Source organism: Streptomyces sp. ID05-26A (assembly GCF_033794685.1).
Classification (GTDB): Bacteria; Actinomycetota; Actinomycetes; order Mycobacteriales; family Pseudonocardiaceae; genus Lentzea.
Window position 1 is genome coordinate 680,241 of record NZ_JARAYZ010000003.1, and the last position, 56,036, is coordinate 736,276.

At 70.9% G+C, this 56,036-nt stretch carries 54 protein-coding genes and 1 pseudogene (2 of these 55 cut by a window edge); 28 read left to right on the top strand and 27 right to left on the bottom strand.

Annotation, left to right across the window (positions count from 1 at the left end):
- Together PV646_RS30370 and PV646_RS30375 are read right to left on the bottom strand one after the other, a co-directional pair.
- Positions 1-984, bottom strand: the start of a protein-coding gene (locus tag PV646_RS30370) for a winged helix-turn-helix domain-containing protein (protein WP_500345709.1). 1,497 nt of this gene lie to the left of the window's left edge; the window shows 984 of its 2,481 coding nt (coding positions 1-984); the start codon lies at positions 982-984; its stop codon lies off the left edge, out of view.
- 166 nt (positions 985-1,150) lie between these two features.
- Positions 1,151-1,375 carry a hypothetical protein gene (locus PV646_RS30375; RefSeq protein WP_500345710.1) on the bottom strand — a complete coding sequence of 75 codons (225 nt, stop codon included), beginning with the start codon at positions 1,373-1,375 and terminating at the stop codon, positions 1,151-1,153.
- Positions 1,376-1,521: 146 nt separating this feature from the next.
- Between PV646_RS30375 and PV646_RS30380 the strand changes: the two genes are divergently transcribed.
- The 3 genes from PV646_RS30380 to PV646_RS30390 all read left to right on the top strand — a co-directional run bounded on the left by PV646_RS30380 (position 1,522) and on the right by PV646_RS30390 (position 4,710).
- Complete coding sequence (locus tag PV646_RS30380; protein ID WP_500345711.1) at positions 1,522-2,523, top strand: hypothetical protein; 1,002 nt, start codon at positions 1,522-1,524, stop codon at positions 2,521-2,523.
- On the top strand, positions 2,520-3,227 hold the full coding sequence (locus PV646_RS30385; protein WP_500345712.1) for a hypothetical protein: 708 nt from the start codon (positions 2,520-2,522) through the stop codon (positions 3,225-3,227). The genes PV646_RS30380 and PV646_RS30385 overlap by 4 nt, the downstream gene beginning before the upstream one ends.
- A gap of 193 nt (positions 3,228-3,420) precedes the next feature.
- Positions 3,421-4,710, top strand: a complete 1,290-nt coding sequence (locus PV646_RS30390; protein WP_500345713.1) for an MFS transporter — start codon at positions 3,421-3,423, stop codon at positions 4,708-4,710.
- Here PV646_RS30390 and PV646_RS30395 read toward each other — a convergent pair.
- Genes PV646_RS30395 through PV646_RS30405 form a run of 3 tightly spaced genes read right to left on the bottom strand, consistent with a single transcriptional unit; the run spans position 4,676 to position 7,506 of the window.
- Positions 4,676-5,161, bottom strand: coding sequence for a potassium channel family protein (locus PV646_RS30395; protein WP_500345714.1), 486 nt, complete (start codon positions 5,159-5,161; stop codon positions 4,676-4,678). The two genes, PV646_RS30390 and PV646_RS30395, sit on opposite strands and share 35 nt — an antisense overlap.
- Positions 5,158-5,643: a DUF1269 domain-containing protein gene (locus PV646_RS30400; protein ID WP_500345715.1), complete on the bottom strand. Its 486-nt coding sequence runs from the start codon at positions 5,641-5,643 to the stop codon at positions 5,158-5,160. The genes PV646_RS30395 and PV646_RS30400 overlap by 4 nt, the downstream gene beginning before the upstream one ends.
- A 36-nt stretch (positions 5,644-5,679) precedes the next feature.
- Complete coding sequence (locus PV646_RS30405; RefSeq protein WP_500345716.1) at positions 5,680-7,506, bottom strand: glycoside hydrolase family 15 protein; 1,827 nt, start codon at positions 7,504-7,506, stop codon at positions 5,680-5,682.
- A 149-nt stretch (positions 7,507-7,655) separates the two neighbouring features.
- Here PV646_RS30405 and PV646_RS30410 point away from each other — a divergent pair, with 149 nt between their 5' ends.
- Together PV646_RS30410 and PV646_RS30415 are read left to right on the top strand one after the other, a co-directional pair.
- Positions 7,656-8,075 (top strand): DUF7144 family membrane protein, encoded by a 420-nt coding sequence (locus tag PV646_RS30410; RefSeq protein ID WP_500345717.1) that lies wholly within the window; start codon positions 7,656-7,658, stop codon positions 8,073-8,075.
- Entirely contained in the window at positions 8,075-9,085 is a 1,011-nt protein-coding gene (locus PV646_RS30415; protein WP_500345718.1) for an AI-2E family transporter, read from the top strand. Before PV646_RS30410 ends, PV646_RS30415 begins: the two co-directional genes overlap by 1 nt.
- Here the strand turns inward: PV646_RS30415 and PV646_RS30420 are convergent.
- A complete protein-coding gene (locus tag PV646_RS30420) occupies positions 9,027-10,397 on the bottom strand; it encodes an alpha-amylase (protein WP_500345719.1) in 1,371 nt (456 codons plus the stop codon). The genes PV646_RS30415 and PV646_RS30420 overlap by 59 nt on opposite strands.
- Positions 10,394-12,940: an MGH1-like glycoside hydrolase domain-containing protein gene (locus tag PV646_RS30425; RefSeq protein ID WP_500345720.1), complete on the bottom strand. Its 2,547-nt coding sequence runs from the start codon at positions 12,938-12,940 to the stop codon at positions 10,394-10,396. Before PV646_RS30425 ends, PV646_RS30420 begins: the two co-directional genes overlap by 4 nt.
- Before the next feature lie 158 nt (positions 12,941-13,098).
- Here PV646_RS30425 and PV646_RS30430 point away from each other — a divergent pair, with 158 nt between their 5' ends.
- Positions 13,099-13,419: a patatin-like phospholipase family protein gene (locus PV646_RS30430; RefSeq protein WP_500345721.1), complete on the top strand. Its 321-nt coding sequence runs from the start codon at positions 13,099-13,101 to the stop codon at positions 13,417-13,419.
- Here the strand turns inward: PV646_RS30430 and PV646_RS30435 are convergent.
- Complete coding sequence (locus tag PV646_RS30435; protein ID WP_500345722.1) at positions 13,316-14,239, bottom strand: peptidoglycan-binding protein; 924 nt, start codon at positions 14,237-14,239, stop codon at positions 13,316-13,318. The genes PV646_RS30430 and PV646_RS30435 overlap by 104 nt on opposite strands.
- A gap of 10 nt (positions 14,240-14,249) precedes the next feature.
- Complete coding sequence (locus tag PV646_RS30440; protein WP_500345723.1) at positions 14,250-14,774, bottom strand: helix-turn-helix transcriptional regulator; 525 nt, start codon at positions 14,772-14,774, stop codon at positions 14,250-14,252.
- 96 nt (positions 14,775-14,870) lie between these two features.
- Here PV646_RS30440 and PV646_RS30445 point away from each other — a divergent pair, with 96 nt between their 5' ends.
- Complete coding sequence (locus tag PV646_RS30445; RefSeq protein WP_500345724.1) at positions 14,871-18,983, top strand: nSTAND1 domain-containing NTPase; 4,113 nt, start codon at positions 14,871-14,873, stop codon at positions 18,981-18,983.
- On the opposite strand, the gene PV646_RS30450 is transcribed toward PV646_RS30445, so the two are convergent.
- Together PV646_RS30450 and PV646_RS30455 are read right to left on the bottom strand one after the other, a co-directional pair.
- Positions 18,938-19,603: a response regulator gene (locus PV646_RS30450; protein ID WP_500345725.1), complete on the bottom strand. Its 666-nt coding sequence runs from the start codon at positions 19,601-19,603 to the stop codon at positions 18,938-18,940. The two genes, PV646_RS30445 and PV646_RS30450, sit on opposite strands and share 46 nt — an antisense overlap.
- A complete protein-coding gene (locus PV646_RS30455; RefSeq protein WP_500345726.1) occupies positions 19,600-20,682 on the bottom strand; it encodes a sensor histidine kinase in 1,083 nt (360 codons plus the stop codon). Before PV646_RS30455 ends, PV646_RS30450 begins: the two co-directional genes overlap by 4 nt.
- Before the next feature lie 133 nt (positions 20,683-20,815).
- Here PV646_RS30455 and PV646_RS30460 point away from each other — a divergent pair, with 133 nt between their 5' ends.
- The gene (locus PV646_RS30460; RefSeq protein WP_500345873.1) at positions 20,816-21,115 is read left to right on the top strand and encodes a DUF6223 family protein; all 300 of its coding nucleotides are present in this window, start codon (positions 20,816-20,818) and stop codon (positions 21,113-21,115) included.
- Here PV646_RS30460 and PV646_RS30465 read toward each other — a convergent pair.
- From PV646_RS30465 to PV646_RS30480, 4 genes are all read right to left on the bottom strand, one after another.
- Positions 21,072-22,217 carry an ROK family protein gene (locus tag PV646_RS30465; protein WP_500345727.1) on the bottom strand — a complete coding sequence of 382 codons (1,146 nt, stop codon included), beginning with the start codon at positions 22,215-22,217 and terminating at the stop codon, positions 21,072-21,074. The two genes, PV646_RS30460 and PV646_RS30465, sit on opposite strands and share 44 nt — an antisense overlap.
- Complete coding sequence (gene xylB / locus PV646_RS30470) at positions 22,214-23,596, bottom strand: xylulokinase (protein WP_500345728.1); 1,383 nt, start codon at positions 23,594-23,596, stop codon at positions 22,214-22,216. Before xylB ends, PV646_RS30465 begins: the two co-directional genes overlap by 4 nt.
- A gap of 1 nt (position 23,597) precedes the next feature.
- Positions 23,598-24,749, bottom strand: a complete 1,152-nt coding sequence (gene xylA, locus PV646_RS30475; RefSeq protein ID WP_500345874.1) for a xylose isomerase — start codon at positions 24,747-24,749, stop codon at positions 23,598-23,600.
- Between the two features lie 68 nt (positions 24,750-24,817).
- A complete protein-coding gene (locus PV646_RS30480) occupies positions 24,818-25,411 on the bottom strand; it encodes an SGNH/GDSL hydrolase family protein (RefSeq protein ID WP_500345729.1) in 594 nt (197 codons plus the stop codon).
- A gap of 281 nt (positions 25,412-25,692) precedes the next feature.
- Between PV646_RS30480 and fusA the strand changes: the two genes are divergently transcribed.
- Together fusA and PV646_RS30490 are read left to right on the top strand one after the other, a co-directional pair.
- Entirely contained in the window at positions 25,693-27,678 is a 1,986-nt protein-coding gene (fusA, locus tag PV646_RS30485) for an elongation factor G (protein ID WP_500345730.1), read from the top strand.
- 49 nt (positions 27,679-27,727) lie between these two features.
- The gene (locus tag PV646_RS30490; RefSeq protein ID WP_500345731.1) at positions 27,728-28,489 is read left to right on the top strand and encodes an endonuclease/exonuclease/phosphatase family protein; all 762 of its coding nucleotides are present in this window, start codon (positions 27,728-27,730) and stop codon (positions 28,487-28,489) included.
- Here the strand turns inward: PV646_RS30490 and PV646_RS30495 are convergent.
- Positions 28,479-29,936, bottom strand: a complete 1,458-nt coding sequence (locus PV646_RS30495; RefSeq protein ID WP_500345732.1) for a hypothetical protein — start codon at positions 29,934-29,936, stop codon at positions 28,479-28,481. The two genes, PV646_RS30490 and PV646_RS30495, sit on opposite strands and share 11 nt — an antisense overlap.
- A gap of 118 nt (positions 29,937-30,054) precedes the next feature.
- On the opposite strand from PV646_RS30495, the gene PV646_RS30500 reads away from it, so the two are divergent.
- The 4 genes from PV646_RS30500 to PV646_RS30515 all read left to right on the top strand — a co-directional run bounded on the left by PV646_RS30500 (position 30,055) and on the right by PV646_RS30515 (position 34,625).
- The gene (locus tag PV646_RS30500; protein ID WP_500345733.1) at positions 30,055-30,663 is read left to right on the top strand and encodes a hypothetical protein; all 609 of its coding nucleotides are present in this window, start codon (positions 30,055-30,057) and stop codon (positions 30,661-30,663) included.
- Between the two features lie 22 nt (positions 30,664-30,685).
- Positions 30,686-32,923 (top strand): GH92 family glycosyl hydrolase, encoded by a 2,238-nt coding sequence (locus PV646_RS30505; protein ID WP_500345734.1) that lies wholly within the window; start codon positions 30,686-30,688, stop codon positions 32,921-32,923.
- 100 nt (positions 32,924-33,023) lie between these two features.
- On the top strand, positions 33,024-34,031 hold the full coding sequence (locus tag PV646_RS30510; protein ID WP_500345735.1) for an NAD-dependent epimerase/dehydratase family protein: 1,008 nt from the start codon (positions 33,024-33,026) through the stop codon (positions 34,029-34,031).
- A 6-nt stretch (positions 34,032-34,037) separates the two neighbouring features.
- Positions 34,038-34,625, top strand: coding sequence for a phosphatase PAP2 family protein (locus tag PV646_RS30515; protein ID WP_500345736.1), 588 nt, complete (start codon positions 34,038-34,040; stop codon positions 34,623-34,625).
- Here the strand turns inward: PV646_RS30515 and PV646_RS30520 are convergent.
- The gene (locus PV646_RS30520; RefSeq protein ID WP_500345737.1) at positions 34,535-35,131 is read right to left on the bottom strand and encodes a flavodoxin family protein; all 597 of its coding nucleotides are present in this window, start codon (positions 35,129-35,131) and stop codon (positions 34,535-34,537) included. The genes PV646_RS30515 and PV646_RS30520 overlap by 91 nt on opposite strands.
- A pseudogene (locus PV646_RS30525) lies at positions 35,131-35,924 on the bottom strand (SDR family oxidoreductase). Before PV646_RS30525 ends, PV646_RS30520 begins: the two are co-directional and overlap by 1 nt.
- Positions 35,925-36,084: 160 nt before the next feature.
- Between PV646_RS30525 and PV646_RS30530 the strand changes: the two are divergent.
- Entirely contained in the window at positions 36,085-37,224 is a 1,140-nt protein-coding gene (locus PV646_RS30530; protein ID WP_500345875.1) for an RNA-guided endonuclease InsQ/TnpB family protein, read from the top strand.
- 102 nt (positions 37,225-37,326) lie between these two features.
- Here the strand turns inward: PV646_RS30530 and PV646_RS30535 are convergent, their stop codons facing one another.
- The gene (locus PV646_RS30535) at positions 37,327-38,511 is read right to left on the bottom strand and encodes a cytochrome P450 (RefSeq protein WP_500345738.1); all 1,185 of its coding nucleotides are present in this window, start codon (positions 38,509-38,511) and stop codon (positions 37,327-37,329) included.
- 81 nt (positions 38,512-38,592) lie between these two features.
- On the opposite strand from PV646_RS30535, the gene PV646_RS30540 reads away from it, so the two are divergent.
- From PV646_RS30540 to PV646_RS30550, 3 genes are read left to right on the top strand one after another with little or no spacing between them, the layout of a single operon-like run.
- A complete protein-coding gene (locus tag PV646_RS30540; protein ID WP_500345739.1) occupies positions 38,593-38,919 on the top strand; it encodes a plasmid stabilization protein in 327 nt (108 codons plus the stop codon).
- A gap of 1 nt (position 38,920) precedes the next feature.
- A complete protein-coding gene (locus PV646_RS30545; protein WP_500345740.1) occupies positions 38,921-39,583 on the top strand; it encodes a hypothetical protein in 663 nt (220 codons plus the stop codon).
- Between the two features lie 12 nt (positions 39,584-39,595).
- Positions 39,596-40,150, top strand: a complete 555-nt coding sequence (locus PV646_RS30550; protein ID WP_500345741.1) for a hemerythrin domain-containing protein — start codon at positions 39,596-39,598, stop codon at positions 40,148-40,150.
- Here the strand turns inward: PV646_RS30550 and PV646_RS30555 are convergent.
- Positions 40,147-40,869: a TauD/TfdA family dioxygenase gene (locus PV646_RS30555; protein WP_500345742.1), complete on the bottom strand. Its 723-nt coding sequence runs from the start codon at positions 40,867-40,869 to the stop codon at positions 40,147-40,149. The genes PV646_RS30550 and PV646_RS30555 overlap by 4 nt on opposite strands.
- Positions 40,866-42,059 carry an MFS transporter gene (locus PV646_RS30560; RefSeq protein WP_500345876.1) on the bottom strand — a complete coding sequence of 398 codons (1,194 nt, stop codon included), beginning with the start codon at positions 42,057-42,059 and terminating at the stop codon, positions 40,866-40,868. The genes PV646_RS30555 and PV646_RS30560 overlap by 4 nt, the downstream gene beginning before the upstream one ends.
- A 100-nt stretch (positions 42,060-42,159) precedes the next feature.
- Here PV646_RS30560 and PV646_RS30565 point away from each other — a divergent pair, with 100 nt between their 5' ends.
- From PV646_RS30565 to PV646_RS30585, 5 genes are read left to right on the top strand one after another with little or no spacing between them, the layout of a single operon-like run.
- On the top strand, positions 42,160-43,137 hold the full coding sequence (locus PV646_RS30565) for an ABC transporter substrate-binding protein (RefSeq protein WP_500345743.1): 978 nt from the start codon (positions 42,160-42,162) through the stop codon (positions 43,135-43,137).
- On the top strand, positions 43,130-44,188 hold the full coding sequence (locus tag PV646_RS30570; protein WP_500345744.1) for a FecCD family ABC transporter permease: 1,059 nt from the start codon (positions 43,130-43,132) through the stop codon (positions 44,186-44,188). The genes PV646_RS30565 and PV646_RS30570 overlap by 8 nt, the downstream gene beginning before the upstream one ends.
- A complete protein-coding gene (locus PV646_RS30575; RefSeq protein WP_500345745.1) occupies positions 44,185-44,982 on the top strand; it encodes an ABC transporter ATP-binding protein in 798 nt (265 codons plus the stop codon). Before PV646_RS30570 ends, PV646_RS30575 begins: the two co-directional genes overlap by 4 nt.
- Entirely contained in the window at positions 44,966-45,766 is an 801-nt protein-coding gene (locus PV646_RS30580; protein WP_500345746.1) for a Rossmann-like domain-containing protein, read from the top strand. Before PV646_RS30575 ends, PV646_RS30580 begins: the two co-directional genes overlap by 17 nt.
- Positions 45,763-46,806 carry a pyridoxal-phosphate dependent enzyme gene (locus PV646_RS30585; RefSeq protein WP_500345747.1) on the top strand — a complete coding sequence of 348 codons (1,044 nt, stop codon included), beginning with the start codon at positions 45,763-45,765 and terminating at the stop codon, positions 46,804-46,806. Before PV646_RS30580 ends, PV646_RS30585 begins: the two co-directional genes overlap by 4 nt.
- Here the strand turns inward: PV646_RS30585 and PV646_RS30590 are convergent.
- On the bottom strand, positions 46,778-46,957 hold the full coding sequence (locus PV646_RS30590; protein ID WP_500345748.1) for a DUF3040 domain-containing protein: 180 nt from the start codon (positions 46,955-46,957) through the stop codon (positions 46,778-46,780). The genes PV646_RS30585 and PV646_RS30590 overlap by 29 nt on opposite strands.
- 67 nt (positions 46,958-47,024) lie before the next feature.
- A complete protein-coding gene (locus PV646_RS30595) occupies positions 47,025-47,192 on the bottom strand; it encodes a hypothetical protein (RefSeq protein ID WP_258951194.1) in 168 nt (55 codons plus the stop codon).
- Positions 47,193-47,334: 142 nt separating this feature from the next.
- On the opposite strand from PV646_RS30595, the gene PV646_RS30600 reads away from it, so the two are divergent.
- Positions 47,335-49,920 (top strand): ABC transporter substrate-binding protein, encoded by a 2,586-nt coding sequence (locus PV646_RS30600; RefSeq protein WP_500345749.1) that lies wholly within the window; start codon positions 47,335-47,337, stop codon positions 49,918-49,920.
- Position 49,921: 1 nt separating this feature from the next.
- Here the strand turns inward: PV646_RS30600 and tsaA are convergent, their stop codons facing one another.
- Positions 49,922-50,317, bottom strand: coding sequence for a tRNA (N6-threonylcarbamoyladenosine(37)-N6)-methyltransferase TrmO (gene tsaA / locus PV646_RS30605; protein WP_500345750.1), 396 nt, complete (start codon positions 50,315-50,317; stop codon positions 49,922-49,924).
- Positions 50,317-51,720 carry a protein adenylyltransferase SelO gene (locus tag PV646_RS30610; RefSeq protein WP_500345751.1) on the bottom strand — a complete coding sequence of 468 codons (1,404 nt, stop codon included), beginning with the start codon at positions 51,718-51,720 and terminating at the stop codon, positions 50,317-50,319. Before PV646_RS30610 ends, tsaA begins: the two co-directional genes overlap by 1 nt.
- A 135-nt stretch (positions 51,721-51,855) precedes the next feature.
- Here PV646_RS30610 and PV646_RS30615 point away from each other — a divergent pair, with 135 nt between their 5' ends.
- The 3 genes from PV646_RS30615 to PV646_RS30625 all read left to right on the top strand — a co-directional run bounded on the left by PV646_RS30615 (position 51,856) and on the right by PV646_RS30625 (position 54,213).
- Positions 51,856-52,767, top strand: a complete 912-nt coding sequence (locus PV646_RS30615) for a COG4315 family predicted lipoprotein (RefSeq protein ID WP_500345752.1) — start codon at positions 51,856-51,858, stop codon at positions 52,765-52,767.
- Positions 52,768-52,842: 75 nt separating this feature from the next.
- A complete protein-coding gene (locus PV646_RS30620; protein ID WP_500345753.1) occupies positions 52,843-53,289 on the top strand; it encodes a hypothetical protein in 447 nt (148 codons plus the stop codon).
- Positions 53,290-53,298: 9 nt separating this feature from the next.
- Positions 53,299-54,213 (top strand): DUF6891 domain-containing protein, encoded by a 915-nt coding sequence (locus PV646_RS30625; RefSeq protein WP_500345754.1) that lies wholly within the window; start codon positions 53,299-53,301, stop codon positions 54,211-54,213.
- Here PV646_RS30625 and PV646_RS30630 read toward each other — a convergent pair.
- Both PV646_RS30630 and PV646_RS30635 read right to left on the bottom strand, forming a co-directional pair.
- Entirely contained in the window at positions 54,176-54,565 is a 390-nt protein-coding gene (locus PV646_RS30630) for an HNH endonuclease (protein WP_500345755.1), read from the bottom strand. The two genes, PV646_RS30625 and PV646_RS30630, sit on opposite strands and share 38 nt — an antisense overlap.
- Positions 54,549-55,478 carry a LysR family transcriptional regulator gene (locus tag PV646_RS30635; protein ID WP_500345756.1) on the bottom strand — a complete coding sequence of 310 codons (930 nt, stop codon included), beginning with the start codon at positions 55,476-55,478 and terminating at the stop codon, positions 54,549-54,551. Before PV646_RS30635 ends, PV646_RS30630 begins: the two co-directional genes overlap by 17 nt.
- Positions 55,479-55,587: 109 nt before the next feature.
- Between PV646_RS30635 and PV646_RS30640 the strand changes: the two genes are divergently transcribed.
- On the top strand, positions 55,588-56,036 hold the start of the coding sequence (locus PV646_RS30640; protein ID WP_500345757.1) for a TDT family transporter. The gene runs 535 nt beyond the window's last position; the window shows 449 of its 984 coding nt (coding positions 1-449); its start codon is at positions 55,588-55,590; its stop codon lies off the right edge, out of view.

The window sequence follows — 56,036 nt, forward strand, 5'->3', positions numbered from 1 at the left end:
CGCGCGCAACGCGTGCCGCAGCGCCACCGCGGGATCGTTGTTGCGGTGGTGCCACTGTGCCGCCGTCTGGTGCAACGCCGTCTCGTCCGCCGGTCTGGACCGCCGCAGTTCGGCTGTCAGGTGCGCCCGCAGCACGGGGTGGCAGCGGTACCACTCGGGCGCCGCGTCGAGCCTGCTGACGAACGAGTTCGTGCGTTCCAGCGCGTCGAGCACGACGCCGGGGCTGTCGTGCCGGGTGAGCTCACCGGCCAGTTCTGCGCTGACGGTGTCGCACAGGCTGGTCGCCACCAGCAGGTCCAGCACCCGTTGCGGATGACGCGCGAGCACCTCCTCGCCGAGGTAGCGGCTCACGACCTGGTCCAGTCCCGCGAACATGAGCAGGTCGTCCGGTCTCGCCGAGGTCGTCGCCAGCCGCATCACCGCGAACCGCAGCCCGCCGATCCACCCTTCGGTCCGTCTCAGCAGCAGTGCGACGTCGTCGGGTGACAGGTCGAGTCCGTGCAGGGCGAGCAACGCCTCGGTTTCGGCCCGGGTGAAGGGGAACTCCTGCGGCTGGACCTCGCGCAACCGCCCTTCGAGGTGCAGGCGGGCGAGGTGCAGCGGCGGGAGGAACCGGCCCAGCAGCACGAGCCGCAACCGGTCCGGTGGCTGGCGGGTGAGGAGGCCGATGCTCAAGAGCGCGTCCGGATCGCGGATCTCGTGCACGTTGTCGAGCACCAGGCACACCGGGGCGGGGGCCTGGTCGATCGCGGCGACGACCGCCGAGGAGAAACCCGGTTCCTCCAACGGGATCGCACCGGTGAGGGCGAGAGCGTCTCGGATGGCGGCCCGCAGCCGCGCTGGCGTGTCGTCGTGCTCGTCGAGCGTCAGCCACACCACCCGGTCCTCGCGACGGCGCGCCCACTCGGCGAGCAGGGTGGTCTTGCCGCAGCCGGCCGGTCCGGTGACCACCGTGACCGGCGCCGACGCCACCTGTTCGTCCACTGTGGATAGAAGCCGTGCGCGCGGAACGACCGGTGTCGCCGCGGTGGGTACGCGCAGCTTCGCCTGGCTGGTCTCGGGACTGGAAGGATCACACTCCGAACTGTCGGACATTGTGCTTTGTCTCCCAATGGTTTCAGGCAGATCATGATCACGTGATCGAACCGCATCACGATGTGGGCGCACATCCGGACTCCCCGCCGGGAAGGGAGATCAGCACCAGGCCCCGGCCCAGCACACCCGCGAGCCGCCCCGCGAGCGACAGCGTCGCGAGCGTGTCGGTGGTGCTGGGTGGTGTGCAGTCGTCGTCGCCGGCGGTGACGACGACGGCGAGGAACACGGCCATGGCGAACACGATGCGACGGGAACGGGAACGGTCAGGTCGACGGCTCAAGATCGGTCACCTCCGCCACCGACGCTGCTCGCCCGCACCCGTGCGCGGCCTCCTCCTCGCAGGGCGGTAGCGGTGCGGGGCGGAGGAGGGGGTTCACCTTCGCCGGGTGAAGCAGCGGACAGCGCCGCGCGAAGAACCTTTGCCCCATGAGCCATCGACTCGCTTTGCGCGACCTCCTCGACGTCGTCCGGCCCTCCCGGCCCGTCGCGTCGGTATATCTGGGATCGAGCCCCCTGCGGGCGTGGCGGGCGCGCTGGCACCGCCTGGCCGACCAGTTGCACAGCGACGGCGCGGACGCCGAGGTCGTCGAGGTGATCGGCGAGGTGTTGCGGCGCGCCAGGTCCACCTACCCGTCCGCCGACACGCTCGTGGCGTTCGCGGGCAAGGAACTTCCGCCTCGTGTTTTCCACACGCCCGGTCTGCGCCACCTGGACCTCGCCTGGTTCAGCTCCCCGGCCCACGTCCTGCCGCTGCTCGCCTGGCTGCAGGAACGCCCGCCGCGCGTCGCCGTGACCGCCGGGCACTGCTGCGCGGAACTGGTGTCCGGCGACGAACGCGTGTCGATGAACTACCCGGCGGAGGAGTGGCTCGCGGGTGTGCGGGCCGCCGCCGCGGCGTGCGCGGAGATGCTGGTGCGCCAGGAGTCCAGGCTGCTCGTGGTCGCGGGGGAGGACGAGGTGGTGGGCGCGTTGTGGGAGGCGCTGCCCGCCGCCGTCCGTCGCGACGTCGTCGTCCGCTGGACCGGGCGCGACCTCACGCCGAGCCGCGTCGCCGCCGAGATCCGCGCGGCCTCGCGCTCGTGGACCGAGGGCGTGCTGGCGGACTTCAACGAGCGTGGCCGCGCCCGCGGTCTCGCCGTGGAGGGCAACGACAACACCCTCGACGCGATCGCCGCGGGCCGCCTCGACGACCTCCTGATCGCGTGCCCGGAGGACGTCAAGGCCACCGCCTGGTACGGCGCCGCCCCCACCGACGTCTCGCGCGGGTGGTCACCGGCCCGGCGCTGCGGCCTGCTCGCGGACGTGGCCATCCGCGCCGCACTGCTCAGCGGTGCGGCGGTGCACGTGGTGCACGCCGCCAGCCCGTCCGCTCCCTACGAGGGCATCGGCGGCATGTGCCGCGTGCCGCTGGGCCTGGTGCGCTCATGACCGCCGCCGAACTCGTACCGCTGCGCACCGACTTCGACGTCGCCTGGCTGGGCTACCGCCGCGACCAGGTCCAGCACTTCGTCGGGGAGACCGAACGCGACCTCGACCTGATCTGCGCCGACCGCGACGCCGCCGAGGCCAGGGCCACGTCGCTGGCCCGCACCCTGGAGGCGCTGCGCGAGGAGAACCGCGCGCTGCACGACCGCGTCAACCGGCTGTGCCGGCAACCGCTCTCACCCGAGTCGGTGGGAGAACGCCTCCGCCACGCCGTCGACACCGCGCTCGCCGAGGCCACCGCCATCACCGAACGGGCGAGCGCCATCGAGGGGCACGTCCTCGCCTGCGCCCAGCAGACCCACGCCGAGCACCGCGACCTGCTGGCGACCACGCGCGAACGGATGACCCGGCTGGTCCACGAGGGCGAGACGCGCCGCCGCGCGTTGGACGAAGCGGCCGCCCGGCACCGCGCGCAGGTGGCGGAGGACTTCGAGATGGCGCTCGCGTTGCGGCGCAAGGAGAGCCTGCACGAGGCACGGCTGGTCGAGGAAGGCGCGCGGCAGCGGGCCGCGAAGGTGGTGAGGGACGCGGAACGGCAGGTCGAGGTGCTGCTGGAGCACCGGGACCGGGTGGCGGACGTGCTGCGGGTGGTGCACGCGCTGCTGGGTCAGGCGGCCGGGCACCTGCGGGCGCGGGAGGGCGTGTGACGGGGGCTACCGGGTCTTGCGGGCGGGCACCTGTGGGCGCGGGAGGGCGTGTGACGGGGGCTACCGGGTCTTGCGGGCGGGCACCTGTGGACGCGGGAGGGCGTGTGACAGGGGCTGCTGGGCCGGGCGGCCGGGCACCTGCGGGCGCGGGAGGGCGTGTGACGGGGGCCGCCGCGCGGGGAAGCAGGCCGGCGTGAAGATCCTCCCCCTGGCGCTGGCCCAGTTCATCGCGAGCTACGCGGCCACCAACATGAACGTCGCCATCAGCACCATCGCCGACGACCTCGGCACCACGATCACCGGCGTCCAGACCACGATCACCCTCTTCACCCTCGTGATGGCCGCGCTGATGGTGCCGGGCAGCAAGCTCACCGACCTCTGGGGACGCCGCCGGTGCTTCGTGCTGGGCCTCTCGATCTACGGCACGGGGGCGCTGCTCGCCGCGCTCGCCCCCGGCCCCGGCCTGCTGCTCGTCGGCTACGCGCTGCTCGAGGGCATCGGCTCGGCGTTGATGATCCCGCCGATCTACATCCTCGTCACCGCGCTCGCCACCGACGCGACCCAGCGGGCCAAGGGGTTCGGCGCGGTGTCGGGCGCGGGCGGGCTGGGGGCGGCGGCGGGACCGTTGCTGGGCGGTCTGGTCACGAGCACGTTCAGCTGGCGGGCGTCGTTCCTGCTGCAGGTGCTGGTGGTGGCGGTGATCATCGTCCTCGCCCGGAACCTTCCCAGTACACCGGCGGAGGGCGGGAGGTTCGACCTGCTCGGCGCCGTGCTGTCGGGCGTGGGCCTGGTCCTGGTGGTGCTGGGGGTGTTGCGCACCAACGTCAACGGCTGGCAGGCCTCCACGTGGGTGCTCATCGGATCCGGTGCCGCGGTCCTCGCGCTGTTCGCCTGGTACATCCACAAAGCCGAGAACCCGCTGTGCGAGCCGAAGCTGTTCAAGGACCGCACGTCCAACCTCGGGCTCGGCACCCAGCTGGTGCAGTGGCTCGTGCTGCAGGGCACGTTCTTCGTGCTTTCCGTTCACCTGCAGCAGGAACAGCACCTCGGCGCGATCGAGACCGGTCTCGCGCTGCTGCCCGCCACCGTCGGCATGCTCGTCACGTCCGCGCTGGCGGGCAGGTTCGCGAGGAAGCACTCGCAGCGCACGCTGATCCGCGTGGGCTTCCTGCTGACGATCGCCGGGACGCTCCAGCAACCGGTCGGGCTGATCCTCCTCGGCGCCGGAATCGGGATCATGCTGACGGCCTCGGTGAACGTCGTGCAGTCGCGCTGGCCGGACGCCGACCAGGCCGACGTGTCCGGGGTGTCGCGCGCGGTGTCGAACCTCGGGTCGTCGTTCGGCACCGCGCTCGTCGGCTCCGTTCTGACCGGAGCCGGGCACCCGTACCGCGCGGCGCTCACGCTCCTGGTCCTGTTCTCCGTGGTGGGACTGGTCTTCGCGCTGTTCATCCGGAGCGACGGCGAACCGCGGCGAGGATGACCTTCAGCGCCACGCCCACCACCAGCAGGTTGCCGATCATCTGCACCGTCACCAGGACTCTCGCGACGGCGGACACCGGTGCTATGTCACCGAATCCGACCGTCGCGAAGACAGTCACGACGAAGTAGAGCGCGTCGGTGCGGCTCAGCGGCACGGTGAAACTGCCGGGCTGGTGGTGGGCGAGCAGGAAGCACGCCTGGGCGAACACCAGCAGGAACAACGCGACCACGAGCGCGAGTGCCTGCACGCCCTGCCGGCCGGGGTGCGCGGACCGCGCGATCATCCGCACCTGCCACCAGAAGACCAACCCCACCAGCACCAACGAAGAGACCAGCCGGAGGACGGTGTACGCGTCCTCCGGCTGGCCCATCGGCAGGCGGTAGTAGACCAGCAGCAATACCCCGACAGTCGTTGCCGGCCGCACCACCGCCCAGGTCACCTCGCGGTTCAAGAGGTGAACGTCTCCTTGAGCAGCTTCTCCTGTTCCGCCGAGAGGTTGGTCGTGATCAGCGTGGCTCCGGTCTGCTTGAACTGGTCGGCGACCCGGTCGACGACGGCGTGCTCGGACATCACGAACAACGCGGACGTGCCCGGCTTGACGCTCTCCCGCACGTCAGCGATGAAGTCGTCGTCGATGCCCGCCTTGGACAGCGCTCCGGCCAGTGCGCCGACGCCGGCGCCGATCGCCGCGCCCAGCACCGGGATGAAGAAGATCAGCCCGAACAGCAGGCCCCAGAACGCCCCACCGAGCGCACCCGCTCCGGTGAGCTTGCCGAGCTCCTTGGTCTTGGGGCGTTTGGCATCGGCCTCCCAGTAGACGTACGCGGTGTCGCGGATGGTGATCAGTTGCTGGTCCTGCAACTTGCGCAGGAGGTCGAGCGCCTCACGCGCTCCGTCGGAGGAGTCGAACTTCCACACCGTCAAAGTGGCCATGGCCGAAACTGTGCGAGACGTGGTGGCCATCGGTCCTCACCCGCGAGGGGTGAGCTGCGCGTCGAGGGTGACGGCCGCGTCGATGAGGGCCAGGTGGGTGAACGCCTGCGGGAAGTTGCCGAGCTGCTCGCCGGTGAGAGCGATCTCCTCGGCGAACAGGCCGAGGTGGTTGCCGTAGGTCAGCATCTTCTCGAACACCAGCCGCGCTTCGGCTTCCCGGCCGGACAGCGCCAGCGCCGTCACGTAGTTGAAGGTGCACAACGAGAACGTGCCCTCCTCACCGCGCAGCCCGTCCGGTGCCGCCTCGGTGTCGTAGCGCAGCACGAGGCTGTCGTGCACGAGCGGTTCCATGGCGGCCAGGGCGTCCAGCCACACCGGGTCGCGCGGTGAGACGAACCCGACCTGCGGCAGCCGCAGCAACGACGCGTCCAGCGCGGAGGATCCGTACCGCTGCACGAACGCGCCGGTCTTGCGGTCCCAGCCGCGTTCCCAGACCTGGCCGTAGATCCGGTCGCGCACCGAACGCCAGCGCTCCACGGGGCCCGGTCGCCCCTCCCCGGTGGCGACGCGGATCGCGCGGTCGAACGCCACCCAGCTCATCACCCGCCCGTAGGTGAAGTCGGCACGTCCCGAGCGCGTCTCCCAGATGCCCTCCTCCGGCTGGTCCCAGTTCTGCGCCAGCCATTCCAACTGCTCGACCACGGCGTGCCAGCCGCGATGCGAGATCCGCACACCGGCCAGGTGCGCCGCGTGCACGCTGTCGAGGAACTCCCCGTGGATGTCGAGTTGCAACTGGCCCGCGGCGCCGTTGCCCGCCCGCACCGGTGCCGATCCCCGATATCCCTCCAAGTGCTCCAGCACCTGCTCGGTGAGGTCGGCGGACCCGTCCACCGCGTACATCACCTTCAGCGGCAGGCCTTCCTCGCACCGGTCCGTCAGCCACCGCCCGAACGCCGTGGCCTCGGCCGTGAAACCCAGGCGCAGCAGGGACGACACGGCGAACGAGGCGTCCCGGATCCACGTGTACCGGTAGTCCCAGTTGCGTTCGCCGCCGAGCTGTTCGGGCAGCCCGGCGGTCGGCGCGGCGAGCAACGCCCCGGAAGGCGCGTAGGTCAGCAGCTTCAGCGTGATCGCGGACCGGTCGACGGCCTCGCGCCAGCGGCCCCGGTACGTCGACTGGGCCAGCCAGCCGTGCCAGAACCGCACGGTCGCCTCGAAGAGTTCCTTCGCCCGTGCCGGAGGAACAGCCCTGGCCGGCCCCGTGGCACCGGTCTCCAGCACGACGCCCCGCGTCTGCCCCTCGGACAGCGACAGGGTGGCGTGCAGGTCCTGCGTGGCGGTGACCTGCCCGGTCACCAGCCGGGGATCGCCCGGTTCCCGCACCGCGTGCAGCACCAGTCCGTGCCGGCCGTCGTCGAACACCACGCCGTCGTCGGTGATCCGGGTGCGGTGAGCCCGCCTGCCGTAGTCGAACCGTGGTGCCACATCGAGTTCGAACGTCATGCGTCCGCGAACGCACCGCACCAGTCGCACGAGCCGGTGCCGCTCGGTCGCCTCCTCGTCCGGTAGCGGTGGCATGAAGTCGACGACCTCACCGGTGCCTTCCGGGGTCATGAAGCGGGTGATCAGCACGGCCGAGTCGGGGAAGTAGAGCTGCCTGCCCGGCCCGGTGTGGCCGGCGGGCCTGATGCGGCAGAACCCGCCGCGCTGCCGGTCGAGCAGCGAGGCGAACACGGACGCCGAGTCGAACCTCGGGCTGCAGAACCAGTCCACGGTGCCGTCGGTGGACACGAGCGCCGCGGTCTGCAGGTCGCCGATCAGGCCGTGGTCGGCGATCAACGGGTACGGGGGTGGTGTGGTCATGCGGACGACCCTGCGCGGAAGGGCCAGGACGGGTCTTCACCCGCGCGGACCGAGCACCGCCCCGCCACTCGCGCGGAACGGGTGAAGATCCGCCGCACCCGCCGGTGCCACGGTGGTCGGGCAACCCCGTCCGAGACAACGGAGGCACGATGCGGGAGACAGGCTGGCTGGGCTGGATCTGGTTCGCGGGCATCATGATGATCGTCATGGGGTCCTTCAACGCCATCGAAGGGCTCGTGGCGTTGTTCAACAGCGAGTACTACGTCGTGACCGAGGAGCAGGTGCTCGTCTTCGACATCGGCTCGTGGGGCTGGATCACCCTTCTGATCGGGGTCCTGGTGGCGCTCGCGGGTGGCGCGCTGCTCTCGGGCGCCGCGTGGGCCAGGGTGGTCGCCGTGGTGCTCGCGGTCGTCAACGCGGTGGCGCAACTGGCGTTCGTGTCGGTGCACCCGCTGTGGTCCACGATCGTCATCGCCCTGTGCGTCACGGTGATCTGGGCCGTGGTGGTGCACGGCGTCGAAGCGGACGTGGCGGCCTCGGCGAAGTACGAATCGGCACACCACCACTGATGCCGAGAGCTCTCACGATCCTGCTCGGTGGCGCGGCCGCGGTCGTCGTGGTCGCCGGTGTGCGGGCGATCGCGTGGCTGGTGGCGCCGGCGATGCTGGCGTTGCTGGTCGTGATCACGATCAGTCCCGTGCACCGGTGGCTGCGCGGCCGCGGCGCGCCACCGTGGCTCGCGACGTCCACGGTGGTCGTGCTCGTCTACAGCGTGCTGGTGGCCATCGGCGTCACGGTCGCGGTGTCCGGCGCGCGGCTGGTGTCGATGCTGCCGGAGTTCGCCCGCGACGAGCTCGTGCTGCGGGCGGAACGGGTGATCGACGGCATCGACCGCGGTCAGCTGGCCGGGGCGATCGGGGGTCTGCTCGCCGAACTGACGAGCCTCACCACCAGTCTGGTGTTCCTGCTGGCGCTGCTGCTGTTCCTGGGCGTCGAGGTGGGCTGGGCGGGGTCGCGGCTGGCCGAGATCGCCGTGGACCGGCCGTTGCTGCGCGAGGCGTTCACGGAGTTCGCGTCCCGGACCCGCCGCTACGTCCTGGTCACCACGGTGTTCGGGCTCGTCGTCGCCACGCTGGACACGGTGGCGCTGGTGTTGCTCGGCGTTCCGCTCGCGGTGCTGTGGGGTGTGTTGTCGTTCGTCACCAACTACATCCCCAACATCGGGTTCGTCCTCGGCGTGGCTCCACCCGCGGTGCTGGCGCTGTTGCAGCACGGCCCGAAGCGGGCACTGGCCGTGCTGGCGTTCTACGGGGTGCTGAACTTCGTGGTGCAGTCGCTGATCCAGCCGCGCTTCACCGGGGACGCCGCCGGGCTGTCGACCACCGTCACGTTCCTCGCCCTGGTGTTCTGGGCCTGGGTGCTGGGCCCGCTCGGCGCGTTGCTGGCGGTGCCCCTCACCGTGCTGGTGAAGGTGCTGCTGGTCGACATCGACCCGGCGGCGGGGTGGGCGGCGGCGTTGCTCAGACCACCGCGAACAGGTGACACCCCCACGGCTCCAGAGCCACGAACAGAGCGTTGAGATCCTGTTCGTACTCCTTGCCGTCGAGCAGGTCGGTGCAGCGCTCGGCTTCCACCGGGAGCAATCCTTGAGCAGGCCGGCCGGAGAAGTTCACGACCACGACGTGCCGACTGCCCCCGGCTGCCGTCCACGACCAGGCGAGCAGCCGCCGGCACGACTGGTTGTCCGGCCAGCCCCCGGCCTCGAGCAGGCGCCACTCACCGCGCCGCACACCGCCCGCCACCGCCAGCAACCGGTGGTACCAGGCGGTGAGCTCGGGGTCGAGCGGTTCGTCCGGCCGCCGCGCCAGGAACACCGGCGGCCGGACGCGCCGTCCGTCGAACTGGCCCTCGTGCCACAGCGTCGCGCCCGGCAGCGTCGCGATCGCCACGGCCGCCGCCTTCGCCGCGTCCCGGCCGAGTTCGCTCGCGACGCGCGGCTCGTCGTGGTTCTCCAGGAACCGCACGAGCCCCGCCTGGTATCCGGGATCGGCGCGCAGGTGGGCCCGCACGTCACCGCCGGCGATCAGCCGGTCGTAGAGGCGTTTGTCGTAGCAGAAGTCGAAACCCTGCTGCTGCAACGGCCACTCCATGTCCCAGTAGGCCTCGGCGATCAGCACGGTCTCGGGGTGCTCGGCCCGCAGCCCGCCGATGACCTCGGGCCAGAAGTCCTGTTCCGGTGGCGTCCGTCCCCACGTCCGGGCGAACACCTCGTTCGTGACGAGCATCGCCATGTCACAGCGGATGCCGTCGCAGCGCGCCGCGATCGAGCCGAGCGTCATGGTGACGGCCGTGCGGTAGGCGGGGGAGAACGCGTCGAGCTGCAGGACGTCCGGCCACGCCGGGAAGAACGGGTCCTTGCCGAGTTCGGCGTCACCGTTCTCGTCGCGCACGAAGAACTCCGGGTGCTCCACCACCCACGGGTGGTCCGGCGCGACGTGGTTCGGCACGTGGTCGAGGACCAGCCGCACCCCGCGGGCGGCGAGCACCGCACGTGCCTTCGCGAGGCCCTCGTCACCGCCGAACTCGCCGGCCACGACGTAGCGCCGCACGCAGTACGGCGACCCGATCACGTCCTCCGCGCGCAGGTCCGGCAGAGCCTCGTGGAACGACGCCCGCAGGCCGGGATGCGCGTTCGCGATCGCCAGCCCCCGCTCGCTGCGTTCCCAGACCCCCATCAGCCACACCGCGTCGATCCCGTCCGGCGTCACCTCCCGCCAGGCGGACGCGGGCACGTCCCCGAGCGTGACGTCCCTGCCCTCCGCACGGGACAGCTCACCGAGCCACACCGCCGTGTTGACCTGGTGGATCACGGGCTGCTCCGGCCAGCTCATCGCGCCACCTCCCGCGGCAGCAGGGCGACGAGCGCGGTCCAGCCGGTCTGGTGGCTCGCGCCGATGCCCGCGCCGTTGTCGCCGTGCAGGTACTCGTAGAACAAGGGCAGGTCACGCCAGTGCGGGTCCCGATACCGCGTCTGTCCACCATGGACAGGACGGCCGTCCACACCGTGCAGGAACGTGTCGAGCAGCCGGTCGCCGATGTCCTGCGCCACCTGGCGCAGCGTCAGGTGGCGTCCGGACCCGGTCGGGCACTCCACGGTGAAACCGTCGCCGTAGTACTCGTGCAGGTGCCGCAACGCCCTGATCACCAGCACGTTGATCGGCAGCCACACCGGCCCGCGCCAGTTGGAGTTGCCGCCGAACATGCCGCTGTCCGACTCGGCCGGCAGGTAGCCGACGCGGTGCTCGACGCCGTCGACGGTGAGGGCGTACGGGTGTTCGGCGTGGCGGCGCGACAGCGAACGGATCCCGTGCGGTGACAGGAACTCCTCGGGGTCGAGCATCCGCGCGAGGATCCGGCGCAACCGGCTCTCGTCGAACAACGAGAACAGCACGGGCCCGCTGGCGTTCGCCTGGGCGCCGTGACCCCACAACGCCGCCCGCACGGCCGGGTGCCGGTCGAGGAACTCGCGCATGCCGTCGACCAGTTCGGGGTGCTCACGCCGGACGTCCGGGCCGATGACGGTCGCGGCGGCCAGGGGGAGCAGTCCCACGGCCGAACGGATCTTCACCGGCGTGGAGGTGCCGTCCGGGTTGCGCAGCACGTCGTGGAAGAACCCGTCCTCCTCGTCCCACAACCCGCTGCCGGAGTGGCCGGTCGCCGCCGCGATCCACGCCAGGTTCTCCAGCAGCGCGGCGGCCTGGTCGATCTCACCGAGTTCGATCGCCATCTGCACGAGGTTCTGGCAGTACAACGCCATCCACGCGGTGCCGTCGGCCTGGTCGAGCCTCCCGCCGGTGGGCACCGGCGCGCTGCGGTCGAACACCCCGATGTTGTCGAGCCCGAGGAACCCGCCCTGGAAGAGGTTGCGGCCGTCGGCGTCCTTGCGGTTGAGCCACCACGTGAACGCCTTGAGCAACGGCGGGAAGACGCGGGCGAGGAACTCCCTGTCACCGTCGTACTGGTAGACGAACCACGCCGCCCAGGCGTGCACCGGCGGGTTGACGTCGCCGAAGTTCCACTCGTAGGCGGGGATCTGGCCGTTCGGGTGCTGGTAGCGCCGGCCCAGCAGCAGTTCGACCTGCTGCTTCGCGAGTTCCGGGTCGACGACGACCAGCGGCACCGCGTGGAAGGCGAGGTCCCACGCGGCGAACCACGGGTACTCCCACTTGTCCGGCATCACGATGACGTCCTGGGCGACGAGGTGCCGCCAGTTCTGGTCGGGGCCCAGGGGATCGGTGCCGCGCTCGGCCAGCCAGCGTTCGACGTCGAACGCGTAGTACTGCCGCGACCACAGCAGCCCCGCCAGGGCCTGTCGGCACACCAGCCGTTCGTCGCCGCGGGGGTCACCACCGAGCACGTCGTCGTAGAAGTCGTCGGCCTCCTCGCGGCGATCGCCGACGACGGCGTCGAAGTCCAGGAAGGGCTCGTCGAGACTGCTGTCGGTGAACCGGACGCGGACGGTCGCGGTCCGTCCGGCTGGAATGGTGAGCTCGTAATGGGCGGCGGCCTTCGTGCCGACGCCGTCCGAAGCGACCGCGGTGGGATCACCGTGCACCACGGCGCGTTCGATGCCGTCCTTCACGTGCGGGGTCACGTTGGGAGAACCGAAGACCCGCTCGTTGTCGGTCTCGTTCTCCGTGACGAGGATCGGCGCGGGCGGTGCGACGTACCACCACCGCACGCCGAGGTCCGGGTGTTCGGCCCGCACGGTGCCCGGCTCGCAGACGTGCAGGGTCGGCACGCGGACGTCACCCGCCCACGACCACGTGTGCCGGAACCACAGGGTGGGCAACAGGTGCAGCGTCGCGTCCTCCGGCCCGCGGTTGTGCGCCGTGATCCGCATCAGGACGTCTTCCGGGCCTGCCTTGGCGTACTCGACCTCGACGTCGAAGTAGCGGTCGTCGTCGAACACCCCGGTGTCGAGCAGTTCGTACTCGGGGTCGAGCCGGGTGCGGGCGGCGTTGGTGGCGACCAGGTCCTCGTACGGGAACTTCGCCTGCGGGTACTTGTAGAGCATCCGCTGGTACGAGGACGTCGGTGTGGCGTCGAGGTAGTAGTAGCACTCCTTGACGTCCTCACCGTGGTTGCCCTCGCCGTTGGTCAGGCCGAACAACCGTTCCTTGAGGATGGGGTCGTTGCCGTTCCACAGCGCGAGCGACAGGCAGACGCGTTGCTCGTCGTCGCTGAACCCGGCGATCCCGTCCTCACCCCACCGGTAGGCCCGGTACCGCGCCTGGTCGTGGGTGAACGACGTCCACACGTCACCGGCGCCGTTGCCCTCCCGGACCGTGCCCCACTGCCGTTCGCTCAGGTAGGGGCCCCACTTCCGCCACGGACCCGCCTCCCGCAGCCTCTGCTTCTCCGCACCGATCACGTCGCGCACCTCTCGTCTCTGGTCGAAAACCCAAGGCTGGTGCGGAGATCAGGCGTGCCGGTTCCTCCGGCGGGGATGGTTCGGCGAGGCGCGGCCACCCGTGCCGGACGAGCTGGCCCCTCGCTCCCGGAGGCTTCGCGCGAGGAGGATGAGGGGGCATGGCGACGGCGTTCGTGCTCGCGGGAGGTGGGAGCCTGGGCACGACGGAGGTCGGTTTGCCGGCCGCGCTCACCGGAGCCGGCGTCCGCCCGGACTTCATGGTCGGCACGTCGGTGGGCGCGGCCAACGCCGCGTGGTTCGCACTGCACCCGCGAGTGGCTGGCCGCGGGGTGCCCGGACAGTGCCGGTCACACCTGCGGCCAGCCGTAGGTCACGTCAGTAGAAGCAGCCCGTGCGGGGCAGCGACGACGGCGCCGGCGGCGTGCGCCCGTCGTAGATCGCGAGCAGGAAGTTCTGCGGGCAGTAGGACGTTCCGCTGATCTTGATCGCGATGTGCAGGTGCGGACCCGTCGAGTTGCCGGTGTTGCCGGTCGTGCCGACCCGGTCGCCCGCCTTGACGGAGGCGCCGTTCGAGACCGACCACGACGAGAAGTGGCAGTAGATGTAGTCGACGCCGCTCTTGACGATCCGCAGGCCGTTGCCGCAGCCGTTGGGCTCGTTGATGCGGTAGGCGGTGCCGGTGACCATCGCGTACGCAGGCTTGCTGTTCACCGGCAGGTCGATGGCGGGGTAGTCGTGGTGCGGGTCGTCGTACTCGCTGCGCGGCAGGGCGCTCTTGGCCAGCGGCAGGCTGAACGTGCCGCCGCCACCGCCCCCGGAGCCCGACCCGCCGACCAGGGTCTGCCAGGTGTTCGGGCCGACGATGCCGTCCGCGGTGAGGCTCTTCGACTTCTGGAACGCCACGGCCGCGCTGTGCGTGCCGCCGCCGAAGTCGCCGTCCTCGTCCAGGCCGTAGCCGTAGCGGTTGAGCTGGACCTGGGCGGCCCGGACGGCGTTGCTGTTGGTGCCCTGCTTGACGCTGACGACCAGCTTCGGCCAGGTGTTCGGGCCGATCTGGCCGTCCGCCGACAGGCCGTTGGCGCTCTGGAACTGCTTGACCGCCGCCTCGGTGGCCGGGCCGAAGTCACCGTCGGCGCTGATGTTGTAGCCGCGGTGGCGCAGCAGGTGCTGAGCGGTCAGGACGTTCGCGCCGTTCTGGCCCTCCTTGACGTTCGGCCACGACGGCAGTGCCGCCTGGGCGGGACTGACGACACCTATCAGGACCCCGAACGCGATCAGGGCGGCAACGAGGATTCTCATGGGCAGCACGCTAGGAACGCACCGCCAGCGGACGCCCTAGTCGCGAGACCAGTTGTGTGCGGTCGCGGCAGCCGAACTTCCTCAGCAGGTTCGACACGTGGTACTTCACCGCGCTGACCGTGATGAACATGGCCGCGGCGATCTCCGCGTTCTCCCGCCCCTCGGCGACCAGCCGCAACGTCTCCCGCTCACGCACGGTCAGCGACGCGGGCGGGGGACCGGGCAGCAGCGAGGACACCAGCCGCGGTGACACCCAGCCGCCGAACCGGTGCACGTCGTGGACCGCCCGCACGATGTCGTCGGGAGGGTCGTCGGCGAGCACGAGGCCGGTGACTCCCAGCCGCACCAGGGCCTCCACGGCGTCGAACGACGGCAGCACGGCGACGGTCCGCGGTCCGGCCGCCCGCGAGGCGTCGGTGACGATCACGTCGGCGGGAGTGCCTGCGCCAGCCCACGGCACGGTGGTGAGGCGGGACGAGATCCTGTCGGCCAGCAGCGTGCTGCGCAGCGACAGCGAGACATGGATGGTTCGCACATTCCGGAACAGTCGGCAAAGGGCCGTATTTCTGCGTATCGGGTGCGTATAACGCGAGGTCGTTGTTACCGTTCCGCCGATCATGGGGGAGGGTGCGTGCGGTTCCGGGTGCTCGGTCCGATCGTCGTGTCGGACGGCGAGGAGACCCCGTTGCGGTCGGCGAAACAGCGGATCCTGCTCTCGATGCTGGTGCGGCACGCGAACACCCCCGTCTCCGCGCGACGGCTGATCGATGTGCTCTGGGAGGTCCCGCCCGCCTCCGCACAGGAGAACGTCCGGCTCTACGTCTACCAACTCAAACGCGCGCTCGGCCTCGGCGACCGGATCACCCGCGGGCCCGGCGGCTACGAGCTGGCGATCGAACCCGGCGAGCTCGACGCGGACCGGTTCGACCAGGTGGCGGCGGACGGCGAACAGGCGCTCGCGGACGGCGACCCGGCCAAGGCGGCCGACCTGCTCACCGAGGCGCTCGGCCTGTGGCGCGGCCCGGCCTACCCGGACCTGCCCGGCCAGTTCGCCGCACGGCTGGAGGAGGCCCGGCTGCGTGCCGCGGAGACGCGGGCGGCCGCGGAACTGGCACTGGGCCGGCACGCCGACGTGATCGGCGGGCTGGCCGAGCTGACCGAGGCGAACCCGTACCGGGAACCGTTGCACGCCAAACTGATGACCGCCCTCTACGGCGCGTCCCGCCAGGCCGAGGCGCTGGAGGTGTTCCGGCGGGCGCGCGAACGGCTCGTGGACGACCTCGGCATCGAACCCGGCGCCGAACTGCGCGCCCTGCACGAGACGATGCTGCAGGGCGCGCCCCTGCACGAACCCGCGCCGCCGAGGGTCGCCCGCGCGGACTGCCCGTACCGCGGCCTGATGGCGTACCAGCCGGAGCACCACCCGTGGTTCTTCGGCCGGGACCACCTGGTCGACCTGGTGCGGCGCCGGATCGACCGCCACCCGGTCGTCGGGGTGTTCGGCGCGTCCGGCAGCGGCAAGTCCTCGTTGCTGCGGGCCGGTGTCGTCGGCGGTCTCGGCACGGCCTGGCGGCCGATCGTGATCACACCGACCGCGCACCCCTTGGAGGCGCTCACGAACGCGCTGGCGTCGTTCACCGGCAAGCGTCCCGACCTCGGCGCGGACCCGGCGGCGTTCGACGTCGAGGTGCGCAACGCGCTCGCGAACGGTCCGGACGACGTCCGCGTGCTGTTCGTCGTCGACCAGCTCGAAGAGCTGTTCACCCTGTGCGCCAACGAAAGTGAACGATCACAGTTCATCGGGGTGTTGCTGGACGCGGCCCAGGGACCCCATCGGCGCACACGGGTCGTGCTCGGCGTCCGGGCGGACTTCCTCGCCCACGTCACGCAGCACCCCGGCCTGGTGGAGGCGCTGGCGGACGAGGCGACGGTGCTGGTCGGGCCGCCGTCGAGCGCCGACCTGCGCGACATCGTGCTGCGCCCGGCGGCGATGAGCGGACTGTCCGTCGGCGCCGACCTGCTCGCGACCGTGCTCGCCGACGTGGAGGCCGAGCCGGGCGCGTTGCCGTTGCTGTCGCACGCGCTCGTGGAGACGTGGCAGCGTTCCGGCACCGAACTGACCCTGGCGGCGTACCGGGCCGGTGGCGGGGTGCGCGGGGCGATCGCGCAGACCGCCGAGCGTGCCCACGGCGACCTCGCGAGCGCCGAACAGCAGGCCATGCGCCGGATCCTGGTGCGGCTCACCGCGTTCGGCGACGGCACCGAGGACACCCGCCGCCCCATCCGCCGCGGCGAACTCGACGGCATCGCGGAGCCGCCGGTGATCGACGGTGTGCTCGGCCGACTGGTCTCCGACCGGTTGATCGTGGTGGACGAGGACACCGTCGAGATCGCGCACGAAGCGCTGATCCGCGCGTGGCCCCGGTTGCAGCGCTGGCTGTCCGACGACCGCTCGACGTTGCTGGTCCACCGCAGACTGACCGCCGCCGTCCGCACGTGGAGCGAGCTCGACCGGGATGATGGCGCGCTCTACCGGGGTGCGCAACTGGTCACCGCGTCGGCGTGGGCGCAGGACCACCCTGGCGAGTTGAACGCGGCGGAGGAGGCGTTCCTCGGGGCGAGCCGTGCGCGGGAGGAGGCCGAGCAGGTCACGGTGAAGCGCCGCAACCGCCTGCTCACCAAGCTCGTCTCGATCATGGGCGTGCTGCTCCTGCTGGCCGTGGGCGGCGGCGGTGTCGCGTGGTGGCAGTCGAGGGAAGCCCAGTTGCGGCAACGGATCGAGCAGGCGCACCAGACCGCGTTGTCCGCGCGGGGCCTCGTCGACACGGCACCCGACCTCGCCGGGCCGCTCGCCCTGCAGGCCTATCGGCTGCACGCGGACGACGACACCCGGGGTGCGTTGCTGAGCGCCGCCTCCGCGCCGCGCCGGCGCGTCGAACTGAACGCCGACGGCCCTCCCGTGCTGGACGTGAACGTGTCGCACAAGGGGGACGTGATCGCGACGGCCGACCGGGACGGCCACGTCACGCTGTGGGACCTGCGGACCCGGTCGAGGAAGCTCCTGCTCGCCGACCACAACACGTTCACCGACGGCGGCTACGCCCGGCAGGCCGAGTTCAGCGCGGACGACCGGTTCCTCGCCTCGAACGCGTCGCTCCCGGCGCTGGGCGGGAGCCGCGGTGACGTCGTGGTCTGGGACCTCGCGAGTGGGAAAGCCGTGTTCTCCCACCAGTTCGACCTGATCACCGCCGGGCTCGCGTTCCACCCCGCCGGGACGTCGTTCGCCGTCGGGGTGGCCGGGGGCGCGGTCGAGGTGTGGGACGTCGCCGGCCGGACCAGCCGGATCTTCCAGGGGCACAACGAAGAGGTCACCGCGCTGGCGTTCAGCTCGGACGGCGCGGTGCTGGTCACCGCGAACGGCGGGGAACACCCGGTGGTGTGGGACGTCGCCTCCGGCACGCGGATCGGTGAGATCCCCTCGCTGGAGGTCAACAACGTCGTCTTCGACGGCACGACGATCGGCACCGCGACGTTGCGCGACGGCGTGAAGTTCTGGGACGTGCGCGGGAAGTCGCTGTCCGGGCTGCCGAAGCAGGGCGCGTACGCGTGGGAGGCGTCCGGGGTGGTGGGCGGACGGATGGCGGTCGCGGACGAGGACGGGCTCATCACGGTCTGGGACGTCCGGACCGGCCGGCCGATCACGACGTACCGCGATCGCGGCCGCACCGAGTCGCGGGCGATCGCGCTGGGACGGGACGGCACGCTGCTGGTGTCCGGCGGCTTCGGCCGGATCGTGGCGGTGCGCGAGGACGCCGTCCCGCCGTTCACCGGACATTCCGACGGCATCAACGACATCGACGTCTCCCACGGCACGGTCGCATCCGCCGGTGACGACGGAACCGTGCGGCTGTGGAACCTCGACGGCACCGCTCTGGCCACTTTGGACGGTCATTCCGACCGGGTGGAGTCGGTGTCGTTCAGTCCGGACGGCACCCGGCTGGCCGCGCTCACCCGCGACCACACCATCTCCCTGTGGGACGTCGCCCGGCGCGAGCGGCTGTCGTCGTTGTCCTACAGCGGTTTGGGGGCGTCGACCGACATCGCGTTCCAGCCGGACGGGCGCGGGATCGTCACGGCGTCGCTCGGCCGGTTCCGGTGGAGCCTGCCGGAGTTGAAGCAGGGCGCGTTCTCCGGTGGCCCGTACATCGCGAGCGCGGTGGAGTTCACGCCGGACAGGCGGTTGCTGATCTCCACCGATCCGGCGGGTGGAGCGATGCTGTGGAACCTGGCCGGCGACAGGCTGGAACGGCGCGTGAGCACCGGCCAGGGCGACGTAAGGGATGTCGCGGTCAGCCCCGACGGCACGCGGTTCGCGACGGCGGGCGCCAACCGCACGGTGAAGGTCTGGGACGTGGCCACGGGTGCCGAGCTGATGACGCTGACCGGCCACTCCGCGCCGGTGGTGGCGCTGGCGTTCAGTCCGTCCGGCGCCACGCTCGCGTCCGGGGGAGAGGACGACGCGGTCGTGGTGTGGGACCTCGGCACCCGGTCGGGCACCACCCTGACCGGGCACGCCGGGCCGGTGCAGGCCGTGGCGTTCACGCGCGAGGACGAGCTGGTGTCCGGCGCCAACGACTCGCGGATCATCCGCTGGTCGCTGTCCACGGCGGCCGCCGAGACGCGGATCTGCGCCTTCGCCTACCCGCGTTCGGAGGTCTGCGGGACCACCAGGCCCGACTCGTAGGCGATCACCACGAGCTGGGCGCGGTCGCGGGCGTGCAGCTTCGTCATCGCGCGGTTGACGTGGGTCTTCGCCGTGAACGGGCTGATCACCATGCTCGCGGCGATCTCGTCGTTCGACAGGCCGCGCGCGACCAGCGTGACGGCCTCGCGTTCGCGGTTCGTGAGGTGATCGAGGCTCTGGTCCGGGTGCGGCGGCTGGCTCACGTAGCGGTCGATCAGTCTGCGGGTGATCGACGGGGCGAGCAGGGCGTCACCGCGCGCCGCGACCCGGACGGCGTGCAGGAAGTCCTCCGGCTGGACGTCCTTGACGAGGAACCCGGCCGCGCCCGCCTTCAGCGCGTGGAAGACGTACTCGTCCAGGCCGTAGTTGGTGAGGATCACGACGTGCGTGTTCTCCAGCGACGGGTCGGCGGCGATCTGCCTGGTGGCCTCGATGCCGTCCATCTCCGGCATCTGGACGTCGATCAGGGCGATGTCCGGGAGGTGTCTCCGTGCCTGGTCGACGCCTTGAGCGCCGGTCGCGGCCTCGGCGACGACCTCGATGTCGTCCTCGGCCTCCAGCAACGCGCGGAAACCGCTGCGGATGAGCGGCTGGTCGTCGACCAGCAGGACGCGGATCACGGCTGTGCCACGGGGAGTTCGGCCCGCACGCGGAAACCGCCCTCGGTGCGGGGTGCCGCCTGGAGGTGGCCGCCGAGCGCGGTCACCCGTTCACGCATGCCGAGCAGTCCGACGCCGGGTTCGGGGTTCTTCGGCGTGGCCTTGCCGTCGTCGTCGACCTTGATGACCAACGAGTCCGGGCGGTAGTCGATGTGAACGCGCGCGGTCGCGGCGGCGGCGTGGCGGGAGATGTTCGTGAGCGACTCCTGCACGATCCGGTACGCCGTGCGTTCCACCGCCGCCGGGACGCCTTCGTGGCTGCCCTCGATCGTGAGTTCGGCGTCCAGCCCGGTGGACCGGGCGCGCTCCACGAGTTCGGGGACGTCCTTGATGCCGTGCGGCGGGTTCTTGTCGTCGTCTCGCAGGGCTTCGAGCGTGGCGCGGAGTTCTCTGGCGGCTTCCCGCCCGGCGTCCCGGATCACCACGAGCGACTCGGGCACGTCCTCGCCGCGCTTCTGGGCGAGGTGGACGGCGACCTCGGCCTGCAGCTTGATCACCGAGATCTGGTGGGTGAGCGAGTCGTGCAGTTCGCGGGCGATGTGCAGGCGTTCCTCGCCGGCTCGCCTGCGTGCCGTCTCCTCTTTGGTGCGCTCGGCCTCGTCGGCTCTCCGCTCGGCCTGCCGGAGCGCCTCACCGGCGGCCGCGGCGGCGATCAGCCACGCGATCTGCAGGACGTCGCGGGTCTGGGCGAACGCCTCGTAGGTGGTGAGGTCACGCGGCGAGAGGAGCGCCGCGAGGGGGAGGGTGGCGAGCATCAGGACGGAACCGGTGAGCGTGAACAGGCGGTGGCCCGCCCGCATGGTCGCGTAGACGGCGAACAGGAACGCGATCACCGGCACGTCCGCGCCGGTGGCCTGGTAGCCGAGCGCCAGCACCCCGGTCGCCACGAGCACGGTTCTCGGCGCTGTCCTGCGCGCGGCGAGCGCCAGTCCGCTCGCGGCCAGCAACGCGTAGCCGGGCGCGGTGGCGGGGTGCCCGGCCACGACGAGGCTCACCGCGACTCCAGCGGCGATCACCCAGTCCAGCCGGCGACTGTTCATGCGTGCACCCTAATCCTCCGTTCGCGCTGGTAGATCGTTCGCCGGGAGCATTGTTGGACTACTGCGCGCGCAGTACCCGGGTGTCTACGGCGGCACGACGACCTGGAGCGGTTTCGGGGGTTGCCTGGTGCCCATGGTGCTTTCCGCTGCTTATGACATGACCGCCGGCCGCACGTTGTCGCTGATCGGCGTTGTTGTTGGAGTGCTGGGGTTGCTGGCGCTCACTCGCCGACTCGGCCTGTGGGCCGTGGTGCTGGGCGGGATCGGTGCGGTGATCGGCCTGGTGGTCGTGCTGATGGCCAAGGGCGGACCCGGCACCGGCTACGGCATCGTCGGTGGCTACGCGTCGCTCGTGGTGGGTGTGGCCGGCCTGGTGTTCGGTGGCCTGGCTAGGCGAAAAGCCGCTCGGGCTGCTGCACCGCGCGCCTCGTGATCAGCCCCGCCGCACCCCGCACGACCGCGAACTCGCCGAGCGGCGAGCCGAGCAGCCGGGTGTGCCGTTCACCGCCCGCGAGCACCCTGCCGTCCATTTCGGACTGCACGGCCTCGCGGAGATGGTCGTACAGCACGGCATAACTGCCGCCGAGCACGACCGTGGGCACGTCGAAGAGGTTCATCAGCGTCGCGATCCCGACCCCGAGTGCCTCCCCGGCCTTCCGCACCGCGCTGAGAGCCTTCTCGTCACCGGCTTCGAGTGCCTTGCGCAACGAGTCGAGCCGCCGCCGTCCCGCCTCGCGCAGGATGACGTCGAGTCCCGCGTACCGCTCGACACAACCGCGGCTGCCGCACGTGCACCGGATGCCGTCGCGTTCGATCACGACGTGCCCGAGTTCGCCCGCGAACCCGCTGACCCCGCGGTAGATCTCGCCGTGGAGCACGACGCCCGCACCGATGCCGACGTCCGCGGTGACGTGCACGAAGTCCTCGCCCGCCAGGTGCCGGGGCCACAGGTGGGCGAGGGCGGCGAGGTTCGCCTCGTTGTCGACCTGGACGTCGAGCCCGGTCCGTTCGCCCAGCCCCTCGGCCAGCCGCGCGCCGACGAGCCGGGGCAGGTTGGGCGTCCGGATGACGGTGCCGTCGTGCACGACACCGGGGATCGCGAGCCCGGCGCCGAGCAGCCTGCGGTTCGTGCCGGCGGTGACCTCGCGGATCAGGCCGGCGACCCGGTCGAGCACCTCGTCCACCGACGCCCCGCGCATGTCGGCGGGCACGAGGCGCCGTTGCAGCGTCGCGCCGTCGAGCCCGAGGGTCTCGACGGCGAGGTGGCTGACGTTGACCTCCGCGCCCACCGCCACCGGTCCGTCCGGGTGGAAGCGCAACGGCTTGGACGGCCTGCCCATGCCGGCCAGCGTGGCGGGCTCCTCGACGAGGACCCCGTTGGCCAGCAACGGTTCGGTGAGGTTGGACAGGGTCGCTTTGGTGAGGCCGGTGCGTGCCGCGAGGTCGGCCCGGGAGCCGGGCCGGTCGACCAGGGCGAGCAGGACCGTGCGCAGGTTGCCCAGGCGGACCTGGCGCAGGTGGTCGACGGTGGTCATCGACTCAAGTATCGCCGCGCCGCGTCTCCGTACCGCGCCCGGACCTCCGGCACCGCGTCCGCCTCGTACCGGCTGCTCTCCGCCAGCGTCCACTCCGGCGGGGTGGCACCGCCCGACAGCGTCCAGGCCGCCTGCCGTGCCGCGCCGTCGGCCACGTACTCACCCGGCGCGGGCACCGTCACGGGCACACCGAACACCGTCGGCGCGATCTCGCGCACGGCCGGAGAGACAGCCGCTCCTCCGACGAGCCGCACACCGCTGACGTCCGCACCTTGCTCGGCCAGCGCGTCGAGACCGACGGCGAGCCCGCACAACATGCCTTCGACCGCCGCACGCGCGATGTTCGCGGGCGTGGCGTTGGAGAGCGTCAGCCCGTGCAACGCGCCTGTCGCGTCGGGCAGGTTCGGCGTCCGTTCGCCTTCGAGGTAGGGCACCATCACGACACCCTCGGCACCCGGCTTCGCGGACAACGCGAGCTCGCTCAGCCTCGTGAGGTCCACGCCCAGCATGCGGGCCGTCGCGTCCAGGACGCGGGCGGCGTTCAGCGTGCAGGCCAGCGGGAGGTAGCGGCCCGTGGCGTCGGCGAACCCCGCCACGATGCCCGACGGGTCCTCCGCGCGGACGTCGGCGGTGGCGGTGACCACGCCGGACGTGCCGAGCGAGACCACGACGTCCGCGCCGCCACCGACGCCGAGCATGGCCGCCGCGTTGTCACCGGCGCCCGCGCCGAGCCGGAACGGGCCGTCCACGAACTCGGCCGGGCCCAGCACGCGCGGCAGCACCACGTCGGAGCGGCCCAGCGCCAGCGAGACCAGGTCCGGCACGTACGAGTTCGTCACCGAGTCGAAGTAACCGGTGCCGGACGCGTCCGAACGGTCGGTCACCAGGTCGGTGAGCTGACCGGTGCCGCGCAGCCGCCACGTCAGCCAGTCGTGCGGCAGGCAGACGGCGGCGGTGCGCTCGGCGTTGGCCGGTTCGTGCTCGGCGAGCCAGCGCAGCTTCGTGATCGTGAACGACGCGACCGGCACGAGGCCGATTCGTGCCGCCCACTCCGCTGCTCCCAGCTCGTCGGTCAGCGAGGCGGCGGTCGCCGCGGAACGGGTGTCGTTCCACAGCAGCGCCTCGCGCACGACCTCGCCGGCCTCGTCTAGGCAGACCATGCCGTGCTGCTGACCCGCGACGCTCACCGCCGACACGTCGGCCAGGCCCCCGGCGCCGTCCAGCGCCGACCGCAGGGCCGACCACCAGTGCGAGGGGTGGACCTCGGTGCCGTCCGGGTGGGCCGCGCGGCCCTCCCGGACGAGCCTGCCGGTCTCCGCGTCGCGAACCACGACCTTGCACGACTGCGTCGAGGAGTCGATGCCGGCGACGAGCGTCATGTCAGCGTGCTCCCGTGAGGTGCTCGAGGGCGAGCTGGTTGAGCCGCACGAAGCCGTAGCCGCGCTCGCCCGCCTGGTCTGGGTCGAATCCGGTGTCCTTGATCAGGTCATCGTAGGACTCGCCGGCGTTCAGCGTGGGCTGCGACAGCTCCGCGACGCCCGCCACGGCCAGCGCCTCCTGCACCTCCGGATCCGCGCGGAAGGCCGCCGCACGGTCGCGAAGCAGCAGGTAGGTGGCCATGTTCGCCTTCGCGGAGTCCCAGACGCCCTTGATGTCCTCGGTCCGCGACGGCTTGTAGTCGAAGTGCCGTGGGCCCTCGTAACCGGCGGTCTCCAGCAGGTCGACCAGCGCGAACGCGTTCATCAGGTCGCCGTGACCGAAGACCAGGTCCTGGTCGTACTTGATGCTGCGCTGCCCGTTGAGGTCGATGTGGAACAGCTTGCCGTGCCACAACGCCTGCGCGATGCCGTGCACGAAGTTCAGCCCGGCCATCTGCTCGTGCCCGACCTCGGGGTTGAGGCCGACCAGCTCGGGCTTGTCGAGCGACGTGATGAACGCGAGCGCGTGCCCGACCGTCGGCAGCAGGATGTCGCCACGCGGCTCGTTCGGCTTCGGCTCGAGCGCGAACCGGATGTCGTAGCCGCGGTCCGTGACGAACTGCGTCAGCAGGTTCATCGCCTCGCGGTAGCGGTCGAGCGCGGCCCGCACGTCCTTGGCCACGTCGTACTCGGAGCCCTCACGGCCGCCCCACAGCACGAACGTCTGGGCGCCGAGTTCGGCCGCCAGCTCGACGTTGCGCAGCACCTTCTGCAGCGCGAACCGCCGCACGCCGCGGTCGTTGCTGGTGAAGCCGCCGTCCTTGAACACCGGGTGGCTGAACAGGTTCGTCGTCACCATCGGGATGACGAGCCCGGTTTCGGCGAGCGCGCCCTGCAGCCGGCTGATCTGCTGGTCGCGGTGCGTGGCCTCGAAGCCGAACAGGTCGTCGTCGTGGAAGGTCAGGCCGTACGCGCCGAGCTCGGCGAGCCGGTGCACCGCCTCGACCACGTCCAGTTCGGGGCGCGTGGCCTCGCCGAACGGGTCGCGACCCTGCCAGCCCACGGTCCACAGACCGAAGGAGAACTTGTCCGCCGGAGTGGGCGTGCTCATCATCCACCTCATTCGTTCAATGCTTGAACTTAGTCTGGACAGTACGACGCCACGGAGTTGATCGCAATCGGTCAGGCGTGGTGTGCGGCGACGGCCTCGACCGCGGGCGCGAGCGCGGCGGCGATCGCGCGGTAACCGGCGCCGGACGGGTGGAAGCGGTCGGTGGCGAAGAGCGCCGGGTCGGCGGCGAACCGCGAGGTGACCGCCTGCTCGACGTGGGCGACCACACCGCCCGCGCGGATCACGGCCTGCTGCTGCACCTGGGCGTAGTTCCGGCTCACGGCCGACACGACGTCACGCAGCGCGGGCGGCACGTGGGCCACGACGCTCAGGTCGGGCGCGGTGCTGACGACGACTCCGGCACCGGCCCGCCGCAACTCGGCCACCGCGTCGTGCAGCTGGCGCGCGCCGACCTCGGCGGGCACGAACCGGGTGAGGTCGTTGGCGCCGATCACGATCACGGCGATGTCGACCCCGCCCGCCACCGCCGTGCGCACCTGCCCGCCCAGGTCGGCCGAACGCGCTCCGGGGAACGCGCGCACCGTCAGGTCGACGGGGTGTCCCGCCGAACGGAGGTGGGCGGCGAGGAGTGGACCGAGGGTGTCCTCGCGGCGCGTGCTGCCCACTCCGGCGGCGATCGAGTCGCCGAGCAAACACAGGCGCATGCTCGGTCAACGAACGAAGTGGCGGCCGTGTTCCACGAAAAACGGTGTCGCGCCGGGACGGACGTGTCTACACTCCACGATCATCATCACCGAGACGAGAGGGGACCGGCCGTGCGTACCGCCGCTGTTGTCCTCCCGTCCCGTTTCGACGTGATCCTCGTGTCCCCGCACCCCGGTCGCCTGCTGCGCGCCGGGCGCCGGAGTGTCTGACGAACCCCTGAGCGGAGTTCGCCGGGTCATCGCGCTGACCCCGTAAACCTTGACACCAAAGGCAATCAGTCATGCGTGCCATCACGTTGAACGCTGTCCGCAACCTCGGCATCCTCGCCCACGTCGACGCCGGCAAGACCACCCTCACCGAACGCGTCCTGTTCGCCACCGGCAGCACCCACAAGCGCGGCGAGGTCCACGACGGCACCACCGTCACCGACTTCGACCCGCAGGAGCGCGACCGCGGCATCACGATCTTCGCCGCGGCCGTGACCTGCACGTGGGACGGGCATCGTGTCAACCTCATCGACACGCCGGGTCACGTCGACTTCGCTGACGAGGTCGAACGGTCCCTGCGCGTGCTGGACGGGGCCGTCGCGGTGTTCGACGGTGTCGCGGGCGTCGAACCGCAGAGCGAATCGGTGTGGCGGCAGGCGGATCGTCACGGCGTGGCGAGGATCGCGTTCGTCAACAAGCTCGACCGGGCGGGCGCCGACCTCGACCTCGTCGTCGAGTCGATCCGCACGCGCCTGCACACCGTGCCGCTCGTCGTGCAACTGCCGATCGGCGCGGAGGACGGGTTCCGGGGCGTGGTCGACCTGGTGCGCATGCGTGCGCTGATCTGGGACGACGGCATGACCGAGGGGCCTGTGCCGGAAACGCTGCTGGCAGAAGCACGACGACGGCGCCGCCTCCTGGAGGAGACGGTGGCGGAGCTGCACCCCGAGGCGTTGGAGGAGTTCTTCGAAGGAGGTCTTTCCGAACAGACGCTGGTCACCGCGCTCAGGGAACTGACCCAGCGCGGTCAGGCGACCGTCGTGCTGTGCGGCTCGGCGTACCGCAACCGCGGCATCGAACCGTTGCTGGACGCGGTGATCGCATACCTGCCGTCCCCTGTGGACGTTCCGCCGGTGCGGGGTCTCGACGGTCAGGAACGGGAGCCGGACCCGGACGCGCCGTTCTCGGCGTTGGTGTTCAAGGTGAACGCCACCGCCACCGGACGGCTCGCCTACGTCCGCGTCTACTCGGGCACCCTCCACAAGGGAGAGACGGTCCAGGTGGGCGGCCGCACCGAACGCATCGGGCGGATCCTGCGCGTCCAGGCCGATCGGCACACGCCGGTCGACCAGGCCGTCGCGGGGGACATCGTCGCGTTGGTGGGGCTGAAGTCGGCTCGCACGGGCACGACCCTGTGCGCGCCAACGGCTCCGCTGCTGCTGGAACCCGCGGTGTCGGCCGATCCGGTCGTGTCCGTGGCCGTGGAGACGCGGAGCAGCGTGGACAACGCCCGGCTGACCGAGGCTTTGGCCCACCTGGTCGACGAGGACCCGTCCCTGCGGTTCGGGACGGACCAGGAGACCGGCCAGACGGTGCTGTCCGGCCAGGGCGAACTGCACCTGGAGGTCTCGGTGGAGAAGGCGCGCACGCTGCACCGCATCGAGCTCACCATGGGACGGCCGCGCGTCTCGTACCGCGAGACCGTCGCCGCCGGTGTCACGGGATTCGTGTACCGGCACGTGAAGCAGGACGGAGGTCAGGGACAGTTCGCGCACGTCGTGATCGACACGGAGCCGCTGGAGAGCGGGTTCGAGTTCCGCTCGGCCGTCACCGGCGGGCGCGTGCCGCAGGAGTTCGTCCGCGCGGTCGAACAGGGCTGCCGGGACGCGCTGGCCGAGGGACCTCTCGGCCACCCGGTGGTCGGGCTGCGGGTGACGCTCACCGACGGGTCCACGCACGTCAAGGACTCGTCGGAGATGGCGTTCCGCACGGCCGGGAGGCTCGGGCTGCGTGAGGCGCTGAAGGCCGGCGCCATGACGTTGCTCGAACCGATCGCCGCGGTCACGGTGACCGTGCCGGAGGAGTACCTCGGTGGTGTGCTCGGTGATCTGGCGTCCCGCCGGGGCAGGATCCTCGGTTCGGAGGCCAGGACCGGCACGACGGTGGTGACGGCGAGCGTGCCGATCGCGGAGATGTTCGGTTACGTGACCCGCTTGCGCAGCCGGACGCAGGGCCGCGGCGGCTTCACCAGCACTCCTACCGGTTATGCGCCCGCGTAACTGATGCAGGCCCCGGTCTTCGGCCGGGGCCTGTGTCATGATCGGCTGAATGGAGCCGTTGCGCGTGATGTCGTTCAACCTGCGGTACGCCTCGACCGCCGAGCCGAACTCGTGGGCCGTCAGACGTCCGGTGATGGCCCAGTTCCTGCTCGCCGAGCGCCCGGCGCTGCTCGGCACGCAGGAAGGCCTGTACGGCCAGATCAGCGACATCGCGCACGACCTGCCCGACCACTACGACTGGATCGGACTCGGCCGGCTGGGCGGCAGCCACGACGAGTTCATGGCGATCTTCTTCGACACGCTCCGGCTCCAACCGCTGGAGTTCGACCACCACTGGTTGTCCGACACCCCGAACGTCGTGGGTTCCAGGAGCTGGGGCAACAACGTGGTCCGGATGGTCACGTGGGTCCGGTTCGCGGACCGCCTGACCGGCAAGCAGTTCGTGGCCGTCAACACGCACTTCGACCACGAGTCGGCGAACGCCCGCCTGCGCAGCGCCGAGTTCGTCCGCGACCGCCTCCAGGCGCAGGCCCTGCCGGTCGTCCTCACCGGCGACTTCAACGACGTCCCCGGCTCCCCGGCCCACACCACGCTGACGGCGGGGCTGGCCGACACGTGGCTCACCGGCCCGCGCACCACCCCGGCCTACGGGACGTTCCACGGCTACGGGCCGCTCGTCCCGGACGGCCCGCGCATCGACTGGATCCTCACCCGCGGCGCCACCGTCGAGGCCGCCGCGATCAACACCTACCGGCGAGATGGCCAGTTCCCGTCCGACCACCTCGCCGTCCAGGCGTCGATCACGATCTAGGCGCCCACTCGGGCGGCAGTGCGTGCGAGCAGGTCGGTGCTCCGGCCGCCCGTGCCCGCCGCATGTCCAGGTACGGCCCCGCGATCTGGTCGCGGGGCACCGGAGCCAGCGCGGTGATCGCGTCGCCCGCAGCCAGCACCTGGCGCCGCATGCGTTCGTGGTCGACGGCCGTTGCGCCGAACGAGGGCGCCCAGAGCGTCCACGGACCGGAGATCATCGCCATCGTCGGGATCAGGTGCGAGTGGAAGTGCGTGCCGATGCCGCCGAACGAGCACTGCGCCGGCACCCGGCCCGGCACCGGCAGGTCACTGCCGGGCAGGACGAACGTGCGATCGACCGCACGCCCGGCAAGCGCCGTCGAAGCGCTTTCGGCCAGTGCAGGACTGCCCGCGAACCAACCGGACGGCTCGGCCAGTCCTGTGGGTCGCAGAGAACCCTCCGCCGGCAGGAACTCGCGCGTCCCGAGGTGTTCCAGCACGAACGCGAACGCGACGGAACCCGAGTCGTACTCGGCGTCCAGGGCGCGGGCGCGGAACTCGCTGCCCTCCGCCGGGCGGTGCAGGTGCCCGGTCGCGAAGACGAACTCGATCGTGCGCGGCCGGCAGCGCAGCGGCAGCCGGGCGAAGTGCTCGGCCAGCGCCAGCAACGCGACGGTGCCGTTCTCCTGCACCCAGCCCACGCCGTCGGTGTTGGTGTCGAGGACGATCCGCTCGCTGCTCAGGCCCGGCAGGGTGGCGATCAGCGAGCGCGTGACGGCCGGGACGCGCGCGGCCAGCACGCCGATCGTCGTGCGCGTGCCCGGTACGAGCTTCGAGGCCGCGTCCGAGCCGACGAACACGCCCGGCACGCGGTAGTGGGTGCCGAGGTGCGGGTCCCAGTAGCCCTTCACCTGCTCGTGCGGGAACGGGAAGGCCACGACGACCCCGGCGGCGCCCGCCTTGCCCGCGTCGACCATGTCCGCGTTCAGCAGCGGTTCGGCGAGGTAGCCGCGGTCGAGAGCGGGGAAGTCGCGCAGGACGACCTTGCCGCGCGCGTTCGCGGCGGTGATCGGGGTGCCGGCGGGCAGCCGGACCAGCTCGCCCGAACGCAGGCCCGGAGCGGAGTAGGGGATCGCACCGGCGACCGGCACGGCGCCGCCCGAGAGCAGGAGACCGGGACCGGGCTGCCAGCGCTGGAGGGCGAACCGCTCGGATCGCACGGAGACGTCCGGCAGCCGGTCCGCGCGGCGTTCCAGCCAGGAGATCAGGCGGTCGTGGTTCGGGCTGCCGGTGGCGCGGACGCCGAACCCGGCGACGGTGGCGTTGAGGGACCGCAGGTGGGCGGCGGAGGCGAACGTCCGGTCGTCGACGGTGGGGGAGCAGTCCGTCGAGGCGGTGGCCGGGGTGGTGAGTTGGAGGGCGAAGACCGTTACGACACCTATGAATGCGATGCATCTGGCGGGCTGCACGACCCTCACTGTGACCCTGGCGGGAGGGCCTCACAATCCGCTGTCCAGGTAACCAACTGAGACCGCTGTCAACCGTGAACGGAAATGGTTTAAACCAATTTCCGCTACGGTCCGCCAGATGCGCTTGAAATCGACGTTCGGCCGCGTCGCGGTGATCGCGTGCGCGGTGCTGTTCACGCTCAGCTCGACGGCGGTCGCGAACGCCTCGCGCGGCCGCGAGTGCGCCACCCCGTCCATCGACCGGTACCAGCAGTGGATCGCCAGTGGTGAAGGTGCCACGGAGCCCGCGACCGGCAGCATCCTCGTGCCCCAGGGGCGGCACGGGCACACGGCGAAGATCAAGTTCCTGGCCGACGACTGGGCCGTGATGGTCCTGTGGCTGGGCAACAGGTTCGAGGCCCAGGCAGACCTGTCCGACTCGCGCGGCTTCTGGATGACCTATCGCGCCACCGACGACCTCTACGTCCAGCTCCGGCCCGCGGAGTTCTGGAGCGGCGGCGACAAGTGGGTCACGAAGATCCCGTCCACCGGCGGCAGGCTGGTGAAGCGGTTCTTCAGCTTCAAGACAAAGAACTGGACACATCTGCCCGCGCTCGGCAAGCCGTCCTATCCGCTCGCCGACGCGCTCGACGACGCCCGTGGCCTGGTGTTCGTCGGCAACACGAAGAACGATCTGGAGTTCCAGGGCCTCGAAGTCGACGGTTATCGGCCACCCTGCGTTTACTGACGACCGGTTACCGTCCCGGGACGTGAGAGCGCTCCTGGTCTTCCTGGTCACTGTCCTCACCGCCGCGCTGGCGACTCCCGCGAGTGCGGCGGTGAGAGACGACACCCGCTACGTCGACCCGCTGATCGGCTCGGCGGGCGGCGGCAACACCTATCCGGGCGCGGTGCGGCCGTTCGGGATGATCTCGTGGAGCCCGACGTCGACTCGCGGCGACCAGACGAACACGGGCGCTGCCAACGGGTACGCCTACGACGCGACGAGGGTGCGCGGCTTCAGCCTCACGCACGTCAACGGCGCGGGCTGCCACCCCGGTGCGGCGGGGGACATCCCGATCATGCCGCACGTCGGGGACATCACCTCGTCGCCGACCGCGGACACCAAGGACCAGATCTTCGCGAGCGACTTCTCCCACGCCGACGAGAAGGCCGAGGCCGGTCGCTACCGGGTGGGCCTGAAGTCCGGTGCCACCGCCGATCTCTCGGTCACGACCCGCGCGGGCGTCGGCGAGTTCACGTTCCCCGTCAACGGTTCCCTGCTGTTCCGCACGTCGAACTCGCTCAACGGCAGCGAGGACGCCGACATCACGATCGACCCGGCGACCAACAGCGTGTCGGGCTCCGTGCTCACCGGCGCGTTCTGCGGCCGTCGTGCGAACGGTGGCACCAACAACCAGAAGACCTACTACCGCCTGCACTTCACCGCGTCGTTCGACCGCCCGATCTCGGCGCACGGCACGTGGGTGAACAGCGAACTCAGGCCCGGCACGACGTCTGCTTCCGGCGGTGAGGGCTACCTGACCGGAAGCGCCCGCGCGGGCAGGGGTTCCGGCGGCTACGTGTCCTTCCAGGACAGTGCGGTGCGGATGCGCGTCGGCATCTCCTACAGCAGCCTCGACGCGGCCAAGCGCAACCTCGCGACGGAGATCCCGAAGCGCGCCACCGTGGCCGACGTCGCGAAGGAAGCGAAGAAAGCCTGGGCGAAGCAGTTGCGCGCGGTCGAGATCGACGGCGGCACGGCCGACGAGCGCACGATCTTCTACACCGCGCTCTACCACACCTTCCTGCAGCCCAACGTGACCAGCGACGCCGGCCAGGCGACCCGCTACGGCAACTTCTCCGGCTGGGACCAGTACCGAGCCCACACCCAGCTGCTCGCCCTGCTGGCACCGGACGTCGCGAGCGGGTACGCCCAGTCGTTGCTGGAGATATCCCGGAAGAACGGCGGCGTGTGGGACCGCTGGGTCCACATCACCGGCCCGACGCACGTCATGACCGGCGACCCGTCCGCCCCGGCCATCGCGGGCATGTACGCCATGGGAGCGAAGAACTTCGACGTCCGCGCGGCCTACGACTCACTGCTGCGCCAGGCCACCGTCCCGCACCCGGACGGCCTGTCCGACAAGGGCTGTCCCGGCCAGTGCGAGGGCCAGCGCCCGAACCTCGCCGAGTACATGAGGCTCGGCTACGCCCCGCACGACACCTGCCACTGCTGGGGCGGTGCCGCCGAGACCCTCGAGGACTCGGTCGCCGACCAGGCGCTGGCGGACCTGGGCCGCGGGCTCGGCCGTCCGAACGCGGAGATGGAGCAGCGCGCGGGCTGGTGGCGCAACACCTTCAACCCCGCCACCGGGTACCAGCAGGCCCGCAAGGCCGACGGCACCTGGGTCACGCCGTTCAACCCGGCCTCCGACCAGGGCTTCGCGCAGGGCAGCAGCGCCACGTACACGTGGATGGTGCCGCACGACGTCCAGGGCCTCGCCGAGGCGATGGGCGGCGAGGAAGCGGCGGCGGCCAGGCTCGACGCGTTCTTCAAGCGGGCGGACGGCTCGTGGGCCACGGGCGGCGACGCGCTGCGGTACGACCCGACCAACGAGCCGGGCATCCACACACCGTGGATCTACAACGAGCTCGGCCAGCCGCGCAAGACCCAGGAGACCGTGCGCGCGATGGCCCGCCTCGTCTACAAGACCGGTCCGTCCGGCCTGCCCGGCAACGACGACCTCGGCACGATGTCCGCCTGGTACGTCTTCGCCGCCCTCGGTCTCTACCCGCGCACACCGAGCAGCGCCGAACTGCACGTGTCCAGCCCGATGTTCCCGAAGGCGCGGATCACGGCCAAGAACATCACGATCCTCGCGACCGGCACCCCGGGCGTTCACGTCCAGGAGACGCGGTGGAACGGTCGCAAGGTCGACCGGCCGTGGTTGCCGGAAAGCTTCGTCCAGCGCGGGGGAGTGCTGGTCTCCCGTCTCGAAGGGTGACCCGTGCACGTCGACCTGCGCGAAGACGGATGGCGGAAGACGGTTCTCGACGTCACCTGAACGGGTATCCGGTGACTCCAGGCCGACATCCGGAGGAACCATGCCAGGACGCAGGATCGTCGTCACCGGAGCGAGTGGCAACGTGGGAACGGCGCTTCTGCGCAGGCTGGCCGAGGAGCCCGACATCGAGGTGCACGGCATCTCACGGCGCCCGCCCACCGACGCGCCGCCGTACCGCGGCGTGTCCTGGACGCCCGTCGAGATCGGCCGGGCCGGTGCGGAGGAGCTGTTGCGGACCGTGTTCGAGGGCGCGGACGCGGTGGTGCACCTCGCATGGCTCATCCAGCCCGCACGGAACGAACGGCAGCTGTACCGGACGAACGTGGCGGGCTCGGCCCAGGTGTTCGGCGCGGCGGTGAAAGCCGGTGTGCCGCACCTGGTCCACATGTCGTCCGTCGGTGCGTACTCGCCCGGCAGCAAGGACCGGCGCGTCGACGAGTCGTGGCCCGTCGACGGTGTGACGTCGTCGTTGTACAGCAGGCACAAGGCCGCCGTGGAGCACATGCTCAACAAGTTCGAGGCCGACCTGCTCATCTCCCGGCCGCGGCCCGGCCTGATCCTGCAGTCCGACGCGGGATCGGAGATCCACGACTACTTCCTCGGCAAGCTGGTGCCGAAAGCCCTGTTCCGGCACCGGATCCCGATCCTGCCGCTGCCGCGCGACCTGGTGCTGCAGTTCGTGCACGCCGACGACGTCGCGGACGGGCTCGTGCGGATCCTGGACCAGCGCCCGCACGGCGGGGTGAACCTCGTGGCCGATCCCGTCATCACTCCCCGCGCGCTGGCGGAGGTGCTCGGCGGGCGGTACGTCGCCGTGCCGGCGAGACCGTTGCGGGCACTGGCGGGCCTGACCTGGCGCCTGCACCTGCAACCCACCCCACCTGGGTGGGTCGACCTCGCCCTGAAGTCGCCGCTGCTGGACGCGACGCGCGCCAGGAAGGAACTTGGCTGGGAACCGCGGTACGACGCGCAGGAGGCCCTTCATGCGCTCGTGCGAGGGATAGGGGAGGGGAAAGAGGTTCCGGGCAGCCCCGTTCTGGGTAGCTGACCCGTCATGACGGTGGAGGACGAACTGGAGGAGCTCGACGCGGACGCACTGCGCGACAGCGAGCTGTTGCCCACGCGACGTCCTCACCCGGTGATCGTGGCGGCCAGCCTGACCGCACGGGGCGGGCTGCTGTGGCTGCCGGTCGCCGGTGCGCTCGCGTTGTGCGGCAAGAAGAAGGCCGCGAAGCGCGCGTTCACCGCGGCAGTGGTCGCCATGCCGTTGGGGCATCTCGTGAGTCAGTTCGTGCACCGTCGCAGACCTTCGGCCGCGAACCTGCCCGCACGGCAGGCCCTGCCCGAACACCCGGACTCGTCGTCGTTCCCGTCCAAGCACGCGGTGACGGCGGCCGCGTTCGGCACCGCCGCTGCGCTGGCCGACGGCGAGACGGCGTTCTTCGTGATGCCCCTGGTGTTGCTCGTCGCCTACAGCCGCCTCAGGACCCGTGTGCACTGGCCCACGGACGTCCTGGGCGGCTTGACGATCGGCGCGCTCGTGGCGCTGGCTCAGGCCGGGATCGGCCGCTCCGCCAGAGCGAGGGCGACGGCGTGCAGGTTGGCGGCCATCGTCCGGCCGGTCTTCTCCGACCACTCGTGACCCTCGTCGGTGTCGGAGTAGCTCGGTCCCGGACCGGGGCCCCGGTTCCAGTACGTCCAGGCCTGGCCGGGGATCGTGTAGCCGATGTCGCCCAGACCACCGCAGATCTCGCTGATCACGTGGTGCGCGCCGTCCTCGTTGCCGGTCACCACCACGCCCGCGACCCGGTTGTAGGCCACCGGCCGTTCCTGGTCGTCGGTCTCGGAGATCATGGCGTCCATCCGTTCCAGCGCCCGTTGCGCGAGCGAGGACGGGCGGCCGACCCACGTCGGCGTGGCGAACACGAGGATCTCGGCGTCGAGCAGCAACGTGTGGATGTTCGGCCACTCGTCACCACCGCCGAGGTCGGTCTCGACACCGGGAGGGATCTCGTGGTCCGCCAGCCGGAACGAGGTGACCTCGACGTCCTTCTTCGTCAGCTCGTCGATCACCACCTGGGCCAGCAGGTCGGTGTTGGACTGGTCGGGCGACTTCTTCAAGGTGCAGTTCAGCACCACGGCACGCATCAGGTCTGCCTCCACTTCTCGTCGGTCATCAGCTGGCTCGCCTGCGGCCCCATCAGGGACATCCCGCCGTCCACGACGAACGACGCTCCCGTCACGTAGCTCGCGGCCGGCGTCGCGAGGAACGCCACCACGGCGGCGACCTCGTGGGCGCTGCCCGGTCTGCCGAGCGGCACACCCGGACGCGCCCGCGTGTGCGGGTTGACGTCCTCCTGCCCGGTCATCGGCGTCGAGATCTCGCCGGGCGCCACGGAGTTGACCGTGATGCCGTGTTCGGACAGCTCGAGGGCGAGCATCTCGGTGAGCGCGCCCAGCCCGGCCTTCGCGGCGCAGTACGGCGCGGCGCCCACACGGGGCAGGTGCTCGTGGACGGACGTGATGTTGATGATCCGTCCGCCGCGACCGGCCGCGATCATGCGCCGGGCCGCGCGCTGACAGCACAGGAACGCGCCGTCGAGGTCGACCGAGAGCACCGAGCGCCAGGTGTCGAAGGGCATGTCGAGCGCCTTCTGGCTGCTCCCGGTGCCCGCGCAGTTCACCAGGACGTCGACGCCGCCCAGTTCCTCCGCGAGTTCGTCGATCACGTCGGCCGCCTCGGCAACGCGGTGAGGTCGTGCTGCCGGACGGCGCACCGGGCACCGGTCTCGCGGACCTCGTCGGCTGTGCGAGCGGCGGCGCCGGCGTCCTCGTGGTAGGTGATGCCGACGTCGACACCACCACCCGCGAGCGTGACGGCCACGGCCTTGCCGATACCGGAGTCGGCGCCGGTCACCACGGCGGTGAGAGGTGCGTTCATCGGGCCTCCTTCGTGGATACCCCGGCCTTCGGGCCTGGGAGGAGATGATCTCCTGCGCTGCAGGGCATGGTGCGGTGATCGGCCGTGAAGGCTGACTCGCCTTTGTTCGTGCACCACCCCCCGTATGCTCACAACTACGTGGAGTAACATGTGAGATGTGGTGGAGTCGGTGGTGAAGCGGGCGTTCAAGTACCGCTTCTATCCGACGCCCGCTCAGGAGCAGGAGCTGCTGCGCACGTTCGGCTGTGTCCGGCTGGTGTACAACCGGGCGCTGGAAGCGCGGACCGACGCGTGGTATCAGCGGCGGGAACGGGTCAACTACGTCCAGACGTCGGCGCTGCTGACGGGGTGGAAGAAGTCCGGCGAGTGCGCGTTCCTCAACGAGGTGTCGAGCGTGCCCTTGCAGCAGTGCCTCCGGCATCTGCAGGGCGCTTTCGCTTCGTTCTGGGAGAAGCGGGCGAAGTACCCCAGGTTCAAGTCCCGCAAGCGCGGCAAGGCCTCGGCGGAGTACACGCGGTCGGCGTTCCGGTGGCGTGATGGCGAGTTGACCCTGGCGAAGATGACCGAGCCGCTGGACATTCGCTGGTCGCGTCCGCTGTCCGAGGACGCGGAGCCGTCCACGGTGACGGTCTCGCGTGACTCGGCCGGCCGCTGGCACGTCTCGATCCTGGTGGAGACCACCGTCGAGCGCCTGCCACCCGCTACCACTGCGGTCGGTGTCGACGCGGGTATCACGACACTGCTGACGCTGTCGACCGGCGAGAAGATCGCCAACCCGAAGCACGGCGACCGAGACCGGGCGCGGCTCGCGAAAGCCCAGAAAGCGTTGGCGCGCAAGCAGAAAGGCGGTAAGAACCGGATCAGGGCCCGGTTGCGGGTCGCTCGGATCCACGCCCGCGTCGCCGACCGCCGTCGTGATCACCTGCACAAGGTCAGTACTCGACTCGTTCGTGAGAACCAAACGATCGTGATCGAGGACCTGACCGTGCGGAACATGGTGAAGAACGCCAGGCTGGCCCGCGCGATCAGCGATGCGAGCTGGGCCGAGCTGCGGGCGATGCTGGACTACAAGGCCCAGTGGTACGGCCGCCGGCTCGTGGCGATCGACCGTTGGTTCCCCAGCAGCAAGACCTGCTCGGCCTGTGGGCACCTGCTCGACCGGCTGCCGTTGAACATCCGGAGCTGGGCCTGCCGCTGCGGCACCGTCCACGACCGCGACATCAACGCGGCCCGCAACATCCTGGCCGCGGGGCTCGCGGTTACAGCCTGCGGAGACGGTGTCAGACCAACCCGGCACTAGTCGGCGAGGCAACTGTCGAGACCCCCTTTCCGAGGGGAAGAAACAGGAACTGTCGGGCGTGAGCCCGATGGGGAATCCCCCTCCTTCAACAGAGGGAGGAAGTCAAGACACGCGAGTACCCGTCGGGGTCGCGGGCATGCGGATGCCGAAGTGGTTCAGCGTTCCGGGCAGCGGATCGCCCAGCACGGGGAACGAGAGGTGCTCACTCAGCGTGTCCAGCATCGCCGCGGCGACGGTGAGCACCAGGTCACGGCCGGGGCACTCGCCGGGGCCGGCGCTGAACGGCACGATCGCCGGGTCGCGCGGGGCGTCCCACAGTTCCGGCGCGTACCGGTCGGCGAACGGCAGCCGGTCCGGGTCGCGGTGGAAGAACGGCGTGAACACCACGAATTCGGTGTTCTCCGGCAGCCACCGGCCGTGCCAGCGGGTCGGTTTCGTGCTCTCGCGCAGGAACACGGGCGTGGTCGGCCACAGCCGGGCCGATTCGAGGATGCCGTTCATGCCCCGCGCGCCGATGGCCAGCGCCCGCAGCGTGACGATGCCGGCCGCGTCGAACGCGAACAGCCAGTGCGGGATCTGACCGGACAGATCACCCGGTCGTGCGGCCACACTGCCCTTTTCGTGTCGTGCCAGGTGCTCGTCGAGCCGGTGCTGGAAGCGGTCGCGCAGGTCGCGTCGCCCTGGGTGCAGGAACGCCCAGTTCGCGCTCCGCCGCAGCGCCTTCAGGTCGTCGGTGAGCTGGTCGTCGCCGCGGGCACCGTCTCCGAGGACGATCCTGCGCGCGATCCGCCACCACGCCTGGTTGAACGACTCCCACGTCAGCTCACCGGTGCTCATGGCGTGCCGGGTGAGCAGATCCGCCTCGTCGCGCACGATCGCCTCGGCGGGCACGTTCTCCGGCCGCAACGCGTGCTCGTCGAGCTTGCGCAGCCGGTCGCGCTCGGGACCTTCGGAGATCAGCACGCCGTGCGGCCGGAAGTGGGTCAGCGCGGCCTTCTTCTCCTTCGTGGCCGGCGCGAACGGCTCCGGCGACTCGGCGAGCAGCCTGCCGACGTCCTCGGGGTCGACCAGCATCGCGACGCTGCGGCCGGTGATGCGCAGCCGCACCGGTTCCGGGCCGTACCGGTCGCGCAGTCTCCGCATCGTGTCGATGGCCCTGGTGTCGGACTGGACCTTCTCGGCGGCCGCCATCACGCCTGGTCGCCGGACGACGACGCCCTTCGCGAGGGTGGGCAGCAGCACCGTCGCGAGCACGCGGGCGGTGTCCAGCCGGGAAGAGATCGCCATGCACCCGGCTACCCGGTCGCCCAGGTGTGAACCGTCCTGACCGGGGGTATTCGCGGACCAGCATCGAGTCAGGAGGTCGTGATGCCCGCGGGATCGAACGCGAAACGGGAACGCCAGTACGAGCACATCAAGGACTCCGCACAGGACCGCGGCGCCTCGCCCAAGCGCGCCAAGGAGATCGCGGCCAGGACGGTGAACAAGAACCGCGCCCAGGCCGGTGAGTCCAAGACGGCGAGTAAGTCGTCCATTCAGGACATGTCACCGCAGAAGCGCGGCGGCCAGCGCTCGGGCACGAACCGTCCCAAGGGTCTCACGAAGGAACAGCTCTACAACGAGGCCAAGAAGAAGAACGTCAAGGGCCGTTCCACCATGACGAAGAAGGAACTCGCCACCGCGCTTGGACACTGACGTGCCCGAAGCGGACAAGTCGTCGGCTCTGACGATCCTCACGATGGAGCACAACACGCTGCAGATGATCCGCACGGCGACGATCACCGACGCGACCGGCCGGGCGGGCCACCTGCTCACGACGATCTCCGCGTCCATGATCGCACTCGGCTTCGTCGCCCAGGTGGTACCGCTGACGGTGCTGTTGACGCTGGTGCTGGTCATCTTCTCGGCGCTGTTCCTGATCGGTCTCGCCACGCTGTTCCGCGCGGTGGAGCTGACGATCGAGGACGTGCAGGCGGGCCTGGGCATCAACCGCATCAGGGCCGTCTACGCCGAGCTCGAACCGTCCATCAGGCACGTCTTCGTGCGGCAACTGCACGACGACACGCTCGGCGTCGAGGTGGACGGCGGTCAGACCGGCTGGCGCAAGGCCAGACGCCCACGGCTGATCGGCACCACGCTCGGCATCGCCGGCTTCGTGAACCTCGTCAACGCGCTCGTCGGCGGGGTGATCGCCGGTGCGGCGGCAGGCCTGCTGGCCATCCCGCTGGCGTGGTCGATCGTCCTCAGCGCGGTCGTCGCGTTCGCCGTGTTCAGTGCTTTCGGCATCGCGCTCGGCCGGATCGGACGGCGCGGCGTCGCGCCCATCACCACGCGCTATCCGAGGGACAACCCGAACTGAAGGAGAACCACCGTGCAGTACGACGTCGTCGACCTGATCATGCAGGACCACCGCGAGGTGGAGCGCCTGTTCGGCGAGCTGGAGAACCACCCGGAGAAACGGCCTCTGCTGACCCCGGTCCTGTGCGGCCTGCTCGTCGCCCACAGCCGCGCGGAGGAGTCCGAGGTCTACCCGGCCGCCAAGGACGCGGGTGGTGACGACGAGGTCGAGCACAGCCAGGAGGAGCACGCCGAGGCCGAGCAGCTGCTCGCCAAGCTCCTCGACGCGGAGTACGACTCGCCGCAGTACGACAAGGCGTTGAAGGACGTCGTCGACTCCATCACCCACCACGTGGAGGAAGAGGAGAAGACGGTGCTGCCGGGCATGCGCAAGCGGCTCAGCGCGGAACGCCGCTACGAACTCGGCGAGGCGTTCGCGCGCAGCCGGGCCGACCACCTCGGTGAGATGCCCGGCCAGGCCACCCGCGAGGAGCTGCTGACGCAGGCCAAGAACCTCGGTGTCGACGGCGCGTCGAGCATGACCAAGGAGCAGCTGCGCAAGGAACTGCAGAAGGCGGCTTCCAGCTAGGCCTCGTCCGTCCGCACGGTCTGGATGTGCACGGTCCGCGCGCCGGTGTGCGCGTCCCGGCCGTGCCAGCAGCGGTAGTTGTCCAGGACCAGGAGTTCGCCCTCGTTCAGCCTGAGTCTCGGCAACGACCGTTGTGCCCGTTCGACCTCGGTGTCGAAGCGGGCGAGCATCTCGTTGACGCGCTCGGTCGCGGGGTCGCGGTGCAGGGCCACGACCCCGTCCGTGCGGCGGGTGATTCGCCTGCCGGTGCGCGTGAACTCGATGTGGCGGCCTACCCGCGGTGTCGCGGGTAGGCCGCGCGTCTGTGCCCAGCGCCCGTAGAGGTCCACGTCCGTTCCCCTCAGGAACTCCTTCAGCTCCGCGTCGAGGGAGTCGGTGAACTCGTGCGCGTCGAGGACGAAGGACTGACCTCCGTACGGGGCCTGGGAAGCGAGCAGCACCAGCACGTAGTCCTCGTCGGGATGCCTGCGCCGCACCGGTTTCCCGGCGATGTCGACCACCACGTCGAAGCTGTCCGCGTGCAGCCCGACGATCCCGCCGTCCACCGACCGCCTGGTGCGGTACGGGTACAGCTCGCGCAGGGTCGTGCCGAAAAGCAGGGCCGAGGCCACCGGCAGCGAGTTCGGGTCGTTCGGCAACCCGGTCAGGATCACCGCGCCCGTCTCCGTCACCGCCCTGCGCGCGGCGGGGTCGAGGACCTGCAGGCGGGGCACGATCACCGGCGCGGCCCGAAGTCGCGGGACGACGGCACGAGCGCGGCCAGTGCCGGTGCGGCGAAGCAGATCACCGCGCAGACGGCCAGCACGACGGGCGCGCCGAACGACGAGATCGCCGGGGCGATGAGCGCCAGGCCGATCGGCGCGAGGCCGTAGGACATCAGGAAGTCCAAAGAGGACACCCGGGCGAGCTTGGTGGGCTCGACCTCGCGCTGGGTCGCGGTGAACCACGGCACGTTGAACAGCTCGATGCCGAGCCCCGCGACGACGTACGCGGCGATCACGACGAACGGGTGCACCGGCAGCAGCAGGCTCAGCGGCGCGAACCCGTACAGCGCAAGGCCGAACAACGCGGTCCAGCCGGCGTGCCGCGGCCGCCAGCGGGCGATGAGCAGCGCACCGGCCAGCGCGCCCAGCGTGTAGGCGGTCAGCGCACCCGCCAGCACGGCCTCCGTGTCGTAGCGGTCACGGCTGACCAGGGGGAGCACCACGCCGGTCGCCGAGTAACCGGTGGCGATCACCGCCGTCAGCGCGCCGAGCCCGGCCAGGAACCACGGGTGCCGGCGGGCTTCGCGCACGCCCTCCCAGAAGTCGGCCACGAAGCCCGCACCGCCGCCGGGGGCCGTGAGCCCGGTGCCGGCGGGCGGCACGAGTGCCGCGACCAGCCACAACGCGCCGATGCCGAGCAGCAGCACCTGCGTGTTCAGCACCAGGGCCAGCAACGCGGTGAGGCCCGGCGCGACCAGCGTCGTGACCCGCACGGACAGGGTCATCGCGGCGTTGGCCTGCTGGCGCTGGTCGGTCGCGACCACCTCCGCGGTCAGCGCCTGGAACGCCGGGCGGCACGCGCCCTGGCCCGCTCCCATGGCCGCCGCCGCGACCGCCGCGACCACCAGCGAGTCGCCCACGAAGGCAGCGAGCACTGGTGCGGCGAGCGCGGACACGAGGCCCGACCACAGGACGACCTGGCGGCGGGCGTAGCGGTCGGCCAGCACGCCGCTGACCGGGACGGCGGCGAGGAAGCCGGCGGTGCGGGCGGCGAGCAGGACGCCCAGTTCGACGGCGGTGATCGACCGCGAGAGCACGGCCAGGCCCAGCACGAACGGCAACGCCCAGGTCGCGATGCCGGACGCCGTGGTCGCGGTCCAGAGACGGAGAAAAGTGCTGCTGCGCAACACCGATGGGCTACGCATTGTGTCGTGGGCCACGCGATCGACCTTCCGGCAGGGTTGCATTGAAAATGATTGTCGTTACAGTAGCGCAAGCCGTTCGAGTGAACTTCTGGAGGATCCGATGTCACACCCCGCCCGTCTCGGACTGGCGTTGGTCGCGGTGTTCGCCGCGGGCTGCGCCGCACCGGGAGGCGCCCAGGCGCCGACGGCTCAGTCGGTGGTGGTGGACAGCTGCGGCAAGCAGCTCACGTTCGCCGCCACGCCGCAACGGGTGGTGACGCTGGACCAGAACTCCACCGAGACGTTGCTGGCGCTGGGACTGCAGGACCGCATGGCCGGTACCGCGAACGTCAAGACCAAGGTCGCGCCGAGGTTCGCCGACGCCTACGCGAAGATCCCGGTGCTGTCCCCGAAGGTCCTCACGTCGGAGCCGTTGCGCGCGGCCAACCCCGACGTCGTCGTGGCGTCGTTCAAGGAGCTCTTCACCCCTGACCGCGCCGGCACGCGTGACGAGCTGGAGACCCTGGGCGTCCCGACGTTCGTGAGCGCGGTGAACTGCCCGGACGGCACCACCGCGCCGTTCGACCGGCTGTTCCGCGACTACGAGAACTTCGGCAAGATCTTCGGCATCACCGAGAAGGCGAACCAGCTCGCCGCCGACCAGCGCGCCGCCGTCGCCGAAGTCCAGGCCGTCAAACGGGATCCCGTCAAGGTCGTGTGGGTCTACTCGGTGTTCAAGGGTGTCCCGTACGTCGCCGGTCGTGACGGCATGCCCAGCCAGATGAGCAAGATCGCCGGTGCGGTCAACGTGTTCGACGACCTGAACCAGGAGTGGCCCGAGGCGTCCTGGGAGGAGATCGCCCGGCGTGATCCCGACGTCGTCGTGATCGGGGACCTGTCCGAACGCGGCAACCCCGGTGACAAGGCCAGCGAGAAGCTCGCGATGATGCGCGAGCACCCGGCCGTGTCGCAGCTCAAGGCGGTGCGGGACAACAAGGTGATCGAGCTGCCGGGCATCGAGATGGACCCGTCGGTGCGCACGGTCGACGCGCTGAAGGCACTCGGCGCGGGCCTGGACAAGATCGCCGGCCGTGGCTGAGGCCGCTGTTCTGGATCCTGTAGTCGTCTCTGTCACACCGTTGCGGCGCAAGAAGAACACGCTTGTCATCGTCCTGAGCCTGGTCGTCCTCGTGGCGTCGATGGTGCTCGCCGTCCGGATCGGCGTGGGCACGGGCTGGGCCGAGATCGGCCGGGCGGTGGGGTCACGCCTGGGACTGCCCGTCGTGCCGTTGCCGCGCCTGCTGGACTCGCTGATCTGGGACCTGCGGCTGCCGCGGGTGTTGCTCGCGGCGCTCGTCGGGGCCGCGCTGGCGGTGTGCGGCGCGGTGCTGCAGAGCGTCACGCGGAACTCGCTGGCCGATCCGTACCTGCTCGGGGTGTCCTCCGGTGCCTCGACGGGCGCGGTCGTCGTGGTGGTGCTGGGATTCGCCGGCTCGCAGCTCGGGGTGACCGGCGGGGCGTTGATCGGCGCGCTGGTGGCGTTCGGGCTGCTGATGCTGTTGCTGCGGCGGACCGGGCTGGACTCCTCGCGGATCGTGCTGACCGGTGTGGTCGTGGGGCAGCTGTTCGCGGCGCTCACGTCGTTGATCCTGCTGTCGTCGGGTGACGCCGACAGCATCCGTGCCGTCACGAACTGGCTGCTGGGGTCGCTCGCGTCGGCCCGGTGGACGTCGGTCGTGGTGTGCGCGGTCGTGCTGGGGATCGGGCTGCTGCTGGTGTGGCTGTGTTCGGCGGCGCTGGACGGGTTCGCGTTCGGCACCGACACCGCGTCCTCGCTGGGCGTGGACGTACGGGCGACTCGCATCGTGCTGCTGGTGACGACGTCCGTGCTGACCGCGGTGGCCGTGGCCGCCGTGGGGGCGGTCGGATTCGTCGGGCTGATCGTGCCGCACGGCGTCCGGTTCCTGGTGGGACCGCTGCACCGCAAGCTGTTGCCGCTGTCGGCGGTGGTGGGCGCGGTGTTCCTGGTCTGGACGGACGCGCTGACCCGCGTGGTGTTCTCGCCGCTGGAGGTGCCGGTGGGCGTGTTCACCGCGCTGCTGGGCGTGCCGCTGTTCCTGCTCGTGCTGCGCAAGCGGGGTGAGCTGTGAGGATCGACGTCCAGAACCTGAGTTGGGGTGTGCCCGGCAAGACGATCGTGCGCGACGTGACGCTGACGGTCTCGCCGGGGGAGACGGTCGGGCTGATCGGGCCGAACGGGTCCGGCAAGTCGTCTCTGCTGCGGTGTGTGGCGGGTCTGCGCACTCCCACAGCGGGTGTCGTGCGGTACGACGGCGTGGAGATCGCGTCGTGGCCCGCCCGCGAACGGGCGCGCAAGATCGCGTTCGTCGAGCAGACGGCCGACACCGACAGCGACCTGCGGGTGTCCGAGGTCGCGATGCTCGGCCGAACCGCGCACCGGTCGCGCTGGCGTGGCCCGGACGCCGCCGACCACACGATCGTGGTGGAGGCACTGGAACGCCTGGACCTGGTGGGACTGGCCGACCGGCCGTGGAAGCAGCTGTCCGGTGGCGAACGGCAGCGGACCCATCTGGCACGGGCGCTGGCGCAACGCACGTCCGGGCTGCTGCTGGACGAGCCGACGAACCACCTGGACGTGCGGCACCAGCTCGAACTGATGGAGCTGGCGGCACGCACGCCGCAGACCGTCGTGGTGGCACTGCACGACCTCGCGCTGGCCGCTCGCTACTGCGACCGGCTGGTGCTGATGCACGGGGGCACGGTCGTCGCCGACGGCGCCGCCGCCGACGTGCTGACCGCGCCGTTGTTGCGCGAGGTGTTCGACGTGGAAGCCGAGATCGGCCGTGACGACCTGGGCCACCTGGCCGTCGGGTATCGCGCGCCGGTCCAGCGAGGAGGGGGAGATCGTGTCCACAGTGGATGACCTGATAACCGAGGTGCTGGCAGGGCGGCACGGCCCGGACCCGGCCGGGATCGCGGCCACCAGTGTGTTCTGGGTGCACCACGGCACCCGGTTGGCAGGTGGCGATACCACCTACCGCAACCAGTACGTGCTGGCTCGTGTCGGGACGGCGTTCGGCGCGTGCGCCTTCGCGGAAGGTGACGCCGACCCGGCGGTGTGCGCGAACTACTCCGGCGCTCCTGTCGCGCGTCTGCTCGCGGAGGCGCCGGCACCGGTGCGGGTGGCCGCGCTCGACGCCTACCTCGGCAGCGTCCGTCCACATCGGACCTCCGAGGCCGAACGGGTCGTGCTGCCCGTGGGCACGCCGGAGGAACGGGCGAGGGCCCGGGACGCGGCCGTGGCCGGGCTGCTCGACGTGCCGGCGGGCGCCAAGGTGGCGTTGATCGGCGTGGTGAACCCGTTGGTGGCGGCTATTCGCGAGCGCGGCGCCGAGTGCCTGCCGTGCGACCTCTCGTTGAAGACGACGCAGTGGGGCGACCCCGTCACTCCGGACATGCGCGACGTCCTCGGGGTCGCGGACGCCGTCGTCGCCACGGGCATGACGATCGGCAACGGGACGTTCGACGAGATCCTGCGCAGCTGCCGTTCGCGCGAGATCCCGCTGATCGTCTACGCGCAGACCGCGAGCGCCGTCGCCCGCCACTTCCTGGGGCAGGGCGTGACGGCCCTGTCCGCGGAGCCGTTCCCGTTCTCGCAGTTCAGCGCCGACGAGACCGCCCTGTACCGCTACCGGGCCCGGACATGAGAGAAGACGTGGACGACCACATCGCCGACGCCCTGAGCCGCCCGGCCCTGGTGCGTCTCGACTCCCGCACCCTCTGCCTGCGCTTCGAGACCATGAAGGTCGCCTCGGCCCTCGAAGCCGTCCGCTTCCTGCTCGAACGCGGCACCATCGCGCACGGCGACACCCTGGTCGACAGCTCCAGCGGCATCTACGCGCACGCCCTGGCGCTGGCCTGCCACCGCCACGGCCTGCACTGCCACATCGTCGCCTCGACCACCGTCGACCAGACGCTGCGCACGCAGCTGGAGATCCTCGGCGCCACCGTGGAGCCCATGCCCCCGTCCGCGAGCCTGAAGATGGACCAGAGCCGCCGGGTGGCACGGGTCCGCGAGATCCTGCGCGACCACCCGAGGCACCACTGGATGCGCCAGTACCACGACGACGTCCATTACCGCGGCTACCGCCCGATCGCCGACCTCATCCGGGCCCACGCCGACTGTTCCCGGCTCTCCGTGGTCGGCGGCGTGGGCACCGGCGCGTCGACGGGAGCCCTGACGACGTTCCTGCGCGAGACCTCACCGGAGGTGGAACTGGTGGGCGTGCAACCGTTCGACAGCGTCACGTTCGGCAGTGAGCACGTGCACGACCCGGAGATCATCATCGCGGGCATCGGCAGCTCGATCCCGTTCGGCAACGTGGACCACACGCTCTACGACACCGTGCACTGGTTCGGCTTCGACGCGGCCCTCTCCGGCAGCGTCGCGCTGCTGCGCGAACACGCGATCTTCGCCGGCCTGTCGGCGGGGGCGGCCTACCTGGCCGCGCGGTGGGAGCAACGGCTCGACCCCGACCGGCACGTCGTAGTGCTGGCCCCGGACACGGGCCACCGCTACGTCGACGCGGCGTACTCCCGGCACGCCGAGGCGCCCAGGCCGGAAGAGCTGCGGCCACGGCAGATCAGCTCGCTGAGCGACATGGACCTGCCGTGGTCGCGGATGCGCTGGGACCGGGCCGACGCACCGCCCGGCGCGGTCAGCCGGGCGATCCCGGTCGCTTCCTGAACGACAGCACGGCCAGGGCGGCGACCGCGCGCTGACGAAGGCTCCTCTGCGACTGCGGACCTTCGCTCAGCGCGCGGGCGAGGTCCGGGTCGGAGACGCGGAAGCGCCCCTCGATGTCGATGAGCCGCTGGTGTTCCTCTCGACTGAGCATGGCGCGCTCCAGAGCAGGTCCGGCAGTGGCACGTGACGTTTACCCGGGCCTTTCGCGGTTCAAACCGTCAGATCGGCTTCGGCTCCGGCGGAAGTGGGTCCGGGTCGGGACCGGGCGGGCGCAGCGGGTCCGGGTCCGGGCCGGGTGGCTGGGGCTGGTCGGGTCCGGTCGGGCGTGGCTGGTCCGGTCCCGGAGTGGTCGGCACGGGCTCCGCGGGCGGTACTGGTTGGCTCATGTGGGTGGGATACCCGCCGGTCAAACCTCTGCTCACCTCATTCTCGTCCGCCGCGAATTAAATCCGTTTCCGCTAATGCGCCGCCCTCGCTGCCCGACAATCCGTCCGGATTCTGTTTGGGACCGGCGGAAACGGGGCGAGGGTGGCGTTGTCCAGGGTGGGTTCGCAGGGGTGGTTCCCCGGTTCCGAGCAGACGCACGGCCTGCAGTTCGGCGGTGCGGTCGAGCTGTTGCGGCTGTTGGACCGGCTGTCGTCGCGGCCGCGGTGGCCCGGCCGCGACGTGCCGCTGCCGATCGTTCACCTGCGACGACCGCCCGGGGTGGGGAGTCCGCTCGAGCCGCTGGCCAACCGGCCCGCCACCGCCAGGGGGCGGCGGGTGCCCTACGCGCACGTCGACGGGGCCGCGGTGGCACGGCGCAGGCTGCCCGACGACGTCGTCGGGCAGCTGGCCGGCGAGGTCCGGGGAGTGGCACGGCTGCGGTTCCCGCACTACGCGCTGGTGGTGTGGTTGCTCGACCTGACGTTGCCCGCCGGGGTCGAGGCCGAGGAGGAGGAACGCGAGATCGCCCGCGAGTTCCGGCAGCACCTGCGCCGGCGCGTGCGGGTCACGGCGGACGGGCCTCAGGACTTCGCGCAGGACTTCCCGTGGTGGGTCCGGCTGGTCATCGGGCTGATGCCGCGGATCGGCCTCGCGCTGATGGCCCTGGTGTGGCGGCCCGCCACGTGGGTGGGGGAGCAGTCGCTCGGCGGGCGGTCGGGGCGCGGGCTCTACCGGCTGGCCCGCGCCGTGGTGAAGGAACGGCTGGCCGAGCGGCACGAGGACGAGGTCGGCGATCTGCTGGTCAAAGCGCTGCTGGAGGACCTGAGGCGGTCGCACCGGCGGTGGACGTGGTGGGGGACCGGACGCCGCCGGACCGGGAACCCGTGGCTGCTCGTCGACAACGCGCCGGGCGCGGGGTCGTGGCTGGTCGGCGCGATCGGCCGGGCGCGCAGCGGGGTCCGGAGTGGACAGTCGTGGCGCGCGAATCCGTTGAGCCGGCCCGATCCACTGCTCGTCGTCGCGGCGGGGGAGTCCGACGACGTGCCACGCACCCATGCGGCGGACGCGCTCGCGGGCTACCACGACTGGCTGCGGCAGCTGTCGCGGTCGGAGAACTGGGTGCTGGCGCTCGACACCGACGCCACCGAGCCCGCCCGCGGCGTCATCGGCGCGCTCTCCGAATACCCGGACCTGCGGCTGAGACGAGCACTGGCCGCGCCTCTCGCGCTCGTGCTGCTGGCCGGGGCGCTCGTCGCCGTGCCCTTCGTCAACCACGCCCGGTGCGACGAGTGGTGGTCGCCGTCGTTGCGCGCGCCGCTCGAACGGGTCGGTGACGAGTGCATCGGGGTGTCGGCGGATCCGTTGCGGCACTTCGTCCCCGACTCCGTGCCCGGCGACATCAGGCCCGGCCTGGAGGACGTCTACCGGCTCATCGTCGAGGAGAACCGCAAGGCGGAGTCACGGCCGGACGCCATCACGATCGTGTTCCTCAGCGTCCTGACCCCCCGCACCTCCAACAGCTTCCACGCGCTGGTCGAGGAACTGCGCGGCGTGTGGGTGGCCCAGAAGACCAGCGACGTACCCATCAGGATGCTGCTGGCCAACGGCGGCGAAGGGCCCGGCGGGCGCGGCCTGGCCTCCGGTGACGTCGCCACGGACAAGATCATCGAACTGGCCGCGCGCGACCGGAGCCTCGTCGCGGTGACCGGGCTGTCGATCAGCACCGACACGGCCAAGTCCGTGGTGAAACGCCTGGGCAGCAACGCGTTGCCGGTCATCGGCACGCTGACGTCCGCCGACGAGATGGCCACGATCAACGAGTACTACTACCAGATCGCGCCCAACAACCTCCGCGAAGCACGGGTCGCCGCCTACTACGCGAAGACCAGGCTGAACGTGTCCGACGTGGCCATCTTCTACTCCGGCGACCCGACCGACCGCTACAGCCAGAACCTCGCCGAGGACGCCAGGGCCTCCTTCACCGAGAAGGGGATCACCGTCAGCCAGTACAAGTCGTACCGGGTGGCGAACGACGACGAGGGCCTCGCGCCGTCCAGCCTCGGCCAGGGGGCCTGCCCGCAGGAACCGAAAGCGGGCTACGCGGTCTTCTACGTCGGCCGTTCGCAGAACCTCGCGGAGTTCCTGCGCGGCATGAACAGCAAGTGCCAGGGCCGCACACCGACGGTGATCGCGAGCGACTCGTCCACCCGGTTCATCCTCGAGGGCACCATGGCCCAGTTCCCCAACGTGCGACTGGACTACGTGTCGTTCGCGAGCCCCGCCGCGTGGTCCGACTGCGCCAAGGTGCCGTTCTACAAGAACTACCTCGACGCGTTCCGCAGGACCTGCCAGTCGCTCGGGGACGGGCGCTCGGCCACCGCCTACGACGCGATGCAGGTGCTGGCGGAGGGCGTGCGGCAGGTGCGCCGCACCGACCCCGGCGCGCGGGTCCGCGAAGGACTGCTCGCCGGCATCGGGCGGATCCGGCCGGACAACGCGATCCAGGGCGCCACCGGCACCATCGGGTTCGAGACGAGCACCCGGCTGCCGGCCGACAAGGCCGTGCTCGTGTTGCAGGGCAACCCGGACACGACCTCGACACCCCGGTTGCTCTGCGGTGAACTGCCGTTCGGCGAGGACCTCGTCGTCAAGCCGGACACCGAAGGGTGCCCGCGCGATCCCCGGTAGGTCAGCGTTCCGCGCCCAGCACGGGCTTCACGTCGACGATCGGCGTGCCGTCGACGGCCTCCAGGTGCGCCACCCGCACCGCCAGGTCCTCGACGGCGGTGATCCGGACGTGGTGCAGCCCGATGGGGTTCGGCCGGTCCGGGGACCGCGTGGAGAACACGCCGGTCTCCGGCCGGGCGGGATCGCTGCGGGGATGCACGGCCAGCACCGACCTGTCGGCGCGGTCGAGCCAGGTGAGGACCAGGACCTCCTGGCCCGCTTCCAGTTCCCGCATCGCCCGCGCGTACTCGGGCGCGAACACGAGCAACGCTTCCGGTGCTCCCTCGTCCGCCTGCCTGGGCGCGGCGGTGCGGTCGGTGAGGGGCGATTCGACGTGGCCGATCGGCTGCAGCTTCATCAAGTCCCGCAGTAGGTCCGGTAGGTGGCACTGAAGTCCTGCGGCGCAGGGGCAGCGAAGTATTCCAGGCCGGGTCGTGCGCCGAACGGGGAGGTAACCGCTTTCAGCAACCGGTCGAACGGACCCATGTCACCGGCTGCTCCGGCCGCCAGCGCCTCCTCCACGAGGTGGTTGCGCGGGACGTAGACGGGATTGACCCGGTCCATCAGCGCGGCGTCCGGCTCCAGCTCCCGCCACCGCGCGAGCCACGCGTCGATCGCCGCGAGGTCCAGGAACAGCGAACGGACGGGTTCCGCGTCGCCGCGAGCCGCCTCGCCGAGCAGGTGGAAGAACGACGTGAAGTCGACGTGGTTCTCGTGCATCACCGTCAGCAGGTCCTTGAGCAGGGGCTTCACCTCACCGGACACCCCCAGCTTCGCCGCCGTGCCCGTGGTCCAGGCCTCCTCGAAGTGCACGTCGAAAGTCCGCAGCGTCGCCACGGCGAGGGAGACGGCCTCGTCCTCGTCGTCGGCGAACAGCGGCAGCAACGCCTCCGCGAGCCGCGCGAGGTTCCACTCGGCGATGATCGGCTGGTTGCCGTACGCGTAACGGCCCTGCTCGTCGATCGAGCTGTACTTCGTCCTCGGGTCGTAGGCCTCCATGAACGCGCACGGGCCGTAGTCGATGGTCTCGCCGGAGATCGTCATGTTGTCCGTGTTCATGACGCCGTGGATGAAGCCGACGAGCATCCACCGCGCCACGAGGGACGCCTGAGCCGCGACCACCTGCGCGAACAGCTCCAGATAGGTGCTGCCGGGGTGGTGGCGGGCGATCGCGTGGTCGGCGAGGCGGCGCAACAGCTCCAGGTCGCCGGTGTTGCGGGCGTACTGGAAGCTGCCGACGCGCAGGTGCGACGCCGCGACCCTGGCCAGGACGGCGCCGGCCAGCGGTTCCTCGCGCTGCACGACGTGGCCGGTCGAGACGACGGCCAGCGCCCGCGTCGTCGGGATGCCCAGGGCGTGCATGGCCTCGCTGACCAGGTACTCGCGCAGCATCGGGCCGACCGCCGCCAGCCCGTCGCCACCGCGGGCGAACGGGGTGCGCCCCGAACCCTTCAGGTGGAGGTCGCGCAACCGGCCGTCCGCACCGGTCAACTCGCCGAGGAGCAACGCGCGTCCGTCGCCCAGCCGGGGGGAGTAGCCGCCGAACTGGTGACCGGCGTAGGCCTGCGCGACTCCGGGGGCCTCGTTTCCGATGAGAAAGGGGAGACCTGCCGTGCGCAGCCATTCCGGTTCGAGGCCCAGTTCGCGGGCGAGCGGCTCGTTGAGGGCCAGGAGTTCCGGTTCGGCGACCGGGACCGCCTCCCACGAGACCGCCATCTCGGGGACCGCGGTCGCGAAGTCGCTGCTCAGGCTGATGTTCACCTCGTCGAGGTTACCGGCTGGATTCCGCGACGCGTGTGATGGCGGTCTCAGATCGAACTTCGCTGAACCGTTCCCAGGCCGCGTCCGTGTCAGTGGTGAACAGGTTGAAGAGTCCACTCAGGAATGAGAAAAACAATGCGTCGCAAGCAAGTTGGGTTCGCTGCTGCCCTTTTCGCGGTCGGTGTGATCGCGCTGACGGCGTGCGGCCAGGGGGCCGTGCAGACCGGATCCCCTGCCCCCGCAACGGAACAGGCGCAGGACGTGGCCGAGGCGGAGACGGACCAACAGTCCGGAGTGGACTTCCTGCGGGGCACCGCGAACTCCAACAAGGCAGACCAGAACACCGGTGACCGCGCACCGGAGAGCGCGCCGGTCGAGGTGAGGCAGAAGTGGGTCGAGCTGCGCGCCGGCAACGCCGGTGGCCTGGAACCCGCTGTGGTGAACGGAAAGGGACTCTCGGTCTACTGGTTCAGCGACGACCCGGTGAACGGCGGAGTCTCCAACTGCAACGGTGAGTGCGCCAAGACCTGGCCGGCGATCACGGTCTCCAAGGGCACCAGGCTCTTCTTCCCGGGCATCCGCAGGGAGAACATCGGTTTCATCAAGCGCCAGGACGGCCAGTTCCAGGTGACGATCGGCGGACGCCCGGCCTACCTCTTCAACAAGGACAAGAAAGCCGGCGACATCCTCGGTCAGAACGTCGGCGGCAAGTGGTTCGTGATGAACCCCGAGGGCAAGCGCGCGGTGCCGAAGGCCGAGACCCCGGCCCAGCCCGCTCCCGGTGCCAAGCCCGCGAGCTCCGTCACCTTCTTCAGCGGCAAGAACCAGAAGGACTTCGGCGACAGCTTCGCGGTCGGCGTCAAGGTCGAGGCGAAGTGCGCCGACCTTCGCGGTGGCTTCCAGTCGCTGTCCCCGGACGGCGCCGTGAAGATCTGGTCCGAGCCGGGCTGCAAGGGCAAGTCCGCCGTCGTGAGCGGTCCGGTCGACGACACGTCCGCCGCCCCGATCGGTTTCCCGGACGGCGTGAAGTCCTACATCCGCGCCTGAACCTGATCGGGTGAACGACGTGGCCGCCAGAGCACCCCGGCTCTGGCGGCCTTTCCGTCTCGCTACGCTCCCTGCATGCGCTACTCCGCCATTGCGCTGGCTTTCCTCCTGCTCGGGTGCGGCACCGGGACGTCGTCCCTGCCCACGATCACCCCGGCCGCGCCCTCGGTCACCGGCTCGCCGCTGCCGGACCTGCAGCCCCGGCTCGACGCGATCGGCGTCCTGCTCGTGGACTGCGCCGCGCGCCTGCGAGGAGAACCGGTGGCCCCGGCCGACAACTGCACCCACGTCATGCCCGACGTGACAGGGGTGATCGCCGAGGTCGAGAAGCAGTCGGCCAAGCTGCCGCCCGCGGGCCAGGCCGCGCTCACCGAGGTGCGTCGCCAGCTCGCCGAGATCGGGTCGTGCGAGTCGTGGTTCGCGGCCGGTGGGGTGAGCGCGGACGCGCAGCTCGACGCGAAGTGCGAGAAGGCCTGGGACGCGCTGTTCAGCGGGTACAGCGCCGTGCGCAACTCCGCCTAGAGTCTCCGCATGCTCGAGATCGTGGTGGAGACGGAGAACTGGGAGCGGCACGTGCGCGTGTCCGCCGAGGAGCTGGCCGGGCTCGTCCGGCGCATCGGTGGCGACGGCGACCGGTTCCTGGTGATCCAGCGCGTGCCCGACCTGCCCGGCGTCTTCGCGCAGGTCTGGCACGAGAACGGTGGCGCCTACTCGGTCGAGCACCGCGAGGGCACCGCCGACCGGCACTTCGAGACGACGGCGGGCCTCGACGCCACGATCACGGCCCTCACCGGCTGGGCCCGTCAGGACGCCGGGTGGGCCGAAGGTCTCCCGTGGTCGTCGCTCGGCATGCCGCCCGCGCCCGCCGTGCCGCCGCTCGACCTGCCCGACGCCGACCGCGAGCGGCTGGAGGAGCGCGTGCGCGAGGCGCTGGCCGGTGGGTACTCCTCCCGCATCCAGCTCACCGAGCTCGCCGAGGAGTTCCTGGTCACCGAGGACAGCCGGCCCGTGTCCCGCGAACAGGCCGCGGCGCTGGTCGACCGGCTGTGGCTGGAGCGCGTCGCGGAGCAGGCCGCGTGGCAGGGCGAGACCGACCCCGAACGGCTCACCCGCGCGTTCACCGCCCTGGAGCAGGCAGGCATCACGGCGCGCGAGAACTTCACCTGCTGCCGCACCTGCGGTCAGGACGAGATCGGTGCCGAGAGCGCACCCGGCGCGCGCGGTTTCGTCTACTTCCACAGCCAGTGCACGGATTCCGCCGCGGCGGGTCACGGCCTGAGGCTGCTCTACGGCGGGTTCGACGGCTCTGCCGAGACCACCACGGCGGTCGGGGACGAGGTCGTGGCCGCTCTCGAAGCAGCGGGCCTGACCACGGCGTGGGACCGCGATCCCGGCCGGTCCATCACGGTCACTCCGCTGGAATGGCGTCGCCGGCTGGTGGGATGACGGCGGCGAAGCGGGCGGTCAGCTCGCTCGAGATCTCGTAGTGGCGCACCAGGAACGTGCGCTCGTCGAGCTTCTTGCGCCGCAGCCAGCCCGTCACCTCGGCGTTGCACTTGCTGGCGTTGCACGATCCGCAGGCGGGCACGACGTTGCCGAGCGTGTAACGGCCACCGCGAGAGAGGGCCTGCACGCAGTCCTTCTGCAACGACGCGGCGGGTGCGGTGCAGTACGCGCAGCCGCCCCACGAGGTCTTGAGGGCGTCCCACTGCGCGTCGGTGAGGTCGTTGACGACGCGAGCCATGCGCTTCTTGCGCTTGCGCGCGGCGCGAACCTGTTTGCTACCCCCGGTCGGCACGGTGGGTGAGAGTACGCGTCGCGATGGTCAGCAGGTCGGAGGCGGGGCCCCGGGGTGTCCGGCCGGACGGCCACACCGCCCGCAGTGCGCGGTGCAGGTCCACGTCGCCGACCTCGACCCGGACGAGCGTGCGCGCGGCGATGTCCGCGGCCACGGTGTGCAGGCTCAGCACGGCCGGGCCGATGCCGCCGATCGCCGCCGCTTTGATCGCCGTGGTCGACGACATCTCCAGCAACGGCACCGCGGACTCGGTGATGCCCGCGACACCCAGCGCGTGCTCCCAGGCCTGCCGCGTGCCCGACCCGGACTCCCTGCTGACCATCGGCGTCGCGGCGGCCTTCGCGGCGGTGACCTTCCGGCGCCGGGCCCAGGGGTGGGCGGGCGCGACGACGAGCACCAGTTCGTCGTGCGCGACGACACGGCTCGCCAGGCCCTCCGGCACGTCGGTGCTCTCGATGAACCCCAGATCTGCCTTCTCCGCGAGGACCTGCTCGGCGACGTGCACCGAGTTGCCCGCCGACAGCACGGTCGCGGTGTCCGGGCTGACCGACCTGAGGGCGATCAGCCACGCGGGCAGCAGGTACTCCGCCACGGTGAGGCTCGCGGCGACCCGGAGGTGGCTCTGCCGGTCGGCGCGCAGGCTCGTGATGCCGGCGTCGAGGTCGGTCGCGCGGGCCAGCACCTGCGCCGCCCACCCGGCCACGAGCTGCCCCTCCGTGGTGAGCCGGGCGCCGCGCGGGGTGCGTTCGAGCAACGTCACGCCGACGCGGGACTCCAGGGTCCGCAGTCGCTCGCTCGCGCTGGGCTGGGACATGCCGTGCGCCTTGGCCGCCCGGCCGATGCTGCCCAGCTCGGCGACGCTCAGCAGGAGGTCAAAGCCGGCCAGGTCGGTGACCCGTGGCGGGAGAGGCATAGGGACAGCCTATGTCCACATCGGTGATCGGTGCCTACCGAGGCTCTCCGAGCGGGGGCATCGTCATGTCGTGACCGCTCTCGCACCTCGACCACACCGTGCCCCAGAGGTGCGACGAGCGGCGCCTTTCGGCCCGAACCTCTTCGCCTCGGTGATGGGAACGGGGATCGTCGCCACGGCCGGTGCCTCGATGCCCGGCCTGCACACCGCCGCCACGTACGTCTGGGCCCTGGACGCCGCGTTGCTGGTCTTCCTCGTGGCCGGCGCGGTGAGGCGCTGGACGTGGAGGACGGTCCGCGCCCAGCTCGCCGACCCCGTGATGGCCCAGTTCTGGGGTGCGCCACCGATGGCGCTGATGACCGTCGGCACCGGAGCGTTGCTGCTCGGCAGGGACTGGATCGGACTGCCCGCCGCACTCGCCGTCGACTGGACACTGTGGACGGCCGGGACGATCCTCGGGTTGGCGACGTCGGTGCTGGTGCCGCTGCGGATGATCGGCAGCGGCGAGCGCGCGTTCGCCGGGTGGCTGATGCCCGTGGTGCCGCCGATGGTGTCCGC

Bases quoted from the DNA above. Each gene is read 5' to 3' on its own strand.
- tsaA (WP_500345750.1), bottom strand. From the start codon at position 50,317: ATGAAGCTGCAGCCGATCGGCCACGTCGAATCGCCCCTCACCGACCGC.
- PV646_RS30500 (WP_500345733.1), top strand. From the start codon at position 30,055: ATGCGCTTGAAATCGACGTTCGGCCGCGTCGCGGTGATCGCGTGCGCG.
- PV646_RS30565 (WP_500345743.1), top strand. From the start codon at position 42,160: ATGTCACACCCCGCCCGTCTCGGACTGGCGTTGGTCGCGGTGTTCGCC.
- PV646_RS30480 (WP_500345729.1), bottom strand. From the start codon at position 25,411: ATGCGCCTGTGTTTGCTCGGCGACTCGATCGCCGCCGGAGTGGGCAGC.
- PV646_RS30380 (WP_500345711.1), top strand. From the start codon at position 1,522: ATGAGCCATCGACTCGCTTTGCGCGACCTCCTCGACGTCGTCCGGCCC.
- PV646_RS30515 (WP_500345736.1), top strand. From the start codon at position 34,038: ATGACGGTGGAGGACGAACTGGAGGAGCTCGACGCGGACGCACTGCGC.
- PV646_RS30415 (WP_500345718.1), top strand. From the start codon at position 8,075: ATGCCGAGAGCTCTCACGATCCTGCTCGGTGGCGCGGCCGCGGTCGTC.
- PV646_RS30595 (WP_258951194.1), bottom strand. From the start codon at position 47,192: ATGAGCCAACCAGTACCGCCCGCGGAGCCCGTGCCGACCACTCCGGGA.
- PV646_RS30635 (WP_500345756.1), bottom strand. From the start codon at position 55,478: ATGCCTCTCCCGCCACGGGTCACCGACCTGGCCGGCTTTGACCTCCTG.
- fusA (WP_500345730.1), top strand. From the start codon at position 25,693: ATGCGTGCCATCACGTTGAACGCTGTCCGCAACCTCGGCATCCTCGCC.
- PV646_RS30560 (WP_500345876.1), bottom strand. From the start codon at position 42,059: ATGCGTAGCCCATCGGTGTTGCGCAGCAGCACTTTTCTCCGTCTCTGG.
- PV646_RS30625 (WP_500345754.1), top strand. From the start codon at position 53,299: ATGCTCGAGATCGTGGTGGAGACGGAGAACTGGGAGCGGCACGTGCGC.
- PV646_RS30455 (WP_500345726.1), bottom strand. From the start codon at position 20,682: ATGAACAGTCGCCGGCTGGACTGGGTGATCGCCGCTGGAGTCGCGGTG.
- PV646_RS30590 (WP_500345748.1), bottom strand. From the start codon at position 46,957: ATGCTCAGTCGAGAGGAACACCAGCGGCTCATCGACATCGAGGGGCGC.
- PV646_RS30490 (WP_500345731.1), top strand. From the start codon at position 27,728: ATGGAGCCGTTGCGCGTGATGTCGTTCAACCTGCGGTACGCCTCGACC.
- PV646_RS30405 (WP_500345716.1), bottom strand. From the start codon at position 7,506: ATGACCACACCACCCCCGTACCCGTTGATCGCCGACCACGGCCTGATC.
- PV646_RS30435 (WP_500345722.1), bottom strand. From the start codon at position 14,239: ATGAGAATCCTCGTTGCCGCCCTGATCGCGTTCGGGGTCCTGATAGGT.
- PV646_RS30460 (WP_500345873.1), top strand. From the start codon at position 20,816: ATGGTGCTTTCCGCTGCTTATGACATGACCGCCGGCCGCACGTTGTCG.
- xylB (WP_500345728.1), bottom strand. From the start codon at position 23,596: ATGACGCTCGTCGCCGGCATCGACTCCTCGACGCAGTCGTGCAAGGTC.
- PV646_RS30465 (WP_500345727.1), bottom strand. From the start codon at position 22,217: ATGACCACCGTCGACCACCTGCGCCAGGTCCGCCTGGGCAACCTGCGC.
- PV646_RS30510 (WP_500345735.1), top strand. From the start codon at position 33,024: ATGCCAGGACGCAGGATCGTCGTCACCGGAGCGAGTGGCAACGTGGGA.
- PV646_RS30585 (WP_500345747.1), top strand. From the start codon at position 45,763: ATGAGAGAAGACGTGGACGACCACATCGCCGACGCCCTGAGCCGCCCG.
- PV646_RS30430 (WP_500345721.1), top strand. From the start codon at position 13,099: ATGGCGACGGCGTTCGTGCTCGCGGGAGGTGGGAGCCTGGGCACGACG.
- PV646_RS30535 (WP_500345738.1), bottom strand. From the start codon at position 38,511: ATGGCGATCTCTTCCCGGCTGGACACCGCCCGCGTGCTCGCGACGGTG.
- PV646_RS30520 (WP_500345737.1), bottom strand. From the start codon at position 35,131: ATGCGTGCCGTGGTGCTGAACTGCACCTTGAAGAAGTCGCCCGACCAG.
- PV646_RS30620 (WP_500345753.1), top strand. From the start codon at position 52,843: ATGCGCTACTCCGCCATTGCGCTGGCTTTCCTCCTGCTCGGGTGCGGC.
- PV646_RS30385 (WP_500345712.1), top strand. From the start codon at position 2,520: ATGACCGCCGCCGAACTCGTACCGCTGCGCACCGACTTCGACGTCGCC.
- PV646_RS30410 (WP_500345717.1), top strand. From the start codon at position 7,656: ATGCGGGAGACAGGCTGGCTGGGCTGGATCTGGTTCGCGGGCATCATG.
- PV646_RS30420 (WP_500345719.1), bottom strand. From the start codon at position 10,397: ATGAGCTGGCCGGAGCAGCCCGTGATCCACCAGGTCAACACGGCGGTG.
- xylA (WP_500345874.1), bottom strand. From the start codon at position 24,749: ATGATGAGCACGCCCACTCCGGCGGACAAGTTCTCCTTCGGTCTGTGG.
- PV646_RS30540 (WP_500345739.1), top strand. From the start codon at position 38,593: ATGCCCGCGGGATCGAACGCGAAACGGGAACGCCAGTACGAGCACATC.
- PV646_RS30615 (WP_500345752.1), top strand. From the start codon at position 51,856: ATGCGTCGCAAGCAAGTTGGGTTCGCTGCTGCCCTTTTCGCGGTCGGT.
- PV646_RS30400 (WP_500345715.1), bottom strand. From the start codon at position 5,643: ATGGCCACTTTGACGGTGTGGAAGTTCGACTCCTCCGACGGAGCGCGT.